The organism is Methylobacterium sp. A52T (assembly GCF_053346095.1).
Genome location: NZ_JBKFBI010000001.1, coordinates 1 through 55948 on the forward strand (window position 1 = coordinate 1; position 55948 = coordinate 55948).

Sequence of the window (55948 nt, forward strand, 5' to 3'; positions counted from 1 at the left end):
CGGCTCCGCGCTCGAGCGTCGCCACCGACAGCGGCGCGCCGCGGCCGCGGAGCGCGTGGGCGCCGAGGGACCGCGCCCGGACGCCGGCCGGCAGGCGCGGGAGGCGGTTGAGCAGATCCTGGGAGATCAGGATGCCGACGCCCAGCGGGCGGCACAGGGCCTCGATCCGCGACGTCACGTTCACGGCGTCGCCGAAATACGCGATCTTGTGGCGGTCGACCCCGACTTCGGCCGTGACCACCGAGCCGCCGTGCAGCGCCGCCCGCAGCCGCGGAACCGTCCCGAACCGGGCGGTCCAGGCCGCGGCGTCGGCCTCGATCCGGTCGAGCACCTCGAACACGCAGGTGACGCAGCGCGCGTCCTTCAGGCCGCGGGCCATCGGCCACGTCACCATGGCGAGATCGCCGATATAGTCGTCCACCGAGCCGCCGTTGCGCCGCACCGGCTCGGCGAGCGTCGCGAACACGGCGCTGAGATATTCCTGGGCGCGCAGGTCGCCGTGTGTCTCCGCGAAGGCCGTGGAACCGACCACGTCGAGGAACAGGAAGACCCGCTCCTCCGCCACCGGCTTGTGGTAGCGGCCGATCATGAAATTCACGAACACCTCGCCGCCGATCAGGTCGCGCATCCGGATGACGAAGACCAAGAGGCCCGACACGGCCAGGGCGTAGGCGAGGACCCGCGCGGTCATGCGGGTCGCGGTCGTGAGGTCGTCCGGTGTCAGGGCGAACGCCCAGACGAGCAGGCCGCCCAGGGCGTTGCCCGCCATGATCATCAGGACATAGGCGAGTTCGGCGGCCAGCACGTAGAGCCAGGCCGGCAGCCGCCGGATCTTCGCCTGCAGGCCGGCCAGGATCAGCCCGCGGTCGAAGGCCAGCACCGTGGCGCCCATGCAGAGGCCGTAGGTGAATCCGGCGAGGGGCGAGGCGCCGGCCGCGAAGATGATGTTGTAGAGCAACCCCGCGCCGGCCGCCGCCAGCAGGATCAGACCCCAGAATATCCGGTGGGCCGGCAGCATCGAGGCGTCTCCAGCATGGCCAGCCGACGGACCGTGCGCGGGTCCGGGCGTCGCGTGGCCCTGCGCGGCGGCGCTGCGCGGGGCGGCGCAGACTCGGCGAGCCCGCGCCGCCGGACTTCGGGCATGGGCCTAAAGTTTAGCGCCGCGGGAGGCCGCATGCCATTGCTCAACGCCCCAAGATGGCGCGAGTAAGGCGTGCCGGGTTGTTGCGCGGCCGATCCGTGATACGCCGGCGGCCCGGGACTCGACCGGACCGCCGCCAGCAACCCCCTGTGACAGCGAAGAGGGAGCGCTGCCATGTACGCCAGGAGCTTCGGCGCGACGCGCGTCTCTGTGCCGGTGATCGGCCAGGGCACGTGGCACATCGACAGTTCGGACCGGACGGACGCGGTCCGGGCGCTGCGGGCCGGGATCGACGCCGGCATGACCCATATCGACACCGCCGAGATGTACGGGGACGCGGAGGCGATCGTCGCCGCCGCCGTCGCGGATTGCCGCGAGGAGGTGTTCCTCGTCTCGAAGGTGGTGCCGGGCAACGCGACGCGCCGGGGCGTCGCCCGGGCCTGCGAGGCGTCGCTCCGGCGTCTGCGGACGGACCGGCTGGACTGCTACCTGCTGCACTGGCCGGGCCAGCACCCGCTCGAGGAAACGATCGCCGGCTTCGAGGATCTGCGCCGGGCCGGCAAGATCCTGTCCTGGGGCGTCAGCAACTTCGACGTCGAGGATCTCGATCGCGTCCGCGCCATCGCGGGGCCGGACCGGATCGCCTGCAATCAGGTGCTCTACCACCTGAACGAGCGGGCCATCGAGCACGCCGTGCTCCCCTGGTGCGAGAAGCACGGCGTGGCGATGGTGGGCTACTCGCCCTTCGGCAGCGGCGACTTCCCCGATCCGGCCAGCGCGGGCGGCCGCGTCCTGGCGGGGATCGCGCAGAACCACGGCACGACGCCCTACGCGGTGGCCCTCGCCTACCTGACCCGGCTGCCGGGCACGTTCACGATCCCCAAGACCGGTCGCCCGGACCGGGCCGTCGAGAATGCCGGCGCGGCGGACCTGCACCTCGGCGCGGCCGAGATCGCCCTGATCGACGCGCATTTCCCGCGCGGACCGCGGCCCCGGATGCTGCCGATGCTGTGAGCCGCGGGCCCGCTCAGGCCCGCAGCGCCAGGGCCACGGGATCCGCCGGCGCGGCGGCGCGGACGCGGTTGCGCCCGGCCTTCTTGGCCGCGTAGAGGGCCGCGTCGGCCGCCGTGAACAGCCCTTCGGGCGGATCGCCGCCGGCCGGGTCGGCACAGGCGACGCCGATGCTCACCGTGGCGATGCCCCCGACCTCCGGGGCGTGGGGGATGCGGAGGTTCACCACGGCCCGGCGGATGCGCTCCGCCGCGACGCTGGCGGCCGTCGCGTCGACGCCCGGCAATAGGGCGACGAACTCCTCGCCGCCGATCCGGAAGCTCAGGCCGGCGGTATCGAGGGTGCGTTGCAGGCACTCCGCCACCGCTTTCAGCACCTCGTCGCCGCGCTGGTGACCGAAGCGGTCGTTGAACTGCTTGAAGTGGTCGGCATCGACGATCATCAGCGCCAGGGGCGTCCGCAGCTGTGCGGCCCGCTTCCACTCCACGGCGAAGTGCTCGTCGTAGCTGCGCCGATTCGGCAGGCCCGTCAGGCCGTCGGTCCGCGCGAGTACGGCGAGCGCGGCGTTGGCCTCGCGGCTGGAGGCCTCCGCGGCCACGTGGCGCCCGACCTCCCGGTGCAGCAGGATCGTCAGGCCGAAGGCGAGGACGCAGAGGCACAGGATCAGGACGGCGACGATCGCCGCCTTGTAGATCCAGACGCTGCGGATGCTGTCGACGTCCGTCGCCACGGTCACGATCAGCGGCAGGTCGTCGAGGTCGGCGAAGCTGTAGACCCGCTCGACGCCGTCGAGGAACGAGCGTCCCTGGAACTCGCCGCGCGGCTTGGCCCGGTACATCTTGTAGCCGGGGCTCGCGCTGATGCTCTGGCCGAGGGCCGCCGGCCGTGCCGGCGCCCGGATCAGCAGCGTCCCGTCCCGGTGGAAGACGTTCAGAGCGATGCCGTCGTCGAAGTGCAGGCGCTCGAACAGCGCCTGGAAATGCGCGAGCCTGATCGATCCCGAGACGATCCCGGCGAATGAGCCGTCGGGCGTCCGGATCCGCCGGGTCATGCGGATGATGGGCTCACCGGTCATGAGGGATACGGTCGGCCCGGACAGGATCAGGCCCCCTTCGGGATTCGACCGATGGAACTCGAATTCCGGCAGCGCGCGCATGTTGGGCCGGGTCTGCACGCCGGGATCGCTCGTCAGCCGGACGTCGCCGGCCGCGTCCGTAACGGCGATCGGACCGAGGCCGGAGCCCGCCACAGCCGTGTCGAACAGGGCCAGGCGCCGAATATCCGGGTCCAGGGCCGCGATGTCGGCGCGGCTCGCGAGCCGTGCGCAGTTCCGCAGCGAGAGGTCGTAGACCCGCAGGCTGTGGCCCACGCCCTCCTCGATCACCGCCAGCAGATTCCCGGCGTTGCGGCGCGCGTTGTGCCAAGCGACGTCGCGCAGATCCAGGCAGAGATAGACGCCGAGCAGCGCGAGGCAGAGCAGCAGGCACGTGCCGGCCGCCGCGATCAGGCGCGAGGCGCGATCGTCCAGGTGAGCTCTGATCGCTGTAGCGGTCGCGCGCAGGAGCATGGGCTCGATCGGGCTGCCACGAACCGCGCCATTGCGGTTGACGGGCTTACTGTTCACCCGATCTTACGTCAGCGAAGATTGAAAAAGCGGTTATTGGCGGCACTAAGAAGCTCTGAATCACCGCTAATACAAATACAGGCCGCCGCGGCTGTCAGTTTCGGCACGAAGCGGTCACCGTGGGCCAGAGCCTGGGCGCGATCGCGCCGCCGCCTGGTCCCGACGAACGCGGCGACCGCGGAGCGTCAGTCACCAATGCCGAACAGCTTCTCGATGAAGTTGCGGTCGTCCTTCGGGGCGCGCCGCGACGGCGCGGCCTGGCGCGGCGCCGGCGCATCCGGCTCGCCGAGGATCTGGCCCAGGAACCCGCCCGGACCCGCCGGGGCGGCGCTCGCCACCGAGGCGGTCGTCTCCGGCTGGCGGCGCCAGCGGTTGAGGCCCGGGAGCGGGACCGGCGTCTGCCCCTTCAGGGCCTGAGTCATGTAGGTCTTCCAGATCTCCGCCGGCAGGTTGCCGCCGGTGACCTTCTTGGTGAGCTCGCCGTCGTCGTTGCCGAGCCAGACGCCGGTCACGAGGCTGCCCGAGAAGCCCATGAACCACGCGTCGCGATAATCCTGGGTGGTGCCGCTCTTGCCCGCGAGGTCCCAGCCGGGGATGTCGGCCTTCTTGCCGGTGCCGCTGACGAAGGTCTCGTGCATCATGGCGTTCATCATGCCGTCGGCGTTGGCGTCGATGACCCGGCCCAGACCGTTGTCGGAGCGCTTGTAGAGGACCTTCCCGTCCTGGCTCTTCACGGCGGTGACCACGTAGGGGATCACGCCGATGCCGCCGTTGGCGAAGGCCCCGTAGGCGCCGACCATCTCCAGGAGCGTGACCTCGGACGTGCCGAGGGCGATGGAGCCGTTGGCCTGGAGCGGCGAGGTGATGCCGAGCCGCTGGGCGGTCTGGACCACGGTCTTCGGCCCGACCTCCTGGCCGAGGCGCACCGCGACGGTGTTGAGCGACTGGGCGAGCGCCGTCCGCAGGGTGACGGGCCCCTCGTAGCGGTGGGAGTAGTTCTCCGGCGCCCAGTTGCCGATCCGGATCGGCGCGTCCTCCCGGACCGTGTCGGGCGTGGCGCCGTGCTCCACGGCCGCGAGGTAAACGAAGGGCTTGAACGAGGAGCCGGGCTGACGCTTGGCGGTCGTGGCCCGGTTGAACTGGCTCTGCGCGTAGTCGCGGCCGCCGATCAGGGCGCGGATGGCGCCGTCCGGCCGCATCGAGACCAGCGCCCCCTGGCTGACGTTGTAGCGCGTGCCCTTGGCGTTGAGCTCGTCGGTGAGCGCCTTCTCGGCGGCCGCCTGGAGGCTCGGATCGACCGTGGTCTGGACCGTGATGTCGGTGTCGAACTTGCCGACGTAATCGTCGAGCACGTCCATCACGAGGTCGGCGACGTAATTGGCCGACCCGCCGCCGCGGGCGTTGGCGGGCTTCGCCGGCTGGGCGAGCGCCACCTTGACGTCCTGCGCCGACGCGAAGCCCAGCTCCTGCATGGCGGCGAGCACCTGCGCGGCGCGGGCCTGGGCGGCCGGGAGGTTGCGGTTCGGCGCGAGGCGCGAGGGCGCCTGCACGAGGCCGCCGAGCATCGCGGCCTGCGCGAGGCTCACCTCCTTGGCGGGCTTGCCGAAATAGCGCTGCGCCGCCGCCTCGACGCCGTAGGCGCCGGCGCCGAAATAGACGCGGTTCAGGTAGAGTTCGAGGATCTCGTCCTTCGTGTACTTGTGCTCGAGCCAGAGTGCGAGGATCGCCTCCTGGATCTTGCGCGAGGCCGAGCGCTCCGGGGTCAGGAACAGGTTCTTGGCGAGCTGCTGGGTGAGGGTCGAGCCGCCCTGCGCCACGCCGCGCCGGGTCAGGTTCTGGCCGATAGCCCGCATGATGCCGACGGGGTCGACGCCGAAATGCTGGTAGAAGCGCCGATCCTCGATCGCCACGAAGGCGCGCGGCAGGTAGGGCGGCAGCTCCTTGATCGAGACGACGCGGCCGCCGGTCTCGCCGCGGTTGGCGAGCAGGGAGCCGTCGCTCGCCAGGATCGCGATGTTGGGCGGTCGCTTCGGCACCGCGAGCTGGTCGATCGGCGGCAGCTGCGAGGCGTGATAGGCGATGAGCCCCGCGAGCCCGATCACCCCCCAGAGGCCGAGGACGACGCAGCCGTAGACGATGCGGCCGAGCCAGGAACGCCGGCGTCGGCCGCGACCGGAGGCCTTCGCCCGCCCCGTTGTCCGCGCCGGCGCCTTGCTCGGCTGCCGCGCTCCGCCGCCCGATCGCTTCGCCACGCCGTCTCCTGCCCCGGGACGGTCCTCACGGGTCAGGCGCAGGTCGAGTTCGCCGCGATCCCGCGCGCGCCCTTCGGGCACGTCGAAGTTCGGCTCAATCCTGCCCCGACCCTTGGCCATGCATCCCGTTCTCGAATGTTCCGCCGCGAGGCGCGACCGTCAGGCACGCCGCAGGACGGTTTCCGCACGCCAAATGCGGCGGTTTCGCGCCCCGTCCGGCAACGACACCGGGGCCGGCACCGCCGGCGATCCTTGTCGAAACCGTTTGTGACCGCTTCGCGGTACGGTGCGGAAAAAGGCTGGCCAATCCGTTAAGGACCGTGCCGGACGGTCGGGATCGAACCCGGCCACCGCGTGCCGGGAGGACGCTGCGCTAGCGCGCGGCGCCCTGAAGCTCGCCCGTGCTCGCCAGGATCGTCTCCTGCAGCGCGGTCGCCGCCGCGTGGTGGCGACCCGGGCCGAGCACGACGAACTCGACCGCGCCGAGCGGCGGCAGGCCGGCCGCCTCGGAGATCGCGGCGAGGCCCGGCGGCAGGATCTTGGCCGAGTGCGGCGCGATGCCCAGGCCCGCCTCGACGGCGGCCCGCAGCCCCATCAGGCTTCCGCTAGTGCAGGCCACCCGCCAGGACCGGCCCACCGCCTCGAGGGCGTCGAGCGCCAGGGTGCGGGTCATCGACGGTGGCGGGTAGAGCACCAGGGGCAAGGGCTTGGCGGGATCCGGCACGAGGCCGGGCCGGCCCGTCCAGATCAGGTCCTCCGCCCAGGCCAAGGCCCCGCGCGGGTCGCCGCGCCGCCGCTTGCAGAAGATCACGTCGAGCTCGCCCGCATCGTAGCCCTGGTAGAGGGCGCGGCTCAGACCGACCGTGATCTGGAGATCGACCGCGTCGTGCCGATCGGCGAAGCGGGCCAGGACCTGCGCCAGGGTCGACAGGGTGTAATCCTCGGAGACGCCGAGCCGGATACGGCCGCGCAGGCCTTCCGGCGAGAAGAAGGCCCGCAGCCGGTCCTGCGCGTCCACCACGTCGCGGGCGAAGCCGATCATGGCCTGACCGTCCGGCGTGGGTGCGACCCGGTGCGTGTCCCGTGTCAGGACCGCGCGACCGAGCGCCTGCTCGAGCCGCGCGATGTGCCCGCTCACCGTGGATTGCCGCAGACCGAGAGCCTGCGCGGCGGCGGTGAAGCTGCGGCTCTCGACGACGGCCAGGAACGAGCGCAGCAGCTCGATGTTCAGGTTGCCTATCATGAGTCACGATAACCGATATCGGTAACCTGCGGGCGCCGCGCGGCGTTAGGGTTCGGGACAGCCCCGTCCCAGAGCCGCGCCGCGAAGCCCCGCCCGATGTCCGCACCCGTTATTGTGACCACGCTGTTCGTCGGCGGCCTCATGGCCATCCCGACGCTCGGGAAATGGGCCACGCAGGTCACGGAGGTGCTCGCCTCCCTGCTGGCGATCGCCACCGTGCTGGTCGCGATCCTGTACCTCTGCGATCGCTGGCCCGACTACTTCGCCAATCCGCGGATGCCGGTCGGCCTGACGGCGACGCCCTTCGCCGACTGAGACGATGACCAGTCCCGCGCGATCTCGGAGGCCGGGGAGCGGTCCCTTCGCCGGCGCCGCCCTGGCGTTCGTCGCCGGCTTCGTCGACGCGGCGGCCTTCATCGCGCTGACCGGCCTCTTCACCGCTCACGTCACCGGCAACTTCGTGCTGATCGGCGCCGAGCTGGTCGCGAGCTCCAGCGGTGTGGTGGCCAAGCTCCTGGCGCTGCCCGTCTTCGTCGGGGCGGTGGCGGGGGCTCGGATCCTGGCCCTGGCGCTGGAGCGGCGGGCTTTCGACCCCTTGCCCTGGCTCCTCGCCGTCGAGGTGGCCCTGCTCGCGGGATTCGGGCTGTGCGGCACCGTGTGGTCGCCCCTCGGCGGAGCGGACAGTGCCGCTTCCATCGCCGTCGGCATGCTCGCGGTCGCGGCCATGGGGTTACAGAACGCCATCGGCCGCCTGTCTCTCGGCCATCTCGCCCCCACGACGGTCATGACGGTGAGCGTCAGCCAGGCCGTCATCGACGCGACCGACCTCGTCCTGGGACGCGGCCCGCAGCGCGATCAGACCCGGGAGAGGTTCCTGCGCGTGCTCCCGGCGATCGCGGCCTTCGCCGCGGGCGCGCTGTTCGGCGCCTTCGGGATCGCGCATCTCGCCTTCGGCAGCATCGTCCTGCCCCTCGGCGTTCTGACGGCCCTGATCGTCCTGGCCGCGGCGCCCGGCGACGCCGGCGCCGCGCCGTGAGGAGCCGCGCCGCGCGGCGCTCGGGCGGCGACCGCCGTCACCGCTCGGCCGGCGGTTCGGGCGACGGCTTGCCGAGCACCCGTCGCGCCTCGGCGAGCAGAACGGGATGGCGCGCCGCCTGCGGACCGGAATCCGGCGTCTCGCGGCCGAGCCGCGCGATGCGCGTCCCGAACAGGCGCCGGCGCAGACCGAACCGGCGGACGCTCATCAGCAGCGCCTGAAGCACGAGGCGGACGGCCTCGGTCCGCTCGCGCTCCTCCACGATCGCCGCCGCGAGAGCGGCCTCGCGGCGGAGCGCGGCCTCGAGCTCCTCCCGGACGGCGGCGCGGGCCGCCTCGTCCTTGCGCGCCGCGTCGAGCTGGATCCGGCATTCCTGGAGCGCGCTGAGCAGCAGAAGCTCCTGCGCGGACGCATCCCTCATCAAGGCCTCCCGGGGCGCCGTCTCCCGTCCGCCGACGGGGCGTTCCGCCCGATCACCGACGCGCCGGCCGCGGACCGGCCCGCGCGCGTCCTCGTGCGACGCCATAGCGAGCGCGGCCGCTGGCCGGAAGCCGCCGACCGGATTATTCGGCACCCGCACCGCAAACCACGGGGGAATCGGGGACGTGCAGATTCGGATCGCTCTGGCCTTCGGGGCCATCACGCTGGGAGGCGGCGCGCTGGCGCCCGCCCCGGCCCAGGCCTACCAGCTCGACACGGTGAACCTGGTCGGCTGCGCGCAGGAGGGCGGCGTCTGCCGGATGCCCTACCCCACCAACGTCTATTACGGCGTGCCCGGCCGGACGAACGGCCGGCCGTTCCCGCAGGGCGGCGTCGTGCCCTGCAACACCCAGACCTTCGGCGATCCGGCGCCCGGCCAGGCGAAGAGCTGCTGGTACGCCCCGCGGATCAACGCGGGCGGCGGGGGCTACGGCGGTGGCGGCGGGGGTGCCTACGGCGGCGGGGGCGGCTACCGGAATGACGGCTACGACGACCGGCGCGACGCCTACCGCGACCGCCGCGACTACGACCGCCCGCCGCCCCGCCGCTCCTACGACGACGATTACGGGCCGGGGCCGCGCCGCTACCGGGGTGATCCCGACGAGTACTGATCTCGGCCTAGCAGGGCAGGCACGGGAACGTATTTGCCCTGTTAACCGCGATCCGGCATCGTCCGGCTCCGCGGAGCCGCGAGACCGGATGGAGGAGCTGATGACGGAGAATCGCCGCGGCACCTTCCGGAAGAACGCCTTCACGTTCGGCGCCGTGCTGCTCGACGGCGGCGAGGTGAGCTGCCTGGTCTGGGACGCCACCGACGTCGGCGCGCAGATCGAGGTCGAGGACGATCAGGCCGTGCCGGACCGCTTCCCGCTGCGCGTCAGCGCGGGCACCGAACCGCGCCCGGCCACCGTGGCGTGGCGGCGCAGCCGGCGGATCGGCATCGCCTTCGACGGTTGAGGGCCCTCAGCTGGCCTGCAGGGCCGCGCGCGGCCCGGACCCGGACCCGACCAGCCGGAACCGGCGCGGCCGCACGAACAGCAGGTCGAGCGCCGTCCCGCGGACGAGCCGCTCCAGCACCAGCGGCAGGATCACCGCCATGGCCATGACGGTCAGGCTCGCGAGGCCGATATCGGTGATTGCGCCGGTGCGCACGAGGATCTCCCGGGTCGCCGCCATCGGCAGCGAGAAGGCGAGGTAGATCACGATCGAGCGCTGGCCGCAGGTCCGGACCGCCTCGGCGACGGGACCGCCGGCGCGGCCGATCAGAGCCGCCGCCACCACGATGGCGAGGGCACCGGCCGCGCCGAGAGCGAGGCTCACCAGCGGCAGGCTGGCGAGGGTCGGATGATTAGGCAGGCCCGACGGGGTCAGCGCGAGCCAGCCTTCCAGGACCGCCCAGGCGGCGAGGCCGCAGAGGGCGAGCGGGACGTGGCGGCGCGCCGCGTCGGCGAGCGCGAAGATCCGCCCGGCGAACAGGTAGCCCGCGACGAAGTAGACGTAGCGGGCACAGAACTCCTCGATCAGGGTCGAGTCGCTGCGGATGTCGGCGATCTGCAGCAGGGCGGCGCCGGCGAGGAGCAGGCCGCCCGGCACGCGGCGCAGGGCCTTGGTGACCACCGAGAACACCGCCAGCAGGTAGATGAACCAGAGGCTGGAATAGGGCTCGACCAGCGCGTGCGCGAGGTGCGCCGCGAAGGCCGCGGGACCGGCATCGCCGACGATCTTGCCGTACTTGGCGACCGACTGGATCACCAGCCAGAGCAGGTAGAAATAGGCGAAGTGGACGACCCGGCGATCGGAGAACAGCCGCCAGTCGCGGTCGATGACCCGTCCCACGAACAGGCCGGAGAGCAGGAAGAAGTCCGGGATCCGGAACGGCTTCGCGAAGGCGACGACCGGGTGGAGGAAGCCCTCACCGCCCATGGCCTCGCCGGTGCCGATGACCGAATGCATCATGACGACCAGGAGGATGCAGATCCCCTTGGCGATATCGACCCAGGCGAGCCGATCCCCCGTATCCCCGACCCCGGCCATCGTCCCCACCCTCGCGATCGGGGCGATCCTGGACCGGTTCGGGTTGACGGCAAGGAACGGGGCGGCGGCCACCTGCGGATGTGACGAACGCCCGGTAAACGCCGGCCGGGCAGGTGTCAGATCTTGCGGCGCGCCGACTTCCGCTCGCGGGTCATGCGCGTGGCGGCGTGGAAATCGTCGGGCTTGCCGCGGACCCAGACGAGGAAGCGCGCGATCTCCGGATCGGCGCGCAGGGCCTCGACGTCGGCGAGGCGCTTGGCGATCTCCGCCTCGCTGTAGCGGGCGTGGATCGCCGAGTGGCAGATCTGGTGCAGCCGGACCGTGCCGCGATGGGTCCCGCCCTTCAGCTTCGGCGTGAGGTGATGGAGGCTGGAGCGGGCGCGGCGCGGAATCGGGCGCTCGCAGAGGGGGCAGACCGGGTCCGGCGGGCCCGGGACGCCCGGCGCGTCCGGATCCTCGGCGCTCCAGCGCTGCGAGCGCCGTCCGACCACGCGAGCCTCCTTCTCCTACCCCTGCTGATCCACCGGCTGCGGGCAGGCCGGACCGACGCCTTGTCCGAACAGCGCCTCGGCCTCGCGATCCCGGCTCCCCAGGATGGAGACGTGGTCCCCCGGAATCACGTCGATCCGCGCCCGCGGGCCGGCCGCCGCGGCGAGGTTCCGCGCCAGCTTGGCCGGCACCACCGTGTCGTCGCGGCCCTGCACGATCAGCACGGGCACCGTCCCGTCGCGGATGCGCAGGTCCGAGCGGTACGTGTCGCGCAGGAGCCAGATCGGGGCTAGCGGGACATGCAGCCGCACGGTGTGGGTCATCGAGTCGAACGGCGCCTCCAGGTACAGGCCGATCGTCGGCACCCGTTCGGCGACCGCAACGGCCACGGCGGCCCCGAGGGAGTGTCCGTGGAGGAGGATCGGCGCCCCGGGCGCCCGCGCCCGCGCGGCCTCGACGGCCGCCAGCCCGTCGCGGATCAGCCCGTCCTCGCTGGGGCTGCCGGTGGATCCGGGATAGCCGCGATAGGCCACGGTGAGCACGCCCCAGCCGCGCGCCCGCCAGGGCTCCGCGGCGAAGCGGGCCGCGTGCGGCTCGGGGCGGGACCCGTTGCCGTGAAAGCTCACGACGACGCCGCAGCCCGGCCGCGGCGGCCGCCACAGGCCGTGCAGGGTCTCGCCATCGGGGGTCGCGACCGTGATCGTCGCGAGGCCCGGCGGGATCGTCCACGGGTTCTGCGGCCCGAAGGCGCCCGGATAGAGGAACCGGCGCTGCCCGAGCGCGAGCGCGGCGCAGGCCAGCCCGCAGAGGAGGAGCGCGGCGAGCAGGAGGCCGGCGATGAGGCGCATTGCGGTGCGATCGCGGTGCGATTGGGTGCGGGAGAACGCGTGCGTTCGGACGAACGGTTTCGGGGATGTGTTTTCTAGGGCGCTCGGTCAGCATTGACAAAGCCGTCCGCGGGCCCGAGTCTGGAACCGTTCCGAGGGGGGCCCTGAAGAGGGCTGAGATTGGGCACGCTGCCCTGACCCTTGAACCTGATCCGGCTCATACCGGCGGAGGGACGGGAACCTGCGGTCGCATCTCGCGCGACCTCATCTCATCTCGGCCATCGCGTGGACCGGACCGCTCCAGCACGAGGAGAGGCCCACGATGAACGCACCCGTTCTCCCGAAGGACGTGAAAGGCAGCCCCGAGACCGTGACCACGGGTCCGGTCACCGGATCGCGCAAGGCGTACGCGAACCCGGCCGGGCGGCCGGACATCCGCGTCCCCTATCGCGAGATTGTCCTCTCCGATCCGAAGGAGGAACCGGTGCGGGTCTACGACCCGTCGGGCCCCTACACCGAGACCGATGCCCGCATCGACCTCAATGCCGGCCTCCCCGGCGTGCGCGAGCCCTGGGTCGCGGCCCGCGGCTACGCGGCCGTCGCGCCACGCGCGGTGAAGCCCGAGGATAACGGATTCGCGGGCGACAAGCTCGTGGCCCCCTGCCCCGCCGAGCGGACCGTCCGCAAGGCGGCCCCGGGCCAGATGGTGACACAGTACGAGTTCGCCCGCGCGGGGATCATCACCGAGGAGATGATCTACGTCGCCCACCGCGAGAACGTCTGCCGCGAGGCCATGCTCGCGGGCGCCGAGGCCGCGCTCGCCGACGGCCAGAGCTTCGGGGCCTCGGTCCCGCCCTTCATCACCCCGGAATTCGTCCGTGACGAGATCGCCCGCGGCCGGGCGATCATCCCGGCCAACATCAACCACACCGAGCTGGAGCCGATGGCGATCGGCCGGAACTTCCTGGTCAAGATCAACGCCAACATCGGCAACTCCGCCGTGACCTCCTCGGCCGCCGACGAGGTCGAGAAGCTCGTCTGGTCGATCCGCTGGGGCGCCGACACGGTCATGGACCTGTCCACCGGCCGCAACATCCACAACATACGCTCGTGGATCATCCGCAACAGCCCGGTCCCGATCGGCACGGTGCCGATCTACCAGGCGCTGGAGAAGGTCGGCGGCGACCCGCTGAAGCTCGACTGGGAGGTCTTCAAGGACACGCTGATCGAGCAGGCCGAGCAGGGCATCGACTACTTCACCATCCATGCCGGCGTGCGCCTCGCCCACGTGCCGCTGACCGCGCGGCGCGTCACCGGCATCGTCTCGCGCGGCGGCTCGATCATGGCCCGCTGGTGCCTCGCCGGGCACCGGGAATCGTTCCTCTACGAGCGGTTCGACGAGATCTGCGACATCATGCGGGCCTACGACGTGTCGTTCTCCCTGGGCGACGGCCTGCGCCCGGGCTCGATCGCCGACGCCAACGACGCCGCCCAGTTCGGCGAGCTGGAGACGCTGGGCGAATTGACCAAGATCGCCTGGGACAAGGGCTGCCAGGTGATGATCGAGGGCCCCGGCCACGTGCCGATGCACAAGATCAAGGTCAACATGGAGAAGCAGCTGAAGGAGTGCGGCGAGGCGCCGTTCTACACCCTCGGCCCGCTGACCACCGACATCGCCCCCGGCTACGACCACATCACCTCGGGAATCGGCGCCGCCATGATCGGCTGGTTCGGCACCGCGATGCTCTGCTACGTCACCCCGAAGGAGCATCTCGGCCTGCCGGACCGGGACGACGTGAAGACCGGCGTCATCACCTACAAGATCGCCGCCCACGCCGCCGACCTCGCCAAGGGGCATCCCGCCGCGCAGCTCCGGGACGACGCGCTCAGCCGCGCCCGGTTCGACTTCCGCTGGGAGGACCAGTTCAACCTGGGCCTCGATCCGGATACGGCCCGGCGCTTCCACGACGAGACCCTGCCGAAGGACGCCCACAAGGTCGCGCATTTCTGCTCGATGTGCGGGCCGAAATTCTGCTCGATGAAGATCACGCAGGACCTGCGCGCCGAGGTGCTGGCGATGGAGGAGGCCGGCGAGGTCGTGGGCGCGGCGCCCGCGATGTCGAAGGCCGAGGCCGAGGCCGGCATGCGGGCGAAGTCGCAGGAATTCCTGGCCGAGGGCGGCAAGCTCTACGTCGACGCCGCCGAGTGAGACGGCGGCGCGCCCGGTCCGCTCAGGATTCGGGCGCGCCGCAGCGAAGCCCCGGCGTTCCGCCGTGCGGGGCCTCAATATCGAGAATGTCGCCCGGGCGGGCGCCGTAGGCATCGTGCAGCGCCGCGAGCATCAGGTCCGCGGCGATGCCCATGTCGGGCGGCGTTCCCAGCTCCACGAGGCGCGCGAAATTCTCCGCCGGGTCCGCCTGGACGTATCCGAGCGCCGCCAGCGCCTGCCGGGCCGTTGCATCCAGCCGCAGGCGCCTTCGGCCGGGTGGTCCGTAGGCGCCCGACGCGGCCTCGCAGAACATCCGCGTATCCCGATCCTGGAAGATGCACTGGACGTAGCGCCGCGCCTGTCCGTGCGGCGCGACGACGATGAAGCGGTCGCGCGAGACGTCGACCGGCCCGCGCTTGTGGATGGCGTCGAGCCGCTCCGCGACGGCGCAGCGGTGCTCGCGGATGAACGGCGCGCGCGTACCCGGATCGCCAGCCGCGGCCGGCGCGGCGAGCGCCGGACTTGTCGCCAGGACGAGCATCGCCGAGATCCTGTACATCGCGTGCTCCACGCTGCGCGCGGCGGGCCGCGGCCCCGCCGCGGGAAGACGAACTGGCTGGGCGCCGAGTCGACCCAGGAGCAAATTCAGCACGGATTTGTGTCGCCCCGGTAACGCGATGTTCATCGCATCTCCGATCCCGCCGCATCATCCGGTGGACCGGCGGTCGCCATTAAGGAACGATTAGGCAGGACCGCGCCTCAATCCTTCGATCACAGGATCGCAGGAGACCGGCGATGGAGATCCGAACGCTGACATCCACGACGCCGGGGCCGCAGGGCCTCGACGCGCTCGGAGCGACGGCCGCCGCCGCCGTGACCCAGCAGGCGCCCGAGCCCGAGACCCCCGCCAAGCCGCTCGAGCCCGCGGTGAAGCTCGACATCGGCACGAACGGCGGCAAGGCGCGGTACATCCAGGATCCGGACACCAGCTCGATCGTGTTCCAGGTGGTCGATCCGTCGTCCGGCAACGTGATCGACCAGCTCCCGAGCGAGACCGCCCTGCGCAATCGCGCCTACGATTCCGCCCGCAGCACGCAGGGTTCGCAGAGCGGCAGCCTCTCCCGCGTCGCCTGAGCGGCGTCGCTCAGGCGCGCAACCGGCGGATCGAACCGTCGACCGGCGGCGCGGCAAGGCCGAACTGCGCCAGCGGCAGGATCTCCACCGGCGCGTCCCGCCGCGCGACGAGCACGCTGTTCTCGGCGACCGTCGTCCAGGTGCCGTGATCGCGGTCGAGCGGCTCCGAGGCGATGACCACGCCACCCTCCGAGGCGCGGTAGTAGAGCGAGTTCGCCTTGTCATTCGCGGCGTAGCGGAACGCGTAGAGATCGCGTCCGTCGGCCAGCGCCGCGGTGAACCGGAACGGATGCGGCCCGGCGAGATCCGTGAGGCGCGCGAGCGCGCGCGCCGTCGCCTCGACCGGATCGCGGCGCGGCCCCGGCCCCATCAGGCCGCAGCCCAGCAGCCCGAGGAAGATCGCCTCGGAATCGGTGGTCCCCGCGCGCGACGGGTACAGCTCGTCTGGGATCAGCGCCTCGACCGGCCGCCGCAGGCGGCTCCAGTCGCCGATATAGCCGTTGTGCATGAACAGCCACGGACCGCAGGCGAAGGGATGGCAGTTCGGCCGGGTGATCGGCGTCCCGGTCGCGGCGCGCACGTGCGCGAAGAACAGGTGCGAGTGCAGGTGCCGGCACAGGTAGCGCAGGTTGTCGTCCGACCAAGCGGGCTGAACCTCGCGGTACCGGCCGGGCTCCGGGTGATCGCCGTACCAGCCGAGCCCGAACCCGTCGCCGTTGGTCGCCGCGGTCGATTCGAGCGCCGCGATGCTCTGCGAGACGAGGCTGTGGGACGGCTCGGTGACGTAGTGCTCCAGCGGGATGGTGCGTCCCGCGTAGGCGATCCAGCGGCACATCGACGGGCTTCTCCGGGTGTCTGTCGACCGGCTGATCCGGGACGATCGTGGACAAAGCGCGGCACCTTGAGCGCGCGATCGATCACGATCCGTCGCGAAAGGCGTGCCGCGGCCCGTCTCAGACGCCGTGCGTCTGGAGCCAGCTCTCCAGAAGGGCCACCTGCCAGAGCTTCGAGTTGCCCTTGGGCGTCAGCGTGCCGTCGGGATCGGCGAGCAGGTGATCGACGTAGGCGCGGTTGAAGATGCCGCGCGCGCGCGCCTCGGGACGGTCCAGCACGTCGCGGACGTAGTCGAGGAACGGGCCGCGGATGTGCTTCAGCGCGGGAACGGGGAAGTACCCCTTCTCGCGGTCGATCACCTCGGCGGGGACGACAGCCCGCGCGGCCTCCTTGAGGATGTACTTGCCGCCGTCCCGGACCTTGAGCTCCGCCGGGATGCGGGCCGCCAGCTCGACGAGGTCATGGTCGAGGAACGGTACCCGCGCCTCGAGGCCGTAGGCCATCGTCATGTTGTCGACCCGCTTGACCGGATCGTCGACCATCATGACCTCCTGGTCGAGTTGCAGAGTCTTGTCGATGGCGCTGTCGCTCCGCGAGTTCGCGAAGAAGGTCGCGATGTAGTCGGTGCTGTGATCGCCGCCGACCATGTCGGGCGTCAGGGCCTCCCGCATCTCGGCATGGTCGCGGTCGAAATACGCCTTCGCGTAGTCGGCGACCGGGTCCGTCGAGCCCATCAGCTTCGGATACCAGTGATAGCCGCCGAACACTTCGTCGGCGCCCTGCCCGCTCTGGATCACCGTCACGTGCTTGGCGACCTCCTGCGAGAGCAGGAGGAAGGCCACCGCGTCGTGGCTCATCTGCGGCTCCGACATCGCCGCGATGGCCGCGGGCAGCGCCTCCAGCGTCCGGGTGCCGTCGACCGCGAGCTTCGTGTGGTCGGTGGCGAAGGTCTCGGCGATGATGTCCGAGTACTTGAACTCGTCGCCCTCGACCCCGTTCACCGCGTCGAAGCCCACCGAGAAGGTCTTGAGGCCCCGCTGCCCGCCGCGCGCCAGCAGGGCCACCAGCAGCGAGCTGTCCAGGCCGCCCGAGAGGAGAACCCCCGTCGGGACGTCGGCGACCTGCCGGCGCTCGACGGCGGTGCCGAGGGCGTCGAGGACGGCCTCGCGCCAATCCGCCTCGGTCCGGCCACGGTCGGCCGCGCGTGGGCCGATCGCCAGGGTCCAGTAGGTCGACGCGTGCCGCGTCCCGTCCCGCTCGATCGTCAGGACCGTCGCCGGTGGCAGCTTGCGCACGCCCTTGAGGATGGTGAGCGGGGCCGGGACGCCCGCGTGCCAGGTCATGTAGTGGTGGAGCGCGACGGGATCGATCGCGGTATCGACGTCTCCGGCGGCTAACAGGGCCGGGAGCGACGAGGCGAAGCGGAAGCGGCCCTTCGTCTCGCTGTAATAGAGCGGCTTCACGCCGAGCCGGTCGCGCGCCAGCACGACCCGCCCGGAATCCCGCTCCAGGATCGCGAAGGCGAACATGCCGGCGAAGCGCTCGACGCAGGCAGTTCCCCAGGCGTGGAAGGCCTTGAGCACCACTTCGGTGTCGCTCGTCGAGAAGAACGCGTAGCCCTTCGCCTCGAGTTCGGCGCGCAGCGCGCGGAAATTGTAGATGCAGCCGTTGAACACGATCGCGAGCCCGAGGGCGGGATCGATCATGGGCTGCTGACCGGCCTCGGACAGGTCGATGATCTTGAGCCTGCGATGGCCGAGAACGACCCGGCCGGAACCGAAGAGCCCCGCCGCGTCGGGCCCGCGCGGCCGCAGAGATCCCATCATCGCGTCGACGGCGGCGGGGTCGGCCGGCCGGTCGAAGCAGATCTCGCCGCAGATTCCGCACATGGTGTCAGCAGGGTCTCGGTCCGGCGCCACGCGCGCTTCGTCGAGCGAAACGGCCCGCGCGCCGCGGCGTTCCGCCGACCCCGCCGGGACGGCGCGCCGGGCTCCCGCGGGGCCGCCCGGGGATCACGACCGGGGATGCCGGACCCGTTTGACGCCGTCGCCCTCGAACTGCTAGACCATGGCCGTACATGAGCGCACGGCGCCGTTCGGAGTTCGCGCTCCGCGACGGGTCGTATCCGTGCCGACCATGTCGGCGGGCGTAGTTCAGTGGTAGAACGTCAGCTTCCCAAGCTGAATGTCGTCGGTTCGATCCCGATCGCCCGCTCCATGATTTTTAATGGCTTAGTCGCCCAGACTGGTATCACCGGCGAGCGTGATACCAGCGTGATACCAGTCGCAGGCACTGGCGGAGCCTGGCGCTGATTCGAATGCGCCGCACCGAATCCTCACCACGTAGCGATGAATGACGCGGTCCGACGAAACGCGGGCACGGCTTCAGCGCGACCACGGGTGCCAAGACGCCTGAAGTTGGGGGCCTCACAACCAACGGGTCGTCCGTTATCCCGGCGGATGCTAGGTGTTCGCGCATGGCCGACGTAACCGCCATCGAGTGGACCGATGCGACTTGGAACCCGGTGACGGGCTGCACCAAGATCAGCCCCGGCTGCGACAACTGCTATGCCGAGCGCTTTTCAGAACGGTTCCGTGGCGTGCCGGGTCACCCATTCGAGACTGGGTTCGACCTGACCCTTCGCCCGACGCGCTTGGAGCAACCGCTGGCGTGGCGCGAGCCGCGCATGATCTTCGTGAACTCCATGTCGGACCTGTTCCACAAGGAGGTGCCCGAGGAGTTCGTCGCTCGCGTCTTCGACACGATGGAGCGGGCGAATTGGCACACGTTCCAGCTCCTAACGAAGCGCTCCTCCCTCATGCGGGATTTCCTCCGTCGCCGGTACGGCGCGAGCCGAGGGCCGGCGCACATCTGGTGCGGGGTGTCGGTCGAGGACGGGGTGAGGGTCTCGCGCATCCGTCACCTTCGCCAAGCTCCGGCCGGCATCCGGTTTCTCTCTATCGAGCCCCTGGTCGCGCCCGTCGGTCGGCTCGACCTCGAAGGCATCGACTGGGTCATCGTCGGCGGCGAGAGTGGCCCCCGCGCCAGACCGATGGACCCGGAGTGGGTCCGGGAGGTCAGGGACCAATGCGTCGTGGCCGATGTGGCCTTCTTCTTCAAGCAATGGGGTGGATTCCGCCCGAAATCCGGCGGCCGCAGCCTGGACGGACGGGAGTGGAGCGAGTTTCCTGTCGCTCAACGTCGCTCTAAGGTTGCCGCCGGATGACGAAGAAGCCCAAGGAAGGCGTCGGCCCTTGGGCTAAGGAGAAGCTGGACGCACTGGGCGAGTACCTTGGGTTCTACACCAAGGTGCTCAAGAACCAGGGTTGGTGGTGCCGGGGCACCATCTTCGTCGACGCGTTCGCCGGCCCCGGCCGGGCCAAGGTTCGGACCAAGCCGAAGGCGGCGCCGGAAGTCAGCCTGTTCGACACCGAGCCGGCCGCGGACGCCGAGGCGGTCGAGTACCTCAAAGGCTCACCCCGCGTGGCGCTCGACGTAGAGAACCCGTTTTCGCGCTACGTCTTCATCGAGCGCAACCCCGAGCGCGTCGCCGAGCTGCATGCGCTGGCGGAGGAGTACGGCGATACCCGCCGCATCGTCGTGAAAGAAGGCGACGCGGCCACCGAGCTCCAGGCCATCCTCGACAGCGGCATCAACTGGAAGCATCACCGGGCGGTGGTCTTCGTCGACCCGTTCGGGATGCACATCCCATGGTCGACGTTGGAGGCGCTGGCGCGGACCGGCGCCATTGAGGTGTTCGTTAACTTCCCGCTGGGCATGGCCATCCAACGGTTCCTCGTGCGCAGCGGTAACATCCAAGAGAACTGGCAGGCGACGCTGGAAAGCTTTTTCGGGAGCCCGGATTGGCGCATCCATGCCTACGAGGAGCGCGACGGTCTGTTCGGAGCCGAGACACTCAAGCTCGCCGATTCCGGAATCCGTCTATTGGAATGGTACCGTGGCCGACTCAAGGAGTCGTTCGGCCATGTCTCCCCGGGGCGGCTAATCCGAAACTCTCGGGGTGGTCACCTGTATTACCTCGTCTGGGCAGGGCCCAATAAGAAGGGCCTCGACGGCGCGCAGCACATCCTGAGCAAGGGCGACCGGGTGCCTCCAGCACGAGGAAGCAAGCTGAAGATCTCCGATTAGGCTGTGGAACAGGCTGGCATGTTCGCCGCATCGAGGGCCCGGCGCCGGCGACGCGCTACATGGGCGAGCCTGGCGTGGCCGACGTCTGCTTGGCTTACCGCCGAGAGCTCCTCATCGCGCGGCCGACGACGTGGGCATGCGGGCGGTTCGATGCGTTGCCGGCCGGAGCGCGAGATGACACGTTGAGGGCATGAGGACCCTCACCGCCCTGGTCGCCGCGATGCAGGCCCGCGAGGCCGCTCGGCAACACGGGGCGAACCCCCGCCTACATCATCGAGGCCGACACGACCGGCACGCCCGTAACGTGGGTACTGCCTGGGCACGGCACCGTCCGGCGCTATCCCGGCGGCCGGTGCGTGCGCGTCCGCGATGGCGTCGAGCCTCCGACGACGGGGTGGGGCCACCCCGTCGCCACCAAGACCTAGGCCGTGTTGGAGCCTGCCTCCGCCTCGGCCCTGGCCATGGCCTGCCGCCCGTCGCCAAACTCCAGGCAGAATGCCTCCGCTTGGTACAGGTCGACGCAGCGCCAGTAGAAGATCGTCACGTCGGCATCGCGCTTGCCCTGGGACATGAGCATGAGGCGCCCCCACCCCTTCAGGCAGGCGATGCCAACTCCGCCGCGCTCGCCGGCGTGGGGAAACACGGCGACGACCATGTCGACCTCCGCGAACCGCTTCCGCAGCCATTCCGGGTCCTTTGAGACACCCCGCGAGATGGCCCGGTCGGTCGTGGCGTTGGCCTCGTCCAGGTAGTGCTGGATCTGCGCGACCGACATGCCACGCATCATGGTCAGGGTCGGACCCTTTGGGAGACAGATCACATCATCCCGACGGTCGCCGCCTGCAGCCATTCGTCGCTTCTTCTCGCCCATTTCGTGACCTCCGTCCTTTCGATGGTCACAGCCTGAATGGCGAAGGTTACTTGAAACCGAATCGCCGAAGATCGTTATCTGTTGTGGTGTGCATTCGCTTTCCTCATACCATGGAATTCAAGTAACTTGCTTCATAAAGACCACTTCCCCTTGTGCGAAGGCGTCTCACTTTATCGGATCGTTCGTAAATCGACTTCAATTTTATCAAGTTGGTTTGTTATGCCCCCCTCGGAGCATGCGTGCCGGCGAAGGCCCGTATCGGGTCGTCGTAGCTGCGGACGCCATGCTGCCAGACGACGGCCTCGTGCATCGGCGCCGTGAACCTCGGCGCTGCGACGCGGACCGAGCGGAGCTACTGCCGCTCCACCCCTCGCATGGCGCGCGCCCCACCTATGCGTGCCCAGTTTGCTACAAGCGTGACCGTGATAGCCGATGGCGGTTGAAACCGTTACAAGCTGGCTCGCCGCCAGGGCGAGCACGATGTAAGAACACCTAAGGGAGCCATCGACGTTAGATGTTGGGGCCGGCGCGAGGTGTCGATGGTCGATTTAGACCACATCAGGAAAGAGATTGCTGAGGAATACGCTCAGCCTCATAAGCATCCATGGATTATTGGGTTCTCCGGCGGCAAGGATAGCACTCTCGTCGCCCACCTTGTTTTTGAGTTTCTCCTGTCTATCCCGCGCAGCAAACGCACGCGCCCGGTCCACATGGTGGCGAACGACACCCTTGTGGAAAGCCCGCTTGTCGTGGCGCATCTTCGCCAAGTTACTGCCGAGATTCAGGATGCAGCCCATGCGTTCGATCTGCCGGTGACGGTCGCCATTACCTCTCCGGAGCCTGACAAGTCATTCTGGGTGAACCTCATCGGTCGCGGTTATCCGCCGCCAAATCGCACCTTCCGCTGGTGCACGGACCGCATGAAGATCCAGCCTACGAGCCGCTACATCAAGGAACGCGCCTCGGAGAGCGGTCAGGTAATTTTACTCCTAGGGGTTCGCCGGTCGGAGAGCGCCACCCGTGCTAGCACGGTCGCGCGCTATGACAACGGAGAGCGACTCAACCGGCACAACGACCTCGTCGAATGCATGGTGTTCCGGCCCATCGTCGAAATGACGACGAAGGAAGTCTGGTCCTTCTTGGCCATGAACGAGCCTCCCTGGGGTGGGTCGCATGCCTACCTGATGAAGCTCTACCAGGATGCTTCCGGTGGCGAGTGCCCGGTTATGACCCAGAAGAACGAGGTCGCGGCCTGCGGGACTTCCTCGTCGCGCTTCGGTTGCTGGACTTGCACGGTGGTCGACAAGGACCGCAGCCTCGAAGGATTCGTCGAGTCCGGCTACAAGGAGTTCGGCCCCCTGCTGGATTTCCGAGACTGGATTGCTTCCATCCGCAATGACCGGTCCCGCCGAATGGCACGGCGCCGTAACGGTGAGGTGACCATCACCAACGACGGCGTCTTTGTCCCCGGCCCGTTCACGCCGACCACTCGCCGGGAAATCCTTGACCGGCTACTGAAGCTGCAGAACACAATCGGGCAACCTCTGATAAGTGAGGAAGAGCTCGACCTCATCCACTCGATCTGGTCGCATGACGCCGTCATCATGGCGTCGGCGGTAGGGCGGGATCTGGTGCCGAGGCGGTTCTAGGGGAGAGAGATGTCGCGCAACGTCGTCGTAATCCTGGATCAAAAGGAAGGGCGACAGCTCGTCGTCCGGTTATGTCGCAAGTACGGCGTGAGGATAGCGGAATTCGAGGAACTTGTTCAGGCCGAACTTGCCCAAGTTGGCAAGCAAAAGAAGCGCGGCCTCTTCCTCGAATTCGACGATATCTTGGACCGTATGGACGACATCGATGCATCTTAAGTCCATAACATTACGCGACTGGAAGGCTTATACGGTCGCCAAGTTCGATTTCCCCTCTCCAACACCGAACAAGAACCTGGTCCTCATCGGCGCCCAGAACGGTTTCGGAAAGACCAGCTTCTTCGAGGCGGTCGTACTGGGCCTGTTCGGCAAGGATGGGATGCCGCTGATCGCGCGCGCGGCCTTCGCGGATGTCGGCGTCGAGCGCCTCACAACCAGCTACCGTGCCTTCATGGAGAAGGCCATCAACCGGAACGCCGTACGCAACGGCCGTACAAGCTGCTCAGTAACCTTGCTCTTCGGGCTGGACGAGGAGGACGAGGAAGAAATCGAGATCAAGCGCATCTGGAACTTTAGCGACAACGGGACCTTCAAGCCCGCTGACGAGGAGATCCAGATCTTCGAGGGCGCGCGCCGCAAGCCCGTGGGCCCGCACGCCTACTCTGGCGAGGACCGCGTCGAGTGGTTCCGCGACTACGTTGCCAAGACCTTCCTACCATACTACCTCGCCGCGTTCTTCCTGTTCGACGGCGAGCAGGTGAGCACCTTCGCCGAGCGCGAAATGAGCGCACAGGTTCAGAACGGCATTGAGGGACTGCTCGGCATCCCTGTGCTCCGAGAGCTCGCCCAGGACTTGCGAAACTATGCTCGCGACCGGCGCCGGGAGACGCCGTCCGGCTCCAACAGCACGCTGGCCCGGCTGGAGCAGGACCGAGAAGAATTGAACGCCAAGCTCGCCGAGGCGCAGGCGAAACTCGACGCGGTGTCGCCCAACCTCCTAAACATGGGCCAGGAGCGCGAGCGTATCACCCGGGAGCTGGACAGCTATGGAACCGGCTCGCAGGCTCAGCTGCAGGAACAGCTCTCCAGCCTGAACCGGTACAACTTGGAGGCCGAACGCGCTCAGGAGCAACTGCACACGTTGCTGGCCAGCGACGTGGCCTTGGCCTTGGCCGGGCGCGCGCTTCGCGACGAGACCGCGGACCAGCTCAGGCGCGAAGAAGTTCGGGAGGGTTGGGAAGCAGGGCGCGCCCAAGGCGACCGCAACCTCGAACGCTTCGTAGACATGTTCGCGAAGGCCGTGACGAAGATCGAGCCGACTCTGCAGGACAAGCAAGTGACCGGCGTGCGCGAGGCCATCGGCACTTGCTGGGAGTCACTCTGGCACCCCCCGCCGGACGATTGCGCCGACAGGATCATGCACGTTCACCTCACGTCCGCGGACCGCCAGCGCACGCGGCAGAAGCTCGCTGACGTCGCCGAGCTCGGCGCGCCTCAGGTCCTCACACTCGTCGACCGGGTCATCGACGCCGAGGTCGAGGCCTCGAAGATCAAAGAATCCATCTCTCGACTCGAAGGGGTGGCGCCGCAGCTTGAGGAAAAGCGCGACCGGCTCCGCACTCTGAACAGCGAGATAGACGGGGCCAACAAGGAAATCGGCGGGCTCCGCAACGAGGTCGCGGGCCTGACTGGCCAAATCGAGACGAAGAACAAGGACATCGCGCGGCTGGGAGCGCAGATGGACCAGGCACAGCCCGCCCTACGGCGCGCCACGCGCGGCGACAGGATGGCCGCCCTGATCGACGACATTGTGAAGGAAGCTGTCCCGAGCCAGATCTCCGAGATTGCCGCAGCCATGACCGCGGCCCACCGGACCATGGCGCACAAGAAGGATCTGGTGGAGCGGGTCGACATCGACGAGAGCTGCAATGTTCGGCTTCTGAACAGCCGCGGTGATGACGTGCGCGACCTCGACCTCTCGGCCGGCGAGAAGCAAGTTTTCACGCAGGCCCTGATCTCCGCGGTGGCGCAGGTGTCTGGGCGCGTCTTCCCAATGCTCATCGACACACCGTTGGGACGCCTCGACGTCGCGCACCGTCGCGGGGTCCTGCAGCACCTTATCGAGCGGAAGGGACAGGTCATCCTACTGTCGACCAACACTGAGGTCGTCGGCGAATACTACGAGCTCGTCCGGCCGCACGTTCTGCGCAGCTACATCGTGGAGCACGATCACGTCGACGGCGTGGGAAGCTCGGTTCCGCGCGATGGCTACTTTGAGACTGAGGGACGCTGATGGCGATTACGCTGGTTGACGTCGCCGGGGCGAACTTTAGGCCCGACGGGGAAGGCGACAAACTCAACGACACGTTCATGAAGCGGCTTGGCGTTAAGGCCCGGTACGTGCCGGCTCGCCTGGCAATCGCCCGCTCGCTTGCCGCCCAGGGAACGCCATCGCTCATCGGCGACAGCATCGAGCTGGGTAAGTCGGTCAAGGGCGACACCCTGTTCGGAACGGGCGCCAATCTGTCGACATGGTTCGCCCTCATCACGCAGAAGTCCGGTGGTAACATCGCCACCCTCAAGGACCTCACCGCGCTCGTCACGGCGCATTGGAGTCGAGGTCTATCCCTTCTGGATTCGGAGTGGAGACACGCCGATGGGCAGGAGAGCGCCTTCATCCGTCGTCTAGTCGATGTGGCCGGGCTCCCTGCCAAGGGCGGCAGCCGCGCGTCCGATGCCGGCATGCTCGACGTCTCGACGGAGTCCGGGCCCATCGGCGTCCCCATCGGCGAGATCTCCAACGATCTGTCGACCAAGAACAAGGTCGAGTGGGTCCTGAACGGTCCCGGCGGCAGCCCTCATGCCGCCCTCATGGGCGGTGTCGGGTCCGGCAAGACCAGGACAGCAGTCGCGATGCTGCGGGCCATCCGTGAGCGGTCCAGGGTCCCTTTCATAGCCTTCGACTTTAAGGGCGACCTGACGACCGACTCCGAGGGCAAGGGCTACGGCTTAGAGCGCGTTTTCGAGGCGACGGTCATTCAGCCGCCGCGTACGCCCATTCCGCTCGACGTGCTCGCCCTCGGCACCCGCGACAGCTTCAGCATCTCCGAGGCCGCGGTCCGATTCAGGGAGTCTTTTGGCAGGTTGAAGGGCTCGGCGCTCGGCGCGAAGCAACGGCCGGCCGTCGCCGAGGCCGTTGAGAACGCCCTTCAGGCGCACGAGCCCTGCGAGCTCTCGCACGTCCGGGACGCTTTGCGGCTAGTCTACGATAACCGGGGAATGCCGGAAGACGGCGCGACCGCGGCCTTGGAGGACATCTGTCGTTTCCCGCTATTCACCCCGACCATGACACCGGCGGAGTTCTTCCGCCGGAGCTGGGTGATCCGTTTGCCGCAGGAAGTGCCCGAGACCTGTCGCGGTATCGTGGTAAACCTGATGCTCGACGCGCTCGACACCTACCTTAACAGCCTGCCAGATTCACCAATGCCGGACGGTCGGCACAGAGCTCTCCGGGCGCTCTGCGTCATCGACGAAGCCCACCGCGTCCTTGGAACCAAGCTGCCCTCGCTTGGCAGCCTCATCCGCATGAGCCGCTCCAAAGGCGGTGCGGTCATGCTGATCTCTCAGTCGCCCGACGATTTCTCCGGCGAGGAAGACGACTTCCTCAGTGAGATGGGGATGATCGGCGCATTCGGAACGAACGCCAAGCCGGCTGCCGTAAGCCGAATCTTTGGGAAGGGGGCCAACCTGTCAAAGCTTTCGACAGGCCACTGTGTTGCAAAACTCCGCGGAGAGGAGAGCGCCCGCCGCGTGCTTGCCTGGGAGAAATAGGCCGATAGCCCGGGCACCTGCTCATCAAACCAAAACGCAATGAAAGATAGCTCTGCTTGTTGGGAGGCAGCGGTTGGACACTAAAGTTTGGTTTGAGCTGGTGAATGAGATAAAACTCCACGAGGAGAGTTTTGTTTTATATCCCAAGATGTGGGATCGATATGGCCCGCCCATTGGCTTAACGTGGAGCAAAGTCGAATTTGTGGAAGCGGCTCGCTCAAGTCTCCCGCAATCGGGTGGATTGTATGCGTTTGCTATAAGAGCGCCAAACCCAGATTTCCCTCCCAATAGCTATTTATTTTATATCGGCGAGGTCGGCGCGACCGGCTCGGCAAGCCGTACATTCCCGACACGTTTCAATGAATATTTGCGCGAACTTCGCATCATGACAAGGCCCAAGGTAGGTTATTACTTGCATAAATTTTACGGATACATAGATTTTTACTACTGTCCGATAGATCATTCTACTGTCGACATAAAGGCTTTGGAATCAAGGCTTATTACGTCACTATGGCCGAAGGCGAACGTCAAAGACTTTGACGCGAGCATACGGCCGGCCAGGGCTGCCTTCTCATGACGCACGAACCAATCTATCTGCCGTCCATTTTTGCTCAAATGGGTGACTGGACGTACTTCGCCACAGTCATGACGTTCGCCGATCTAAGTGAGAGAGTTCAGTACGCCGATGAAGTAAATCAGGTTCGTGTAAATCGTGAGCTGTCAGACCTTATCCAGCGCTCCCTTAACGGGCCTCGCTCCGACCTTATTTCACAATACCTGACGACTCATGATGACAGGTTCTTCAATTCACTTGTTGTTGCAGTTTATGGAGGAGAGCCAACATGGTTGGAACTCGGAATAGACGCATCGCTCAACGCCGAAGGATTGAACGCTGTTCCTGAGTGGACACGCTCCGCCTTCGGCTTTCTTCATCTGAGTGGCGAGGAGAAGCTGTTCGCGCTGGATGGACAGCACCGGTTGGCAGGTATTAAAAAGGCTATTACTCAAAACACGGAATTGGGCTCGGAAAAGATATCGGTCATATTTGTCTCTCACCGTGCTGACGAAGCTGGTAGAAAGCGGACGCGCAGGCTGTTCATCACTTTAAACAAGACGGCTGTAAAGGTAGGAAAATCAGATATTATTGCACTCGATGAATCTGATACCTATGCCATTATAACTCGGAGACTTGTCGAAACACATCCTTATTTTAGTCGAGGTCAAGTACGCATCAAGTATGGTCAAGCTAATTTGTCGTCTGAGGACAGCACGCATTTCACGACCATCATCAAGCTATATGATTACGTCTGCACCATCCTTGGAAATATCGTGACGGGCTCGGACCGCGATGCCCGTTTAGAAATGAAATATGTCCGGCCATCTGATGCAGATCTGAACAAGTATTATCAGAGGACGGCGCGTTTTTTCGAATTATTAGTCAGCGAAATTCCTGAGTTATCAGCATATTTCACAGCGAACGGTGACGCGGCTAGGGAAATCCTAGCCAGGGAGCGTCATACAAACAAGAATATTCTTTTTAGATCGGTGGGCCTTGAGGTGCTGCTTAGGGTCATTCGCAAGCTGAAGGGTATAACGGGAAACTGGGAAGATGCGGTCCGAGTTGCCGCAACCGTGCCAAGAAGGTTTACCGACGTGCCATACAGGAACGTTATATACAGCATGTCGGAGCAGAAGATCATCGCTGGTCGTGTCGTCTTAACCGCTAATTTGCTGCTGTACATGTTGAGAGCTGAGGAGCAGACTGCACAACTCAAACAGAAGTATGCCGAGGCATTGGGAACGCCCGTTGATGACACCAGGCTTCCGAGAAGGCTCCCTGTGTCGCCGCTCCTGAGCTAAGGGTGAAGTAGCCATCCCCACAATCGGGGCGATCCAGGTGGAGCATGGTCCGGATGCCCGCGGGGTTCTCAGGTGCGAGCTGAGATCATAGGCCGCATAATAGGTTTCGCGAGCAATCATGGAGATCATTCTGCAGTACATGAACCCCGATGCTTGGCCGGCTCCCGCCGGCTGGGTGGTCGTGGGCCACGTCGAGGGAAAGGCGTTCGCATACGATGAGGCTCGGCATCCGCATTTGATTGGTGAGGGCGGTGCCCAGCCCCTCGACCCAGTTCTCGTTAATCGAGCTTTGGCGCCTGCTGTCGAGGCTGCGGCGACGCGATTGTTCCCTGAAGGGTGGAGCTACGCCCTCGCGGAGGCCTTCGGGCTGAACCGGCGTTCGCTGCAGCGGGACCGCATCGCGAGGAACGGTCTGCATCCGAACGTCCTTCAGGAGCTCGGCGCCATGGCCTGCCACGACGATGCCGAGGGTATCGGGCGGCTGGCGTACGCCCTGGCCTGGTACGCCGACCGATGCTCCGACCGCGACCACCCGGCTGACCGGCTGGACGATGCGGAGCAGGGCGCGCTCAACGCCCTAAACGGCCTCCGCCGCGTCCGACGCGGCCGCGTCACGAAGCCGGACGGGGATACAGACAAGTGAGGGGTGCCCGTTAACCTTTTCCTGGGCTCGCCCTGCTAGAATGGACGCTTTCCAGCGCTGAGAGGCTCGTGCCGCTCGCGCCGACCCGGATGTACCGATGACGACCCCCCGCGCCCCCAGCGCGCCTCCGACGCTGCGCGAACTCCTCTGCGGCGCCGCTCTCTTCGGCGGGACGGCCCACGAGGACCTGTACTTATTCTTCAGCCACACTTGGCCCGACGTAATGTGCGGGAATCGCCACGGGCTCTACAACGCCGTCGGCTGCTCCTGGCCCATGACCGAGCTCCTGTTCGGTGTGTGGGACGCCACCGCCAGGATGATGGAGGAGCGGGGCAAGCAAACGCGCGTGGCGAGGAGAGTATTTCAGACGCAGTTGCTCGTCGCCTTCAGGTTGCTGCGCGACATGCTTGACGCGCGCCTCGCTGAGGACATCGAGCTAGACTGGGCGCATGGGCTGCCGTCGCCGCTGGATGACCTGCGCGGCCGCCTCGCCTTGATCCTCTACATGCTCGGCGAGGCGAGCGTCCTCGACGAGCTCATGAGGCTGCTGTGGTCGCATGCCAGGCGGTCTACGCCCGGCGACGGCTACGAGGAGCTCTTCGCGGCGGCCCTCGGCGCCTCGATCCTGGACGGCTCGTATCGGTCGCGGCACATCCCCGGGACCGACCTCATCGACGTCCTCGCCCAGTGGCGCGAAGAGGGGCGTGAGGCATTCGCCCTCGTGGCGAACCTCAAGCGGCAGGCCATCTGCGGTGCCGTCACCGAGGCGCTCACGGGCGAGAAGACCGCGCCGCGGCCGGAGCCGGTAGCCAAGGTAACGGAGGCCCGCGAGGAGCCTGCCGCCTCGGAGACCGAGGCGAGCCCCAGCGTCGTGGTCGTGCCTCGCATCGGCGGAGGCGGCAAGGGGCAGTCCAACAAGGACGCTGCGGCGGAGCTCCAAGTCATCCTCGGGGCGCGCCTCCCGCTCTACGCGTTTCCGTCGGACCGCCGCGTCCTCGTCGAGGGGGCCTCTGTCGATGCGCCGCACGCCCGCCTGTTCTTCGAGCGCCTCGTCGCGCTTCAGGACACACGGGAGCACTGGGCACTCCCGCCGATCCTCGCCCTGGGCGCCCCAGGCGGGGGCAAGACGACCGCCGTGGACGCGTTCTTCAGGCGGTGCGGCGTGCACGTGGAGCGGTACGCCTGCGACGGGTCGTCAGATTCGGCGGCGGCAGGTACCCCCCGGAGATGGCTCAGTGGCGAGGTCTCTCTCCCGCTCCGGGCCGCCATGACCGCCGGTCACGCGAACCCGGCCGTCCTCTGGGACGAGGTCAACCGCGCTGGCGGCAATCGCCAGGGCAGCGGCGGCACGCTGCGGGACGCGCTGACGAGCCTCCTGGAGCCGGAGAACGCGCGCCGATACCGAGACCCCTTCGTCGAGGCCGAGGTCGACATCAGCCACGTGCTGCACGTTGCGACTGCCAACAGCCTCGACGGCATCGCCTCGCAGGTCGTCGACCGGTTCGTCGTGCTGGAGTTTCCCCTGCCGACGCGGGAGCATCTGCCCGTCCTCGCCCGCCGCATGGCCCTTGAGGTCGCCCGCCGCCAGGGCCTGCCGGACGACCATGGGGAGCTCGACCGGGCGGAGATCCAGGCCCTGTCCCAGCATTGGCCGGGGGGCAGCCTGCGGTCGCTCAAGAAGCTCGTCGAAGTCGCCATGCAGGTGCGCATGTCGGCCCCGTGGGCAACCCGGCATTGATGGAGGCGGGCATGACGAAGCGACAGCACGCCCCCGTCCTCGACTACCTGCTCTCCACCCTGCGGGCGCACCGCGCGACCGGGCGTATCCATTTCGACGTTGCCGTCGGGCTCGACGCCTACAGCAGGCACGTCATGCGGCTGGCCGACGAGCGTGCCCTCTCCGGACCCGAGGCCCTCGTCGCAGCGAACCGGGCGGTCACCATGGCGCTCGCCCTGCCGCAGCTTCCGGATGCGCGCCGGGAGCCCCGGTGACGGACGTCTACCGGTGCCTCGCACGGCGGACGGCGCCCTGGTGATCCATGAGGGCGGCCGCGTCGTCGAGCACGCGTTCGCGTTGGCGCTCCGGAACGTCACGTTCCGCGTCTCGGCCGCAGGCGTCGCGCGCATCCGGGCTCGCCGTAAGCGCGAGTTCGTTGCTCGCCAAAACCGGGCCCGTCCCGGCCGCCGGGCAGCGGGTCCGGTTCGACCCCTACCGCGCCCCCGATTTCCTCCTCACCGATGGCGGCCCGATCAGCGCGGCCGCCCTCGTCTGGTTCCTCGCCGCCGGCTCGTATTGGGCCGTCCCCATCCCATCGGAGCGTCCCCATGCGTAGCGTCCTCGCCACCCTCGCGCTGATCAGCGCGGCCGCCCCTGCCGTTGCCGCCGAGCTCTGGCCCCAGCCGGATTCGGGATGGCAGTTCTCCCTGGTTGTCCCCGCCGGGCCCGGCCGGGAGCGCTACGGGCAAGTAGATGCCGACCCGGCGCCCCCGGGCGGGTGGACCATCACCGTCACATGCGGCCTTCAGGACAGCCGCACCGGTCGGGCGCTCTCGCGCGTCGTCGGCAGGGGCACATCAAACCGGGGATTGGCCCCCGGATTTGGGGGGCAGTGGTCGTGGCTTGGCGGTGGCGGCGGCTCGTTCGTCGTCACGCAAAGCCTGCGCGACCCCGAGAGCCTCCACCTGCCCGGCGAATTCACCGCCCCGGAGTGCCCCCGTCGAGGCACGGGTGACCTGTCAACTGGGGACTGATCGGTCACAAGGTACAAGCTCAGGGACGGAGGTCTGCTCCAACGCTTGTGCTACGGCTGCTACAATGCTACAGCCTTGAGTGCTTTTTGCTACAGTTGCTACAAATGCTACAAGATGGATGTCTGGGCCTGCGACGTAGCAACGTAGCAGGCGTAGCATGTGGAGTGTTCAAACTCAGAGCAGACCTTGCGATACAAAACGGCTGAGTCTCGCAGTTTCCTCATATACTCTGAACGTGAACCTATCCCTCAAAGATCGTAGAAGGCTGTCATGGAAGACTATGCAGACGATTTTGATGGGGATTTGACTGCTGCCGGGTTACCTTTGCCTCTCACGCCAAAGGCGTCCCCTAGTATTCCGTTCGAGACTGACGCGCTCGGGCCACTAAAAGAAATATCGGTCTCATTGTCTCAGCAACTTCAAGTGCCCGTTGAATTAGTAGTTCCTTCCGTATTGTCTCTTACGTCACTTGCTGCACAAAATCACGCAAAGGTTTTGACACCTCTTGGGATTCAATGTCCGATATGTTTGTATTTTATCCGAGTTCTAGAGCCAGGAGCCAGAAATTTACTTGTCGACAATTACGTCTTTCAAGATCTGCGAAATTATGAAAGACAAATTCGAGACAATCTCATCCAGCGCGAAGAAGAGAAGAATGCCCGAGCCGATAACCCGGGTCGAATCGACGTACATCAAATTGCATTACAATCCATGTATCATTTGTCCGGATTGTCATTTGACGCATTCATGAGATTGTCCCAATCATTACCCGATACGTCTCTTTATGAGTCAACAGACATCAGTCAATTTACCGCTAATGCGAGAGGCGTTCTTAATCGAGCTCAAGCTCAGCGCATCGATAACATCAATAAGCTTTGGAGAGGCGATGATATTATTATAATGCAGGGCCAGAGAGTGCAAATTCTGGGCGATAAAAAACTAAGCCTGAAATTTGAAATACCAGAGCCCGCCGCCATAGAGAAGCTTAGGACTGACCAGTTGGGAGCAATCGACTTACTTTCAAAATCTCTTGTGAGCTGGCCCGGTAATCGATTAGGCGATCGTAGACACTACGAAGTTCGTCGCGAGGATATTTTGGGCCTTGCACCATTTCATAATCGCATAAGAGAACTTCTGTCGGCCGAAGACACTCTCAGGCGTGGCCCAGACGCTAAAACTCTTAATATCGAAACGGACGCCTTAAATTTGTTATTTTGTATTATCAGTGACATGGAAGAAGGTTCGGGCCCGGGCAATAATAATGAGCCCATAAGATGTTTCACTGAGAATGCCGCCGAAATCATTTGTCGCATTTCGAGTGTCCTTACCATTTACCAAGATGAGACTGCAACAAGCATCAACTCAGATACAATGGCGTGTGGATGCGGGCTATTTCTTTATTATTCCAATGAGTTGAGAAGATTGCAAAGTGTTTGCGCGGTCGAAAAAAAGATTACTGACGCAGAGAAATTACTTATATGGCTAAGAAAACAATCTGAGAAACAAATCAGCGAAGATTTGCCAAGATATGTATTATTGAGACATCTTCTTCAGTATGGATCTCCGCGAATGGTAAAAAAAGAAGCTGAGGTAGCGCTTGCGATTTTAGAAGATCACCAATGGATATACCGACAAGAAGGGGGCAAAAAAATTTACGTTAAATACGGGCCGATACCGGCAAGAAGGTAGTTAGAGCGGCATCCAATCAGGTTGCATCGTATCATGCAGCGGCAAGGTAGGCTCGACATTCATTTGGCGCGAAGCGGGTTATGCTGCGTCGGCCGGGCTGCGCATCGTAGAGGGAGACGATTAGGTCGGCTTGCGCCTCGATCTGGCGCGAGCGCTGATCGCCGCCCGTCGGCTTGGGCTCGACGTGGCCCTCACGGGCGAAGCGCTCACACCACCGACAGGCGCTCGCCAGGCTGACCCCAAAGCGTTCGGCAGCTTTGTGCCGGAAGGCGCCCGCCGCGACGGCACCGACCACGTGCTGATGCAGATGGACGGACAGGGCTGAGGATAGTGAAGGAGTAGCGCGGGCTGCAGGGTCTCGCGATAGGCGTTGATGCCATTCTCAGGCAGGTTATGGAGGAGTTGGTCGAGCGTCGGAACGTCGGCAAAGCGCAAGCCAAGGCTGCGGTAATAAGGCGCCTCGGGCTGACCCGGCATGACTAGGCCTATTGCGTTTTCCCAGATCCCGGAAGGGCAAACGCTTTTCGACAACGACTACGTTCTGTCGGAGCGACAATCTTCATCGTTGGTAGTATTTGCTTCTATCCCCTCCTGGGGGATAGGATCGGGCGATGAAGCACGCCTCTCATCCGGACATCGTCAAGCGCCTGAAGCGCGCCCACGGCCACCTCGCCGGCGTCATCGCCATGATAGAGGGGGGCCGTCCGTGCCTGGACCTCGCCCAGCAACTCCACGCGGTGGAGAGCGCCGTCACCAACGCCAAGCGGGCACTGATCCACGATCACATGGAGCATTGCCTCGGCGAGGGCGTCGACGGCGGAGGCAAGGCCGCGCGCAGGGCGCTCGCCGAGTTCAAGGCCATCGCGAAGTACCTGTGAGGCCGGCATGCTGAGCGTCCTCGCGAACCGCACCTACCGGCACCTGTTCGCGGCGCAGGTCATCGCCCTCGTCGGCACCGGCCTGCTGACCGTCGCCCTCGGGCTATTGGCCTACCGGCTGGCCGGGGCGGACGCGGGCGCGGTGCTGGGCACCGCTCTCGCGATCAAGATGCTCGCCTACGTGCTGGTCGCGCCGGTGGCGCAGGCCTTCGTCGCCCGGCTGCCCCGGCGCGCCTTCCTCGTGGCCACCGACCTGGTCCGCGCCTGTGTCGCCCTGGCGCTGCCGTTCATCGACCAGGTCTGGCAGGTCTACGTGCTGATCGCGGTCCTGCAGTCGGCCTCGGCGGCCTTCACGCCGACCTTCCAGGCCACCATCCCCGACATCCTGCCGGACGAGCGCGACTACACCCGGGCGCTGTCGCTCTCGCGCCTCGCCTACGACCTGGAGAACCTGCTCAGCCCGGCGCTCGCCGCCGTGCTCCTGACGGTCATCGACTTCCACGGCCTGTTCGCCGGGACCGTCGTCGGCTTCCTCGGCTCGGCGGCGCTGGTCCTGACCACGACGCTCCCGACCCCGAAGCCGCCGGACCGCCAGGCAGGGGTCTACGACCGGACCACCAGGGGCTTGCGCATCTACCTCGCGACGCCGCGCCTGCGCGGGCTCCTCGCGCTGAACCTCGCGGTGGCGGCGGCCGGCGCGATGGTCATCGTCAACACGGTGGTGACCGTGCAGGCCATCCTCCACCGCCCGCAGGAAGACGTCGCCCTGGCGCTCGGCCTGTTCGGCGGCGGCTCGATGGTCGCCGCCCTGCTGCTGCCGCGCATCCTCGACCGCCTGTCCGACCGTGCCGTGATGATCCCCTCGGCCGCCCTTCTCGGCCTCGTCCTGCTCGGGTTCGCCGAGATGTCGTGGAGCCGCGGCCTTGGCTGGATCACCCTCCTGGAGACCTGGCTGGTCCTCGGTATCGGCTACTCGGCGGCGCAGACCCCGACGGGACGCCTGCTCCGGCGCTCCGCGTCGCCCGACGACCGGCCGGCCCTGTTCGCCGCCCAGTTCGCGCTCTCGCACGCCGCCTGGCTCGTGACCTACCCGCTGGCCGGCTGGCTCGGGGCGACGGCGGAGATGCCCGCCACCGCCGCGGCGCTCGGACTCGTCACGCTCGCCGCGACCGCAGCGGCCCTGCTGCTCTGGCCGTCCGACGACCCCGAGACCGTCGAGCACGCTCACCCCGAACTCGACCCGTCCCACCCGCACCTGGCGGCGGCGCACGGCCACGGCCATGCCCACGCCTACGTCATCGACGACCTCCATCACCATTGGCCGTCGGGACGCCCTGGTTAGAGAGTCCCCGCACGCCGTCGTCGCCGGCCTCCGGCACCTCCGGAAAGGCTTCACATCCGTTCCTTGATGCCGGCGCTCATGAGCCACCAGTTCAACGGATAGCTGGTGAGGAATCCCGCTACCATCGCGAGCTGCATGGCGAACCAGGACTCGACCGAGTTCACCGGCGCCGCACCTCCCGCCAGACCCGGGTAGAGCCGGAACTGCACGAGCGCCATCAGGCCGTACATGCCGACCTGCCACGAGATCAGCGACAGGGTGTCGGCCTTGATGGCCGCGATCAGCCCCTTGCCGGGCGAGAGCCCCCGCATCGGCACGATGGCGAAATACTGGAACACGATCCCGAGCGCGTAGGCGAAGACGAAGTCCAGCACCCAGACGGCGTACATCTTCTCCTCGAACAGTGCGTGCCAGCCGAACCAGACCGCCACCGCCGGCACCAGGAAGGCCAGCCACTCGGCGGCGACGTCCCCCAGCATGCAGCCGCTGCCGCAGTGGAGCGAGCCCTTGCCCACCATCGCCGGGAACGGCGTCTCGGTCATGTTCGGGGGCTTCTCGTCCCGCTCCATGGCGTTGTGGTGCGCCTCCATCGTGGCGAGCCGCCCGTAGCGGAAGTAGGCCCAGACCACGGCCAGCGTGCCGAACAGAGCGCAGACCGGCCAGACGACGTTCATCACCGCCATGTGCTGCGGGTGCCGGATCACCTGCACCGACAGCAGGAGCGAGCAGGCGGCCCCGAGCAGGAGAGACGCGACGGAGAGGGCATGGAGCCAGCCCGGGGCGGCGAAGGCGGCACTCAATGGTGCACCGCCAGCATCCAGAGGGCCATGGCGACCATCATCACGTTCTCGGTCAGCGAGACGAAGCCGAGCGGCACCTTGCTCGACCCGCCCACGCAGGCGCACTTGATGTCCCGCTTGTCGACGTAGACCGCCTTGAACACCGAGACCGCCCCGACCGTGCCGATAAACAGCGCCACGGGGATCGAGATCCAATTCAGGGCGCCGGCCACCATCAGGACGCCGGCGATGCCCTCCAGGAACGGGTAGGCGTAGGCGTAGCGCACCCAGCGCCGGCCGAGCAGGTCGTAGCCCAGGAACATCGACGAGAAGCTCTCGACGTCCTGCAGCTTCAGGACGGCGAGCACGCACATGCTGAAGGCGATGAACCACTCCGCCGCGCGCATCGTGAACGGCGTGCCGTAGACGGCGTGGCTCGCCGCGAGCGCCATGAGCGCCGTCATCGAGAACACCGCGATGACCGGCACGTAGGTCGGCTTGTTCGGGTCGTTGGCGGCCTTGCCGAAATGGCGTTGCAGGTCGTCGAAGCCGCCGACGCGCTCGCCGTTGATGAAGGTCTGCGGCGTCGACTTGACCTGGTGCTCGTCCTTGAAGCGGTCGATCTCGTAGCGGGTCGTGAGGAAATGGTCCTCGACCGCGAAGCCCTTGCGTTCGAGGAGGTCCTTGGCCTTCAGGCCGTTGGGACAAGTGTGTTCCGGGGTCACCATCCGATACAGGACGGCCTTGCGGGCGGGCGACGACATGGACGGTTCCTTCGATGCAGGTTGGGGGTGTCGCTACTCGGCGGCGGCCCGGTGACGCGTCGGCTCCTCGACGGCCTCCGCCCGGGCTTGGTTGCCCGGCGGCAGCGTCCAGCCCTTCACGAGTGCGTAGACGGCGGGGATCACGACGAGGGTCAGCGCGGTCGAGGAGACCATGCCGCCGATCATCGGCACGGCGATGCGCTGCATGACCTCCGAGCCCGAGCCCGTGCTCCAGAGGATCGGGACGAGGCCCGCCATGATGGCGACCACCGTCATCATCTTGGGCCGCACCCGCTCGACCGCGCCGACCATGATGGCGCGGCGCAGGTCCGCCCGCGTCGGGGGTCGGTCCTCACGCGCGCACCCGGCCCGGACCTCGTCCCAGGCATGGTCGAGGTAGACCAGCATGATCACGCCGGTCTCGGCGGCCACGCCGGCGAGCGCGATGAAGCCGACCGCCACCGCCACCGACATGTTGAAGCCCATCCACCAGAGCAGCCACACCCCGCCGACCAAGGCGAAGGGCAGCGACAGCATCACGATGAGCGTCTCGGTCAGGCGCCGGAAGTTCAGGTAAAGGAGCAGGAACACGACGAGCAGCGTCAGCGGCACCACGATCCGCAGCCGCGCCTCGGCCCGTTCGAGGTACTCGTACTGCCCGCTCCACTGCAGCGTCGTGTCCTGGGGCAGCTTGACCCCGTCGGCCACGGCTTGGCGCGCCTCGGCCACGTAGCCGCCGAGGTCGCGGCCGGCGATGTCGACGAAGATGTAGACCGCGAGCTGCCCGTTCTCGGTGCGGATCGAGGTCGGTCCCCGCGTGAGCTCGACCTTGGCCACCTCGCGCAGGGGCACGGTGCCCCCGGCCGGCAGCGGCACCTGCACCTCGTCGGCGATGGCGCGCGGGTCCGAGCGGAAGGCGCGCGGGTAGCGCACGTTGACGGTGTAGCGCTCGCGGCCCTCGACCGTGTTCGTCACGGCCTGCCCGCCGAGCGCCGTGGCGATGACGTCCTGCACGTCGCCGACCATCAGGCCGTAGCGGCCCAGCGCCTCGCGGTCGGGCGCGATGTCGAGGAAGTAGCCGCCGATCACCCGCTCGGCATAGGCGCTCGACGTGCCCGGCACCGCCCGGACCACGGCCTCGACCTGCCGGGCGACCCCCTCCATCGCCTTCAGGTCGGTCCCGAGCACCTTGATGCCGACCGGCGTGCGGATGCCGGTGGACAGCATGTCGATGCGGGCGCGGATCGGCTGCGTCCAGGCGTTGGACACGCCCGGGAACTGCAGCGCGGCGTCCATTTCCGCCTTGAGGCTGGCGAGGGTCACCCCGGGCCGCCACTCCGCCTTCGGCTTCAGGGCGATGACCGTCTCGAACATCTCCATGGGCGCCGGGTCGGTGGCGGTGTTGGCACGCCCGGCCTTGCCGTAGACCGAGGCGACCTCGGGGAAGGACTTGATGATCCGGTCCTGGGTCGCGAGCAGCTCACCGGCCTTGGTCACGGAGATCCCCGGCAGCGTCGTCGGCATGTAGAGCAGGCTGCCCTCGTCGAGGTCGGGCATGAATTCGGAGCCGAGTTGCCGGGCCGGCCACACGGTCGCCGCCAGCACGCCCACGGCGAGCAGGATGGTCAGCAGCCGCGCCCGCAGCACCCCGGCGATGAGCGGCCGGTACAGCCAGATGAGCAGGCGGTTGAGCGGGTTGCGGTGCTCCGGGACGATCCGCCCGCGCACGAACAGCACCATCAGCGCCGGGACGAGCGTCACCGAGAGGAGCGCCGCCGCCGCCATGGCGAAGGTCTTGGTGTAGGCCAGCGGTCCGAACAGCCGGCCTTCCTGGCTCTCCAGGGTGAAGATCGGCAGGAAGCTCACGGTGATGACCAAGAGCGAGAAGAACAGCGAGGGTCCAACCTCGCTCGCGGCCTCGACCAGGATCTCGACGCGCGGCTTGCCGGGCGGCGCCCGCTCCAGGTGCTTGTGGGCGTTCTCGATCATCACGATGGCGGCGTCGATCATGGCGCCGACCGCGATGGCGATGCCGCCCAGGCTCATGATGTTGGCGCCGATTCCGAACGCCTTCATGCCGGCGAGCGCCATCAGGATGCCGACCGGCAGCATCAGGATGGCCACCAGCGCGCTGCGCACGTGGAGCAGGAACGCGACGCAGACCAGGGAGACGACCACGCTCTCCTCGACCAGCGTGTGCCGCAGGGTGTCGATGGCCGCGTCGATGAGCTGGGAGCGGTCGTAGACCGGCAGGATCTCGGTGCCGGGGGGCAGGCTCTCCGCCACCTCCGCGAGCTTCGCCTTGACGCCGTCGATGACGCTCAGGGCGTTGGCGCCGAAGCGCTGCAGGACGATGCCGCCGGCGACCTCGCCCTCGCCGTTCAGCTCGGCCAGGCCGCGCCGCTCGTCCGGCCCGAGCTCGACCCGGGCGACGTCCCGAACCCGCAGAGGCGTGCCGCCGGAGGTCTTCAGCACGATGTTCTCGATGTCGGAGACGCCCTTCAGGTAGCCGCGGCCACGCACCATGAACTCGAATTCCGAGAGCTCGACGGTGCGCCCGCCCACGTCGGCGTTGCTCGCGCGGATCGCGTCCCGGAGCTTGTTGAGCGAGATGCCCTGGGCACGCAGCCGGTTCGGGTCGACGACGACGTTGTACTGCTTCACGAAGCCGCCGACGCCCGCGACCTCGGCCACGCCCTCGGCGCGCGAGGCGCCGAAGCGGATGACCCAGTCCTGGATCGAGCGCAGTTCCGCGAGCGTCCGTTCCCTGGCAACGACGACGTACTGGTAGACCCAGCCTACGCCGGTCGCGTCGGGCCCCAGCGTCGGCGTCACGCCGGCCGGCAGGCGGCTCGCCGCCGCGTTGAGGTACTCCAGCACCCGCGAGCGCCCCCAGTAGGGGTCGGTGCCATCCTCGAAGATCACGTAGACGAAGGACACGCCGAAGAACGAGAAGCCCCGTACCACCTTGGCCCTCGACACCGTCAGCATGGCGGTGGTCAGCGGGTAGGTGACCTGGTCCTCCACCACCTGGGGGGCCTGCCCCGGGTACTCGGTGTAGACGATGGCCTGCACGTCCGAGAGGTCGGGGATGGCGTCCAGCGGCAGCGTCCGCAGCGCCAGGACGCCGGCCGCGACGGCGAACACCGTCCCGATGAGAACGAGAACGAGGTTGCGGGCCGACCAGCCGATGAGGCGCGCGATCACGGCGTGCCTCCCGCGCTCAAGGCCTGCCGGTCGTCCTTCGGGGCCGCCAGGGACTGCAGCGCCGCCTTCAGGTTGCTCTCGGCGTCGATCAGGAAGTTCGCCGCCGTCACCACCCGGTCGCCGGCCGCGACGCCGTCGCGGATCTCCGTGTATCCCCCGCCGCGGATGCCGACCTTCACCGGCCGTGGCTCGAAGCGTCCCTCGCCCCGGTCGAGGAGCACGACCTGGCGCTCGCCGGTGTCGATGACGGCGCCGTCCGGCACGGCCACCACCGGCTTGGCGTCGCCGGTGGCGATCTCGACGTCGGCGTACATGTCGGGCAGCAGCGCGCCGTCCGGGTTCGGCAGCTCGATGCGCACCCGCGTCGCCCGGGTGTCGGGGTTCACCTGCGGGTAGATCACCGAGACCTTGCCGGCGAACGCCCGGCCCGGGGCCGAGCGCAGCCGCACGGTGACGGCCTGGCCCACGCGAACCGAGGCGAGGTCGCGCTCGGGCACGTCGGCCAGCACCCACAACGTCGAGATGTCGCCGATCCGGAACAGGGTGTCGCCGGCCGCCGCCTTCATGCCCTCGACCGCGGTCCGCTGCAGGACGAGGCCGTCCCGGGGCGAGGACCACGTGACCGCCATCGGCACCTTCCGGGTGCGCTCCATCTCGTCGATGACGGCCTCGGAGACGTTCAGGTTCTGGAGCCGGCGGCGCGCCCCGTCGAAGCCCGGGTTGGCGATCAACTGGGCCGCTGCCGCGTTGATCTCGGGCGAGTAGACGTGGACCAACGCCTGGCCCTTCCGGACGCGGTCGCCGGTGGTGACGTTCTCGACGTGGTCGACGTAGGCGTCGGACCGGGTCGCGATGACGGTCACCCGCCGCTCGTCGAGGGCGACCGTGCCGGGAACGCGCACCGGTTGCGCCACGATCCGCCGGTCGACGGTCTCGGTGCGCACGCCGGTGCGCTGGACCTTGCCGGGCGAGACGGTCACGACGTTCCCGCCCTCGTCCTCGCCCGAGTACACGGGGATGTAGTCCATCCCCATCGAGTCCTTCTTCGGCACCGGCGAGGTGTCCGGGAGCCCCATAGGGTTGCGGTAGTAGAGGATCTTGCGCTCGCCCCCGGCGGGTCTGGCCATCCCGCCCTGCGCCATGCCGGGCCCGGCCATCCGATGGTCGGACATGTCGTGGCCGGCCATGCCGGCGGGCATGGCCTCACCGTGGTCGGGGTCGTCGAAGCCGACGTCCTCGCCGGCGCGCACCGCCCGGAACCCGCGCCCGTCATCGGTGGCCATCATCGACGCCGAGTAGACCGGCTTCCCGTCCGGGTCCCGGTAGTACAGGACCGGACGGGCCGCCTTCGCCGGGGCCGGTGCGCGTGCCGCCGCCGGTCCCGTGCCGGCGGGAAGCCAGCCGACGACGCGCTCGCGCACGCCATCGACAAGCCCGGGGACGAGCTCGGACCGGGCCCGTTCCACGAATGCCGGCACGGCGGGGGTCCCGTGCCCGGCGACGTAGCCGACGCCCCCCGCCACGAATGCGGCGAGGGTTCCGGCGAGCCATGCCGACCGGCTCACTTGACGGCCTGGAAGACGAGCCGATCCTCGACCGTGCCGTCCTCGCCCTGGACCTTGGCCCCGAGCGACAGGCGCCAGCCGCCGGCCATCGAGAGCTTGGCCTTGAAGCGGTAGATGCCCGGCTCGGTCGAGGGCACCTGCTCCAGCTTGGTGACCATCTCCTCCATGCTGTCGGGGGCCATGTCGAGGCGCTTGGCGAAGATCACGGCGTCGGGTACCGGCTTGCCCGTGCGCTTGTCCACGAGGCGTACGGAGACGACGGCCTCGCCGACCTTCGCCACCTGCTGCACGAGCTGGAACTGGTAGTCCTTGATGTCCGCCCGGGCGGTCACGGTCAGCGCCGACGTCGACAGGACGGCGCCGAGCAGCGCGGCCGGCACGGCGCGCGCGAAGAGGTTCTTGGTCACGGGTGATGTCTCCTGAACGCGATGGATGGCGGCGCGCGGGCGCGCGGCACCGTGCCGGCGCGGGCGCCGGCGGCATCGGGTTCAGGCTCGGGGCGGCTCGGGTAACGGCGTCCCGTGCACGCTGGCGAAGGCCGCAGGCGCCGGCCAGGAAACGCTCGCGCGGGTGGCGACGGGCACCGGGACCGGGAGCGCGGCGGGGAGCAGCGACGCCACGCTCGCCAGGCACAGGGCCATCAGCGGGCAGCCCTTGGCGCAGTCCGGCTTGGCGGCCGGGGCCTTCGGGCAGCACGGCATGCCGTCCATGCCCATGCCCGCCATATCGACCGATCCGGCGTCGTGGTGACCCATGGCGGCATGGTCCATGTCGCCGTGGCCGGCCATGGCCGAAGCGTGGGGACCGTGGGCCATCGACGCGTGCATGGCCGCGGTGGCCGCGGGGGCGGCCACCGGCGACAGGGCGAGGCTGAGGACCGCCAGGAGCGGCAACAGTCGCCGGAGGGCGAGCCAGAAGATCACGAATCCAGGATGCCAAATTCCGGGCCGGCGCGGAAGTCCGTCCGGTAAGCTCGGGAACGGCGGATGCGCCGTTTGGTTGCGGCGAGCCTCAGGCCGGCTCGGCCGGGTAGCCGGCCTCGGCGATGGCCCGGGCGATCCGGTCGGCCGGGCCAGTGACGCCCGACACGGTCACGAGTTTCGCGCCGAGGTCGACCTCGACGCCGGCGTTCGGCTCGACGCCCTGGACGGCGCGGGTGACGGACTTGGCGCAGCCACCGCACCCCATCTTCTCGACCTTGAAACGATGCATGACGCACTCCTTCGGTTGACGTCACACGCAGATGGGGTTTCCCACCGTGGGAAGGTCAAGGGCCCGATCAGACCGTCCTTCCTTCCTGAAGCAGGCGGAGCGCATTCGCCGTCACCAAGACCGTCGCCCCGGTGTCCGCCAGGATGGCCGGCCACAGGCCCGTGACGCCGGCCACCGTCGTGACCAGGAACACGGCCTTGAGGCCGAGCGCGACGGCGACGTTCGTCCGGATGTTGGCCAGTGTCCGACGCGAGAGCTCGACCATGCGGGCCACGTCCCCGACGCGTCCGTGCAGGACCGCCGCGTCGGCCGTCTCCAGCGCCACGTCGGTACCGCCGCCCATCGCGATGCCGACGTCGGCCGCCGCGAGCGCGGGCGCATCGTTGATGCCGTCGCCGACCTTCGCCACGACCGCGCCGGCCGCCTGGAGTTCGCGCACGATCCCTTGCTTGTCCTCCGGCAGGAGTTCCGCCCGCGCCTCGATGCCGAGGGCGCCGGCCACCGCCCGCGCCGTCGCCGCGTTGTCGCCCGTCAGCATGATGGCGCCGACGCCGAGCCCGGCCAACCGGTCGATCCCGGACTTGGCGTCGGGCCGCGGTTCGTCCCGCATGGCGAGAAGGCCGGCCAGGGCGCCGTTCACCACCAGGGCGGCGACCGTCTTTCCCTCGACCTGGTAGGCGGAGATCCGTGCCTCCTGCTCCGGGACGAATGCCGCGCGTGCGGCGGCCTCGCGGGGCGAGCCCAGGAACACGTCGAGCCCGCCGACCTTTCCGGCGACGCCCTTGCCGCCGAGCGCGCCGACGCCGGACGCCGGGGGCATCGGCGCCCCGACCTCCGCGGCCTTGGCAAGGACGGCCCGGGCCAGCGGGTGCGAAGAGCCGCCCTCAAGCGCGCCGGCCAGCGAGAGCACGTCCCGCTCGGACCGGCCGAACGCCTCCACATCCGTCACGACCGGCTTGCCCTCGGTCAGGGTACCGGTCTTGTCGAAGGCCACCTGCGTGACCGCGGCCAGCCGCTCCAGCACGGCACCCCCCTTGATGAGGAGGCCCCGGCGGGCGCCCGCGGAAAGGCCGGCCGCGATGGCCGCCGGCGTCGAGATGACCAGCGCGCAGGGACAGCCGATCAGCAGGATGGCCAACCCCTTGTAGACCCACTCGCTCCAGGAGGCTCCGACGACGAGCGGCGGCAGCGTCGCGACCAGCGCCGCCACGGCGACCACGGCCGGCGTGTAGACCTTCGAGAACCTGTCGATCAGGCGTTCGGTCGGGGCCTTCGCCTCCTGCGCCTCCTCCACCAGGCGCACCACGCGGGCGATGGTGTTGTCCCGTGCGGCTGCGGTCACCTTCACGCGCAGGACGCCGTCGCCGTTGATGGTGCCGGCGAAGACCGCGTCACCCGCCTCCTTGCGCCTCGGTACGCTCTCGCCGGTGACCGGCGCCTCGTCGATGTCGCTCCCGCCGTCGATGACGGTGCCGTCCGCCGGAACGCGGTCCCCCGGCCGCACCATCACGACGCTGCCGACCCTGAGGCTCGCGGCGGGCACGGCTTCGGTCGTGCCGCCGCGTTCCAGGAGCGCCGTCTCCGGGACGAGGCCGGTCAGCCCGCGGATGCTCGCGCGGGCGCGGCCGGCGGCGACGCCCTCCAGCACCTCGCCGACGAGGAACAGGAAGACGACGGTCGCCGCCTCCTCGGTCGCCCCGATGACGGTCGCGCCGACGGCGGCGACCGTCATCAGCGTCTCGATGGAGAAAGGCGTCCCGTACCGGGCGGCCGAGACGGCGCGCCGGGCGACCGGCACGAGGCCGACCGCCATGGCCGCGAGGAAGGCCCAGCGGTCGGTCGCCGGGGCGACGTGGCCGAGCGCGTAGGCCACCACGAGCGCCGAGCCGCAGGCGAACGCCAACAGGGCCTTCGGCGCCCGCCACCACGGGATCTCCGCGACCTCCGCCGCCTCCCCTGCCTCCGGGTCCTCGGCGCCGTAGCCGAGCCCGCGCACCGCCGCCGCGATGGCCCGGACGTCGGTCCCCGGACCATGCCGGACGGTGAGCGTCTCCGTCGCGACCGAGACCTCGACCCGCTCGATGTCGGGGAGCCGCCGCACGGCGGTCTCCACCTTCGCCGCGCAGGAGGCGCAATCCATGCCGGACACGCGCAAGCGGGTCGGCGGGGCTTCGGTCCGGTCCAGGGTCGCTGCGTCGCTCACGGCGGTTGCCTTCCATCCCATCGGACAGGACCCTACTTCCTCCAGCGACTGTAGGAGCAAGCGCCGTGAAGCCCATCGCCATCGGGGAATTGTCGCGGCGCACCGCGGTGAAGGTCACGACGATCCGGTTCTACGAGGAGCGGGGCCTGCTCCCGAAACCGGTCCGCACCGATGCCAACCGTCGCACTTACGGGGAGGCCGACGTGCGCCGCCTGCGGTTCATCCGGCACGCGCGCGAGTTGGGCTTCGAGGTCGAGGACATCCGGACCTTGCTCGACCTGTCCGCCCATCCCGAGCGTCCCTGCGACGAGGCCGACGCAGTCGCCCGCAAGCACCTGTCGGACATCGACGACCGGCTCGCGCGGCTGAACGGTCTCCGGCAGGAAGTCCAGGCCATGCTCGACCAGTGTTCGGGCGGACCCGTCCGGGAATGCCGCATCATCGAGGTATTGGCCGACCATGGCGAGTGCCTGCACGACCGGCACTGACAGGCTTCTGAAGCGGGCACTTGCTTCTCCAGCGGCTGGAGGAGGTAGGAGGCGCTCCAATCGACTTCTGCAGCTCCCTCGGCCGCAGCGAGCCGCACCTGGAGCGGAGATGATGGGACACCACGACCATTCGGATCACGAACATTCCCATGACCACGGCGGACACGCCCACGGGCCGGGTCACTCCCATGCGCCCGCGAGCTTCGGCAAGGCCTTCGCCGTTGGCATCGCCCTGAACGTCGGGTTCGTGGCCGTGGAGGCCGCCTACGGCGTGCTCGCCAACTCGGTGGCGTTGCTAGCGGATGCCGGCCACAACCTGTCCGACGTGCTCGGGCTCGTCGTCGCCTGGGCCGCAACGGTCTTGGCGAAGCGCGCGCCCACGTCGCGCTACACCTACGGGATGAAGGGCTCGTCGATCCTAGCGGCGCTGTTCAACGCCGTGTTCCTGCTCGTGGCGGTCGGGGCCATCGCGTGGGAAGCGGTCCAACGCTTCGGCGAGCCAGCCCCGGTCGCTGGCAAGACCGTGATGGTGGTGGCGGCGGTCGGCATCGCCGTCAACGGCGCGACCGCTTGGCTGTTCGCGTCCGGCGCCAAGGGCGACATCAACATCAAGGGCGCCTTCCTGCACATGGCGGCGGACACGGCGGTCTCCGCGGGGGTGGTCCTCGCCGGCCTCGTCATCCTCTACACCGGTTGGGCCTGGCTCGACCCGGTGGTCAGCCTCGGCATCGTGGCCGTGATCGTCTGGAGCACCTGGGGGTTGCTGCGTGACAGCCTGAAGCTCTCGCTCGCGGCGGTGCCGCCCGGCATCGACCCCGATGCCGTCCGCCGTCACCTACGGGGCCTCCCCGGAGTTGCGGCGCTGCACGACCTCCACATCTGGCCGATGAGCACCACCGAGACCGCGCTGACGTCCCACCTCGTCATTCCGGGCGGGCATCCCGGGGACGCGTTCCTGATGCAGGCGGCGCACGACCTGCGGGAGAAGTTCGGGATCGGCCACACCACCCTGCAGGTCGAGACGAGCGCCGACAACGCGTGCGCCCTCGCCTCGGACCATGTGGTCTGAGGCCGGGATGCAGGCGTGGGCCTACACCCTGATCCCCGCCGCGGCCGCCATCGCCGGTGCCGCGGTCGCGGTCAACCTGCGGCCGGGACCCGTCCTGGTCAGCGCCATTCAGCACTTCGCGGCCGGCGTCGTCTTCGCGGCGGCGGCGGGCGAGATCCTGCCCGACCTGAAGCACGCGGGCTCGGCCGGGGCGACGCTCGTCGGCGGGGGGCTAGGGGTCGCGGCCATGCTGGCCGTGCGCAACCTTGAGAAGCGGGTCAACGGCCCGGTCGGGCTGATGGCGGTGACGGGCGTCGACATCCTCGTGGACGGCTTGGTCCTGGGCATCGCCTTCGCCGCGGGCGCCAAGGCCGGAATCCTGCTCACCGTCGCCCTTACCATCGAGGTGCTGTTCCTGGGCCTGACCGTCGCAAACGAGCTCGGCGAGGGCGGTGCGTCCAAGTGGAAGGTGGTCGGCTCGACCGCAGGGCTCGTGTTGCTCCTGCCGCTCGGGGCCTTGCTCGGCGGCCCGGTCGGCTCGATGCCCGCTCCCGTCCAGGGCGGCTTCCTCGCCTTCGGCCTGATCGCGCTCCTCTACCTCGTCACGGAGGAGCTCCTCGTCGAGGCGCACGAGACCGAGGACCGACCCTGGGTCACGGCGATGTTCTTCGCGGGCTTCCTGCTGCTGCTCCTCCTCGACGAGATGATCGGCTAGGGGAAGGTACGGACGGTGAGCAACACCCTCGATGCGACACCCGAGGCGGCCCATGTCCTCCTCGTCGAGGACGACGACGGCATGCGCGTGCTCGTCACCCGCATCCTGCGCGAGAGCGGATTCCGGGTCACGGGCTGTCGCAGCGGCGCTGAGATGTGGTCGTTCTTGCCAGGCCTCGCCGTCGACCTCGTGCTGCTCGACGTCATGCTGCCCGGGGCCTCGGGGTTCGACCTGCTGAGGGCCCTTCGCGCGAGGGGCACCGTACCCGTCATCATGCTGAGCGCCCGGAACGAGGAGGCGGACCGGGTGCTCGGGCTGGAGCTCGGGGCCGACGACTACGTCGCCAAGCCGTTCGGCCGGCCGGAACTCCTCGCCCGCATCCGGGCGGTGCTGCGCCGGACCTCCATCGCGCCGATGCCGGCGACGGCGCGGGCCGAGGTCATGACCTTCGCCGGGTGGCGGCTCGACCTGCGCAGCCGGGTCCTGACCGATCCCGAGGGAGCCGCCGTCGACCTGTCCGGCGCGGAGCATGACCTGCTGCTGGTCTTCCTCGAACACCCCGGGCGGGTGCTCGGCCGCGAGCAGATCCTGGAAATGAGCCGCGGGCGCCTGTCCTCCCCCTCCGACCGCAGCGTCGATACCCTGGTCAGCCGGCTCCGTCGCAAGCTCGAACCACCCGCGGGCGCGGCCCCGGTCATCAAGACCGTGCGCGGCTCCGGCTACATGCTGGCCGCCAAGGTGGAGCGGGCATGAAGGCCCTCGTCGACCTCGCCCGCAGCCTGGAAGGACGGACGGTCGCCGTGCTGCTGCTCGCGGTCCTCCTCGTCCACGGCGGGGCGCTCACGATCTATCGGCGCTCGGCCGCGGCCGCGGCCGACGAAGCCTTCGCGACGGAGGTCGCCCGGCAGCTCGTCCTGGCGCGCGAGGCGGTCCTGCGGCGCCCGCCGGATGCGCGCGCGACGGAGGCCAAGGCCCTTTCCTCGAACCATTTCGAGATCGGCTGGGACCCTCGTGGCCAAGCCCGGACCGCCACGGCGACCGATCCGGTCCTCCGGGACCTGCGCGACCGCCTCGTGGCACTCGAACCGGTCCTGGACCCCGGGTTGACCCTCACCTTGGAGGCACCGAACGAGCCGCTCCACCGACAGGACCTGCGCGGGTCGTTCCCGCTCCCGGACGGTGGCGCACTCACGTTCCGCTCGGCCCATGGGCCGAGCCTCAACCCGGTCACTCCATGGGCGTCGCTGGCGACGGCCATGGCCATCCTCGTCGGGGTGGCCGCCGTCGTCCTGATGCATCGCATCGCCGGCCCGCTTCGCGAACTGACGCAGGCGACCGGCCGGATCGGGCATGGCGCGGTCGTGCGGCTGCCCGAGATCGGTCCCGACGAGATGCGCGGCATCGCCCGGGCGCTCAACGCGATGCAGGACCGCATCCATCGCCTCGTCGGCGAGCGGACGCAGGCTCTCGCCGCCGTCTCACACGACCTGCGCACGCCGATGGCGCGGTTGCGCCTGCGTCTCGACCGCGTCGAGGACGAGGGCGAGCGTCGCGCCATGGCGTCCGACCTCGACGAGATGCAGGCGATGGTCGAGGCCACGCTCGCCTACCTTCGCGGCGACGCCGACCCGGAGACGCGCCAGGTCACCAACGTGGCGAGCGTCCTGATGGGCGTCGCCGACGCCTCGGCGGATGCGGGCCGGGACGTCGTCTTCGAGGGGCCCGCCCGGGCGCTCGCGACGGTGCGGCCGGTCGCCTTTCGCCGGGCGTTGGAGAACCTCGTCGACAACGGCGTGCGCTACGGGACGCGCGTCCGCATCGGCTTGCGAGTCGAGGGTGCGGCACTGATGCTGCAGGTCGACGACGATGGTCCCGGCATCCCGCCGGCGGAGATCGCCCGCGCCTTCGAGCCTTTCGTCAGGCTGGAGGGCTCGCGAAACCGCAACACCGGCGGGACGGGGCTCGGGCTGACCATCGCCAAGCGGGCCGTGGAGGCGGACGGCGGCTCCCTCGACCTGACCAACCGGGCCGGGGGCGGCCTACGGGCCGAGATCCGCCTGCCGCGGGCCGGCTCCGGGGGCTGACACACTTCGTCACGGACGCGGCGAACGGGAGACAACCGGCCCGGCTATCTCTGCCTTCGACGCGGCGGACGCCGCTAGGGTACGGGAGATGGACCGATGAAGCTCACGATGGCTGCCATTCTTGCCGCGGGCATGCTGGCCGGGGCCGCGGCGCCCGCCCTGGCCATCGACGGCCACGGCAACGCGTCGAACCCCGAAAGGGCGGTCCCGAACACCGGCAACGTCTCGGGCGGTCCGGCCCATCGCGACGACCCGCGTGTCCGCGAGGCGCAGGAGACGCGCCCCGACGGCAAGCCCGCGCATTTCGACGGCGACGGCCATGCCCACGGGCACAGCCACGGCAAGAAGTGACGTTCTGAGGAGGGCCGACCGGGACGGCGCGATGCGGATGCTGCCCCTTCTGTTCGTTTTCGCCCTCCTCGCGGCAGGCATCGGCTACGCGCTTGCGTGAACCGCGCCCGCACGGGACAAGGTTCACGGCGCGCATCCGCCCCTCAAGCGCGCCGTGGAAGGCCCGCTCCGGCGCAAGCCGGAGCGGTCACCTTCAACCCGACGGCTTCAGTCGTCGAAGTCGTGGTGGTGATGGTGATGCGGCCGCCCCTCGTGGAACCCACGGTCGTCGTACCGCCGCGGGTGGTGATGGCGGACGACGACGTCGTCGTGGTCGCCGTGGCGGTAGACGTCGACGTGCTCGTGCGGTCGGCGGTAGCCATAACCACCTTCGTAGTATTGCGCGGAAGCCGTCATTGGCGTGAACGCAAGGGCCAACGCCAAACCCGCGAGGAACGTCCTCATATGCCGCTCCGAAGCTGCATCCGAAAGCCGGGACGGTGGTCCGTACCGATTGAACGCGCCCTGAAATCGCCGTTCAGCGAACGGCAACCTTCGAAAGCCCCGTAACCGACAAGGGGCGCGAACCGGGGCCCACCCCGGTTCGCGCCCCTCCGGCACCGACCTCAATGGCGATGCTCTTCGACCACGGTACGCTCGTGGACATCCTCATGATGGTCATGCACCGCCGGACGGTCGCGATGGTGCTCCTCGACGACACCGTGGGTGTGCTCGACGTCGCGATGGCGGTCGCCGTGGACCGAAGCGCCACCGGGGCCGACGTCCACGTGCTGGGCGAACGAACTCGCCGGAACCATTGCAAGGGCTGCGGCGAAGGCAGCAATCGTGATCTTCATCGGAGGATCTCCCTGTATTGAGGTTGGGCCGGAAATGCGCACCGCCGTGAAACCGTTCCGGATTATTTCTGCTTGGTATCCGTGAAGGGCGGGACAGCACCGGTCGGTCCGCGCCTCCGGAAGATCTTCGTGAGGCAAGCATGGCGCGCCTCGCCAGGGGAGCCGAACGAGGAAATTCTTGGTCGTAGGGGAGAAGGCATCGTCTTCACCTTCCCGCGTCGGTGGAAAGTTCGTTCACGCCGAGTTCAACGGGACGGGTCGATGCCTTGTGCAATCCGGGGTGAATCGCACATAAGGCCGGAGATGGTTTCAGGGCGCGGACATAGCCGCCGGGGAGCGGTGCGAGGATGGTGGGCGTTCGCTGCCCGCATGCTCGCGCTCGTGCTCGCCCTGTCTTTGGTGTCGCCCCTGGCCGGTCTCGCGGACGACCTGGCCTACCACTCCGGCGGCCAAACCCACGTCACCGAGCTCGCGAGCGTCGACATCGCGCCCCACGCGGACGCGTCCGATCCCGGCTTGGCCAGCCATCTCCATTGCGGCTGCCATCAGGCTGCGCCCCTCACGACCGCCTTGGTGGAGCCGCTCTTCGACGGCGTGCGCCCGCGGTACGCCCGGCTGACCGTTGCCGTGTCCTCGGTTTCCCCGGATCGCATGCCGAGGCCGCCCCGCACCTGAGGTGACGCCGCGAAGGCACGCGTCGTCGACCCGGGGCTGACCGCCTCCGGACCGTTCCCCCACACCATCCAGCAGGACTGTTCGGCGCCCCTCGGCGCGCCGGGTCCTGGCCGAGCCGACATCATGCGCATCTTCCTGATCGCGGCCCTGGTGGCCGCCGGCGTCCTCGTGGGCGCCGTAGTCCCCTCCGTGTCCGGCTTCGTTCGCGGGCTCCTCGCCTCGGCCGGGCTGCCGCAGACAGCCATCACCTTCGCCGCCGGGCCTGGACCCGCATCCCCGGGCGAGCCTCGCCACGAGGCGGGTGACGGGCACGACCACGGCAAGGCGGCCGCCTCCGAGACCGGTGACGGCGGCGCCCGTGGCGAGCACGAACACTCAGAGGCCGAAGGCGAGGAAGGTCACGTCAAGATGACCGCCGAGCAGATCGAGGGCCAGGACATCAAGGTGGCCAAGGCAGAGGGCGGCCTGCTGTCGCGGCACATCCTCGTGCCCGGCACGATCACGACAGACGCCGACCGGATCGCCCGCGTGCCGGTCCGCGTCGTCGGCACCGTGTCCGAGATGCGCAAGCGCCTGGGCGACGACGTCAAGAAGGGTGAGGTCGTCGCCGTCCTCGACAGCCGCGAGGTCGCCGACGCCAAGAGCGAGTACCTTACCGCCATCGTCCAGTCCGACCTCCAGAAGGTGAACTTCGAGCGCCAGCAGAAGCTGCTGGCGTCCGCGGCTGCGTCCCAGGCGGCCTTCGACAACGCCAAGGCCACGTTCCAGGAAAACCAACTCCGCGTCGATCTCGCCCGCCAGAAGCTTTCGGCCCTGGGGCTGAACGCCGGCGAGGTCGCCGCCGCGCAGAAGCGCGACGAGACGACGCCCAACGCATCGACCCTGCGCCAGTACGAGCTACGGGCGCCGATCTCGGGCCGCATCGTCGAGCGCAAGGTCGACGTGGGCACCGCCGTCGGCAAGGAGGGCGACCCGGCCGACGTCTACACCGTCGCCGACCTCTCGACCGTCTGGATCGAGCTCGCGGTGCCGACCTCGGACCTCGACGAGGTCCGGGAAGGGGCCCGGGTCACCGTGAACCGCGGCGGCCGCAGCGAGCAGGGCAAGGTCGTCTTCGTCAGTCCCCTCCTGAATGCCGATACCCGGTCCGCCCGGGTGGTGGTCTCGCTGCCCAACAAGGACCTGTCCTGGCGCCCGGGGACCTACGTCACGGCCGAGGTGGAGACCGCGAAGGACCAAGTGCCGGTGCGGATTGCCAAGGCGTCGCTCCAGACCGTCGAGGGCAAGCGCGTCGTGTTCGTCCGGACCGACGAGGGCTTCGAGAAGCGCGCGGTCGAGCTCGGGCGCTCGGACGACGACGCCTACGAGGTCGTCTCGGGCCTCAAGGCTGGCGAGGACATCGCGGTCGCCAACACCTTCCTCCTCAAGGCCGAGCTCGGGAAGAGCGAAGCCGACCACGACCATTGAGGAGCCCGGACATGATAAGCCGCATCCTCGATTTCTCGGTCCACCAGCGCTGGCTCGTGCTGCTGCTGTCCCTGCTCGCCGCCGGCTTCGGCGGTTACGCGGTGACCAAGCTGCCCATCGACGCTGTGCCCGACATCACCAACAACCAAGTCCAGATCAACACGACCGCGCCCTCGCTCTCGCCCGTCGACATCGAGAAGCAGGTCACCTACCCGGTCGAGACCGCGCTCGCGGGCATCAAGGGGCTCGAATACACGCGCTCGCTCTCGCGCAACGGCTTCTCGCAGGTCACCGCGGTGTTCGCGGAGAAGCTTGACATCTACTTCGCCCGACAGCAGGTCGCCGAGCGCCTCGCCCAGGTGAAGCGGGACCTGCCCCCGGGGGCGGAGCCCGCGATGGGGCCTATCTCGACAGGCCTGGGCGAGATCTACATGTGGTCGATCCACTACGCGAAGCCCGACGAGCGCAAGGTCTCGGAGCCTGGCAAGCCGGGCTGGCAGCCAGACGGCAGCTACCTCACCCCCGAGGGCCAGCGCCTGAGGACCGAGCTGGAGCAGACCGCCTACCTGCGGACCGTGCAGGATTGGATCATCCGGCCGCAGATAAAGACCGTGCCGGGTGTGGCCGGGGTCGACGGCATCGGCGGCTTCGAGAAGCAGTACCACGTCCAGCCGGACCCCAATAAGCTCGCCTCGCTCGACCTGTCCTTCTCCGACGTCGCCCGTGCGCTGGAGACCAACAACGCCAACCAGGGTGCCCGCTACCTGGAGGACAACGGCGAGGGCTACGTCGTCCGCGCCGCCGGCCGCCTGGAGGACATGGACGACATCGGCAACGTCGTCGTCGCGACCCGCGGCGGCGTGCCGGTGCGCATCAAGGACATCGCCGAGGTCCGCATCGGGCGCGACCTGCGCACCGGCTCGGGCAGCGAGGACGGACAGGAGGTCGTCGTCGGCACCGCGCTGATGCTGATCGGCGAGAACAGCCGCACGGTGGCCGCTGCCGTCGACGCCAAGATGGACCAGATCCGCAAGTCGCTCCCCCCCGGCGTCGAGGTGCAGACCGTCCTCGACCGGACCCGCCTCGTCGAGGCGACGGTGAAGACGGTGGCGAAGAACCTGTCCGAGGGCGCGGCACTCGTCATCGTCATCCTGTTCCTGCTCCTGGGCAACATCCGTGCGGCCGTCATCACGGCCTTGGTCATCCCGGTCGCCATGCTGATGACCATGACCGGAATGGTCGAGGCGAAGATCTCGGCCAACCTGATGTCACTCGGGGCGCTCGATTTCGGGCTCATCGTCGACGGGGCGGTCATCATCACCGAGAACGCGCTTCGGCATCTCGCCGAGAGGCAGCACGCGGTGGGGCGGGCCCTCGGCACCGAGGAGCGTCTCCAGACCGTGCGGGCCTCGGCCGAGGAGATGATCAAGCCGTCGCTCTACGGGCAGGCCATCATCATCCTGGTCTACGTGCCGCTGCTGACCTTCACCGGGGTCGAGGGCAAGATGTTCGAGCCCATGGCGCTTACGGTGATCATCGCGCTCGTGGCGGCTTTCGTGCTGTCGCTGACCTTCGTGCCGGCGCTGATCGCCATCGTCATCACCGGCAAGGTCACCGAGAAGGACAACCTCATCATCCGGGCGTTCAAGGCCGCATACCGGCCGGTGCTCGCGGCCGCGGTGCGGGCGCCCCTCGCCTTCGTGGGCCTTGCGCTTCTCCTGCTGGTGGCGGCCGGCGTCCTGTTCACGCGGCTCGGCACGGAGTTCATCCCGCAACTCGACGAGAAGAGCATCGCGCTCAACGCCACCCGCATCCCGTCCACCTCCCTGACCCAGTCGCAGGCGATGCAGCTCAGGGTCGAGAAGGTGGTCTCGAAGTTCCCGCAGGTCGCCTACGTCTTCTCGAAGACCGGCACCGCCGAGGTCGCCTCCGACCCGATGCCGCCGAACTCGTCGGACACCTTCGTCATCCTCAAAGCCCAGGAGGAGTGGCCGGACCCGGAGTTGCCCAAGGCCGAGCTGCAGGAGCAGATCGAGAAGGCGGTGGGAGCTTTGGCGGGCAACGTCTACGAGTTCTCCCAGCCGATCCAGCTGCGCTTCAACGAGCTCCTCGCCGGCACCCGAGGCGACCTCGCCGTGAAGGTGTTCGGCGAGGAGTTCGAGCCGATGCTGAAGGCGGCCAACCAGGTCGCGGCCGTGCTGCGCGGCATCGACGGCGCCGAGGACGTGAAGGTCGAGCAGACGGCGGGCCTGCCGTTCCTGGAGATCAAGATCAACAAGCCCGAGGCGGCGCGCTATGGCCTGAGCACCGGCGCCATCCAGGAGGTCATCGGCGCGGCCATCGGCGGCCGCGACGCGGGCGTCGTGTTCGAGGGGGACCGTCGCTTCCCCATCGTCGTTCGCCTGACCGACAAGGTCCGCGAGGACCGGGAGGCCCTGGAGAACATCCCGGTGCCGCTGCCGCCGGGACCGAACGGCCGGGCGAGCTCGGTCCTGCTCAAGCAGGTGGCGAGTTTCCAGGTCACGGAAGGCCCGAACCAGATCTCGCGCGAGAACGGGAAGCGCCGGGTCGTGGTCACCG

At 68.3% G+C, this 55948-nt stretch carries 55 protein-coding genes, 1 tRNA gene and 1 riboswitch (1 of these 57 cut by a window edge); of the genes, 34 read left to right on the plus strand and 22 right to left on the minus strand.

The genetic code is table 11. The annotated features are described in order from the left end of the window. On the minus strand, positions 1–1018 hold a 1018-nt coding region (locus tag ACLBYE_RS00005; RefSeq protein WP_447692507.1), incomplete at its 3' end, for an adenylate/guanylate cyclase domain-containing protein. Between the two features lie 297 nt (positions 1019–1315). Between ACLBYE_RS00005 and ACLBYE_RS00010 the strand changes: the two genes are divergently transcribed. Continuing rightward, entirely contained in the window at positions 1316–2155 is an 840-nt protein-coding gene (locus ACLBYE_RS00010) for an aldo/keto reductase (RefSeq protein ID WP_020092815.1), read from the plus strand. Positions 2156–2168: 13 nt separating this feature from the next. Here ACLBYE_RS00010 and ACLBYE_RS00015 read toward each other — a convergent pair whose 3' ends face one another. From ACLBYE_RS00015 to ACLBYE_RS00025, 3 genes are all read right to left on the minus strand, one after another. Continuing rightward, the gene (locus ACLBYE_RS00015; RefSeq protein ID WP_447692508.1) at positions 2169–3719 is read right to left on the minus strand and encodes a diguanylate cyclase domain-containing protein; all 1551 of its coding nucleotides are present in this window, start codon (positions 3717–3719) and stop codon (positions 2169–2171) included. Positions 3720–3961: 242 nt separating this feature from the next. After that, complete coding sequence (locus ACLBYE_RS00020; RefSeq protein ID WP_447692509.1) at positions 3962–6148, minus strand: transglycosylase domain-containing protein; 2187 nt, start codon at positions 6146–6148, stop codon at positions 3962–3964. A 253-nt stretch (positions 6149–6401) separates the two neighbouring features. Beyond that, the gene (locus ACLBYE_RS00025; RefSeq protein WP_447692510.1) at positions 6402–7271 is read right to left on the minus strand and encodes a LysR family transcriptional regulator; all 870 of its coding nucleotides are present in this window, start codon (positions 7269–7271) and stop codon (positions 6402–6404) included. 96 nt (positions 7272–7367) lie between these two features. On the opposite strand from ACLBYE_RS00025, the gene ACLBYE_RS00030 reads away from it, so the two are divergent. Further along, positions 7368–7586: a hypothetical protein gene (locus ACLBYE_RS00030; protein ID WP_020092819.1), complete on the plus strand. Its 219-nt coding sequence runs from the start codon at positions 7368–7370 to the stop codon at positions 7584–7586. A gap of 4 nt (positions 7587–7590) precedes the next feature. Beyond that, entirely contained in the window at positions 7591–8307 is a 717-nt protein-coding gene (locus tag ACLBYE_RS00035) for a YoaK family protein (protein WP_447692511.1), read from the plus strand. A 37-nt stretch (positions 8308–8344) separates the two neighbouring features. Here the strand turns inward: ACLBYE_RS00035 and ACLBYE_RS00040 are convergent, their stop codons facing one another. Next, entirely contained in the window at positions 8345–8728 is a 384-nt protein-coding gene (locus tag ACLBYE_RS00040) for an ATP-dependent helicase (RefSeq protein WP_447692512.1), read from the minus strand. Between the two features lie 184 nt (positions 8729–8912). Here ACLBYE_RS00040 and ACLBYE_RS00045 point away from each other — a divergent pair, with 184 nt between their 5' ends. Together ACLBYE_RS00045 and ACLBYE_RS00050 are read left to right on the plus strand one after the other, a co-directional pair. Continuing rightward, the gene (locus ACLBYE_RS00045) at positions 8913–9398 is read left to right on the plus strand and encodes a hypothetical protein (protein WP_447692513.1); all 486 of its coding nucleotides are present in this window, start codon (positions 8913–8915) and stop codon (positions 9396–9398) included. Between the two features lie 100 nt (positions 9399–9498). Beyond that, complete coding sequence (locus ACLBYE_RS00050) at positions 9499–9744, plus strand: pilus assembly protein PilZ (RefSeq protein WP_447692514.1); 246 nt, start codon at positions 9499–9501, stop codon at positions 9742–9744. Between the two features lie 6 nt (positions 9745–9750). On the opposite strand, the gene ACLBYE_RS00055 is transcribed toward ACLBYE_RS00050, so the two are convergent. The 3 genes from ACLBYE_RS00055 to ACLBYE_RS00065 form a co-directional block, all read right to left on the minus strand. Further along, positions 9751–10821, minus strand: a complete 1071-nt coding sequence (locus ACLBYE_RS00055; RefSeq protein ID WP_447692515.1) for an acyltransferase family protein — start codon at positions 10819–10821, stop codon at positions 9751–9753. Between the two features lie 116 nt (positions 10822–10937). Then, entirely contained in the window at positions 10938–11312 is a 375-nt protein-coding gene (locus ACLBYE_RS00060) for a restriction endonuclease (protein ID WP_020092825.1), read from the minus strand. 15 nt (positions 11313–11327) lie between these two features. Beyond that, entirely contained in the window at positions 11328–12158 is an 831-nt protein-coding gene (locus ACLBYE_RS00065) for an alpha/beta hydrolase (RefSeq protein WP_447692516.1), read from the minus strand. A gap of 124 nt (positions 12159–12282) precedes the next feature. Then, positions 12283–12388, plus strand: a riboswitch (TPP riboswitch). 71 nt (positions 12389–12459) lie between these two features. Between ACLBYE_RS00065 and thiC the strand changes: the two genes are divergently transcribed. Further along, entirely contained in the window at positions 12460–14346 is a 1887-nt protein-coding gene (thiC, locus tag ACLBYE_RS00070) for a phosphomethylpyrimidine synthase ThiC (RefSeq protein ID WP_447692517.1), read from the plus strand. A 22-nt stretch (positions 14347–14368) separates the two neighbouring features. On the opposite strand, the gene ACLBYE_RS00075 is transcribed toward thiC, so the two are convergent. Next, a complete protein-coding gene (locus ACLBYE_RS00075; RefSeq protein ID WP_447692518.1) occupies positions 14369–14905 on the minus strand; it encodes a TY-Chap domain-containing protein in 537 nt (178 codons plus the stop codon). A gap of 236 nt (positions 14906–15141) precedes the next feature. Here ACLBYE_RS00075 and ACLBYE_RS00080 point away from each other — a divergent pair, with 236 nt between their 5' ends. Next, positions 15142–15480, plus strand: coding sequence for a hypothetical protein (locus ACLBYE_RS00080; RefSeq protein WP_447692519.1), 339 nt, complete (start codon positions 15142–15144; stop codon positions 15478–15480). 10 nt (positions 15481–15490) lie between these two features. Here ACLBYE_RS00080 and ACLBYE_RS00085 read toward each other — a convergent pair whose 3' ends face one another. Then, positions 15491–16315 (minus strand): class II glutamine amidotransferase, encoded by an 825-nt coding sequence (locus tag ACLBYE_RS00085; protein WP_447692520.1) that lies wholly within the window; start codon positions 16313–16315, stop codon positions 15491–15493. Positions 16316–16433: 118 nt separating this feature from the next. Further along, positions 16434–18203: an N-acetylglutaminylglutamine amidotransferase gene (locus tag ACLBYE_RS00090; protein WP_447692521.1), complete on the minus strand. Its 1770-nt coding sequence runs from the start codon at positions 18201–18203 to the stop codon at positions 16434–16436. Between the two features lie 253 nt (positions 18204–18456). Between ACLBYE_RS00090 and ACLBYE_RS00095 the strand changes: the two genes are divergently transcribed. From ACLBYE_RS00095 to ACLBYE_RS00105, 3 genes are all read left to right on the plus strand, one after another. Next, positions 18457–18531: transfer RNA gene (locus ACLBYE_RS00095), tRNA-Gly, on the plus strand. Between the two features lie 259 nt (positions 18532–18790). Beyond that, positions 18791–19540: a DUF5131 family protein gene (locus ACLBYE_RS00100; RefSeq protein WP_447692522.1), complete on the plus strand. Its 750-nt coding sequence runs from the start codon at positions 18791–18793 to the stop codon at positions 19538–19540. After that, on the plus strand, positions 19537–20463 hold the full coding sequence (locus ACLBYE_RS00105) for a three-Cys-motif partner protein TcmP (protein ID WP_447692523.1): 927 nt from the start codon (positions 19537–19539) through the stop codon (positions 20461–20463). The genes ACLBYE_RS00100 and ACLBYE_RS00105 overlap by 4 nt, the downstream gene beginning before the upstream one ends. A 421-nt stretch (positions 20464–20884) precedes the next feature. Here the strand turns inward: ACLBYE_RS00105 and ACLBYE_RS00110 are convergent, their stop codons facing one another. Continuing rightward, a complete protein-coding gene (locus ACLBYE_RS00110) occupies positions 20885–21238 on the minus strand; it encodes a hypothetical protein (RefSeq protein WP_447692524.1) in 354 nt (117 codons plus the stop codon). A gap of 635 nt (positions 21239–21873) precedes the next feature. On the opposite strand from ACLBYE_RS00110, the gene dndC reads away from it, so the two are divergent. The 15 genes from dndC to ACLBYE_RS00185 all read left to right on the plus strand — a co-directional run bounded on the left by dndC (position 21874) and on the right by ACLBYE_RS00185 (position 35974). Next, positions 21874–22983 (plus strand): DNA phosphorothioation system sulfurtransferase DndC, encoded by a 1110-nt coding sequence (gene dndC, locus ACLBYE_RS00115; RefSeq protein ID WP_447692525.1) that lies wholly within the window; start codon positions 21874–21876, stop codon positions 22981–22983. Positions 22984–22992: 9 nt separating this feature from the next. Continuing rightward, positions 22993–23199: a hypothetical protein gene (locus ACLBYE_RS00120; protein WP_447692526.1), complete on the plus strand. Its 207-nt coding sequence runs from the start codon at positions 22993–22995 to the stop codon at positions 23197–23199. Continuing rightward, positions 23189–25273, plus strand: a complete 2085-nt coding sequence (gene dndD, locus ACLBYE_RS00125; RefSeq protein ID WP_447692527.1) for a DNA sulfur modification protein DndD — start codon at positions 23189–23191, stop codon at positions 25271–25273. Before ACLBYE_RS00120 ends, dndD begins: the two co-directional genes overlap by 11 nt. Continuing rightward, the gene (locus ACLBYE_RS00130; protein WP_447692528.1) at positions 25273–26811 is read left to right on the plus strand and encodes a type IV secretion system DNA-binding domain-containing protein; all 1539 of its coding nucleotides are present in this window, start codon (positions 25273–25275) and stop codon (positions 26809–26811) included. The genes dndD and ACLBYE_RS00130 overlap by 1 nt, the downstream gene beginning before the upstream one ends. A 73-nt stretch (positions 26812–26884) precedes the next feature. After that, complete coding sequence (locus ACLBYE_RS00135; protein WP_447692529.1) at positions 26885–27388, plus strand: hypothetical protein; 504 nt, start codon at positions 26885–26887, stop codon at positions 27386–27388. Continuing rightward, positions 27385–28671, plus strand: a complete 1287-nt coding sequence (locus tag ACLBYE_RS00140) for a DGQHR domain-containing protein (protein WP_447692530.1) — start codon at positions 27385–27387, stop codon at positions 28669–28671. The genes ACLBYE_RS00135 and ACLBYE_RS00140 overlap by 4 nt, the downstream gene beginning before the upstream one ends. A gap of 118 nt (positions 28672–28789) precedes the next feature. Beyond that, entirely contained in the window at positions 28790–29314 is a 525-nt protein-coding gene (locus ACLBYE_RS00145) for a hypothetical protein (protein ID WP_447692531.1), read from the plus strand. A 97-nt stretch (positions 29315–29411) separates the two neighbouring features. Then, entirely contained in the window at positions 29412–31052 is a 1641-nt protein-coding gene (locus ACLBYE_RS00150; RefSeq protein ID WP_447692532.1) for an AAA family ATPase, read from the plus strand. Positions 31053–31063: 11 nt separating this feature from the next. Continuing rightward, on the plus strand, positions 31064–31306 hold the full coding sequence (locus ACLBYE_RS00155) for a hypothetical protein (protein WP_447692533.1): 243 nt from the start codon (positions 31064–31066) through the stop codon (positions 31304–31306). Between the two features lie 161 nt (positions 31307–31467). Further along, on the plus strand, positions 31468–31647 hold the full coding sequence (locus ACLBYE_RS00160) for a hypothetical protein (protein WP_447692534.1): 180 nt from the start codon (positions 31468–31470) through the stop codon (positions 31645–31647). Beyond that, positions 31640–32065 (plus strand): hypothetical protein, encoded by a 426-nt coding sequence (locus tag ACLBYE_RS00165; RefSeq protein WP_447692535.1) that lies wholly within the window; start codon positions 31640–31642, stop codon positions 32063–32065. The genes ACLBYE_RS00160 and ACLBYE_RS00165 overlap by 8 nt, the downstream gene beginning before the upstream one ends. Before the next feature lie 270 nt (positions 32066–32335). Continuing rightward, positions 32336–33754 (plus strand): DUF3987 domain-containing protein, encoded by a 1419-nt coding sequence (locus tag ACLBYE_RS00170; protein WP_447692536.1) that lies wholly within the window; start codon positions 32336–32338, stop codon positions 33752–33754. A gap of 130 nt (positions 33755–33884) precedes the next feature. Continuing rightward, complete coding sequence (locus tag ACLBYE_RS00175) at positions 33885–34079, plus strand: hypothetical protein (RefSeq protein ID WP_447692537.1); 195 nt, start codon at positions 33885–33887, stop codon at positions 34077–34079. A 286-nt stretch (positions 34080–34365) separates the two neighbouring features. Beyond that, the gene (locus ACLBYE_RS00180) at positions 34366–34632 is read left to right on the plus strand and encodes a metal-sensing transcriptional repressor (protein ID WP_447692538.1); all 267 of its coding nucleotides are present in this window, start codon (positions 34366–34368) and stop codon (positions 34630–34632) included. A gap of 7 nt (positions 34633–34639) precedes the next feature. After that, positions 34640–35974, plus strand: a complete 1335-nt coding sequence (locus ACLBYE_RS00185) for an MFS transporter (protein WP_447692539.1) — start codon at positions 34640–34642, stop codon at positions 35972–35974. Positions 35975–36024: 50 nt separating this feature from the next. Here the strand turns inward: ACLBYE_RS00185 and ACLBYE_RS00190 are convergent, their stop codons facing one another. The 8 genes from ACLBYE_RS00190 to ACLBYE_RS00225 all read right to left on the minus strand — a co-directional run bounded on the left by ACLBYE_RS00190 (position 36025) and on the right by ACLBYE_RS00225 (position 45704). Beyond that, complete coding sequence (locus tag ACLBYE_RS00190) at positions 36025–36774, minus strand: DUF4396 domain-containing protein (protein WP_447692540.1); 750 nt, start codon at positions 36772–36774, stop codon at positions 36025–36027. Then, on the minus strand, positions 36771–37517 hold the full coding sequence (locus tag ACLBYE_RS00195) for a MauE/DoxX family redox-associated membrane protein (RefSeq protein ID WP_447692541.1): 747 nt from the start codon (positions 37515–37517) through the stop codon (positions 36771–36773). Before ACLBYE_RS00195 ends, ACLBYE_RS00190 begins: the two co-directional genes overlap by 4 nt. Before the next feature lie 33 nt (positions 37518–37550). Further along, complete coding sequence (locus tag ACLBYE_RS00200; RefSeq protein WP_447692542.1) at positions 37551–40724, minus strand: efflux RND transporter permease subunit; 3174 nt, start codon at positions 40722–40724, stop codon at positions 37551–37553. Further along, positions 40721–42289 carry an efflux RND transporter periplasmic adaptor subunit gene (locus tag ACLBYE_RS00205; protein WP_447692543.1) on the minus strand — a complete coding sequence of 523 codons (1569 nt, stop codon included), beginning with the start codon at positions 42287–42289 and terminating at the stop codon, positions 40721–40723. The genes ACLBYE_RS00200 and ACLBYE_RS00205 overlap by 4 nt, the downstream gene beginning before the upstream one ends. After that, the gene (locus ACLBYE_RS00210) at positions 42286–42696 is read right to left on the minus strand and encodes a FixH family protein (protein WP_447692544.1); all 411 of its coding nucleotides are present in this window, start codon (positions 42694–42696) and stop codon (positions 42286–42288) included. The genes ACLBYE_RS00205 and ACLBYE_RS00210 overlap by 4 nt, the downstream gene beginning before the upstream one ends. Before the next feature lie 81 nt (positions 42697–42777). Beyond that, the gene (locus ACLBYE_RS00215; protein ID WP_447692545.1) at positions 42778–43212 is read right to left on the minus strand and encodes a hypothetical protein; all 435 of its coding nucleotides are present in this window, start codon (positions 43210–43212) and stop codon (positions 42778–42780) included. A gap of 88 nt (positions 43213–43300) precedes the next feature. Continuing rightward, entirely contained in the window at positions 43301–43501 is a 201-nt protein-coding gene (locus tag ACLBYE_RS00220; RefSeq protein WP_331304694.1) for a heavy-metal-associated domain-containing protein, read from the minus strand. 67 nt (positions 43502–43568) lie between these two features. Next, positions 43569–45704: a heavy metal translocating P-type ATPase gene (locus tag ACLBYE_RS00225; RefSeq protein WP_447692546.1), complete on the minus strand. Its 2136-nt coding sequence runs from the start codon at positions 45702–45704 to the stop codon at positions 43569–43571. Positions 45705–45769: 65 nt separating this feature from the next. Here ACLBYE_RS00225 and ACLBYE_RS00230 point away from each other — a divergent pair, with 65 nt between their 5' ends. The 6 genes from ACLBYE_RS00230 to ACLBYE_RS00255 all read left to right on the plus strand — a co-directional run bounded on the left by ACLBYE_RS00230 (position 45770) and on the right by ACLBYE_RS00255 (position 50390). Then, positions 45770–46192, plus strand: coding sequence for a MerR family transcriptional regulator (locus ACLBYE_RS00230; protein WP_447692547.1), 423 nt, complete (start codon positions 45770–45772; stop codon positions 46190–46192). A 109-nt stretch (positions 46193–46301) separates the two neighbouring features. Continuing rightward, positions 46302–47261 (plus strand): cation diffusion facilitator family transporter, encoded by a 960-nt coding sequence (locus ACLBYE_RS00235; protein WP_447692548.1) that lies wholly within the window; start codon positions 46302–46304, stop codon positions 47259–47261. Between the two features lie 7 nt (positions 47262–47268). After that, positions 47269–47955, plus strand: coding sequence for a transporter (locus ACLBYE_RS00240; RefSeq protein WP_447692549.1), 687 nt, complete (start codon positions 47269–47271; stop codon positions 47953–47955). A gap of 15 nt (positions 47956–47970) precedes the next feature. Next, positions 47971–48708, plus strand: coding sequence for a response regulator transcription factor (locus ACLBYE_RS00245; RefSeq protein WP_447692550.1), 738 nt, complete (start codon positions 47971–47973; stop codon positions 48706–48708). Continuing rightward, positions 48705–50039: an ATP-binding protein gene (locus ACLBYE_RS00250; RefSeq protein WP_447692551.1), complete on the plus strand. Its 1335-nt coding sequence runs from the start codon at positions 48705–48707 to the stop codon at positions 50037–50039. Before ACLBYE_RS00245 ends, ACLBYE_RS00250 begins: the two co-directional genes overlap by 4 nt. Positions 50040–50135: 96 nt before the next feature. Next, on the plus strand, positions 50136–50390 hold the full coding sequence (locus ACLBYE_RS00255; RefSeq protein ID WP_447692552.1) for a hypothetical protein: 255 nt from the start codon (positions 50136–50138) through the stop codon (positions 50388–50390). A gap of 207 nt (positions 50391–50597) precedes the next feature. Here ACLBYE_RS00255 and ACLBYE_RS00260 read toward each other — a convergent pair whose 3' ends face one another. Beyond that, the gene (locus tag ACLBYE_RS00260) at positions 50598–50834 is read right to left on the minus strand and encodes a hypothetical protein (protein WP_447692553.1); all 237 of its coding nucleotides are present in this window, start codon (positions 50832–50834) and stop codon (positions 50598–50600) included. 161 nt (positions 50835–50995) lie between these two features. Then, positions 50996–51226 (minus strand): hypothetical protein, encoded by a 231-nt coding sequence (locus ACLBYE_RS00265; RefSeq protein WP_447692554.1) that lies wholly within the window; start codon positions 51224–51226, stop codon positions 50996–50998. Between the two features lie 369 nt (positions 51227–51595). Here ACLBYE_RS00265 and ACLBYE_RS00270 point away from each other — a divergent pair, with 369 nt between their 5' ends. From ACLBYE_RS00270 to ACLBYE_RS00280, 3 genes are all read left to right on the plus strand, one after another. Continuing rightward, positions 51596–51901, plus strand: a complete 306-nt coding sequence (locus tag ACLBYE_RS00270) for a hypothetical protein (protein ID WP_447692555.1) — start codon at positions 51596–51598, stop codon at positions 51899–51901. 123 nt (positions 51902–52024) lie between these two features. Then, entirely contained in the window at positions 52025–53368 is a 1344-nt protein-coding gene (locus ACLBYE_RS00275) for an efflux RND transporter periplasmic adaptor subunit (RefSeq protein ID WP_447692556.1), read from the plus strand. An 11-nt stretch (positions 53369–53379) separates the two neighbouring features. Then, positions 53380–55948 carry the 5' portion of an efflux RND transporter permease subunit gene (locus ACLBYE_RS00280; RefSeq protein ID WP_447692557.1) on the plus strand. 680 nt of this gene lie beyond the right edge of the window, so the window shows 2569 of its 3249 coding nt (coding positions 1–2569); its start codon is at positions 53380–53382; its stop codon lies beyond the right edge, outside the window.

Excerpts from the sequence above, each read along its gene's own strand:
- thiC (WP_447692517.1), top strand. The coding sequence starts at position 12,460 with ATGAACGCACCCGTTCTCCCGAAGGACGTGAAAGGCAGCCCCGAGACC.
- ACLBYE_RS00155 (WP_447692533.1), top strand. The coding sequence starts at position 31,064 with ATGACGAAGCGACAGCACGCCCCCGTCCTCGACTACCTGCTCTCCACC.
- ACLBYE_RS00050 (WP_447692514.1), top strand. The coding sequence starts at position 9,499 with ATGACGGAGAATCGCCGCGGCACCTTCCGGAAGAACGCCTTCACGTTC.
- ACLBYE_RS00085 (WP_447692520.1), bottom strand. The coding sequence starts at position 16,315 with ATGTGCCGCTGGATCGCCTACGCGGGACGCACCATCCCGCTGGAGCAC.
- ACLBYE_RS00120 (WP_447692526.1), top strand. The coding sequence starts at position 22,993 with ATGTCGCGCAACGTCGTCGTAATCCTGGATCAAAAGGAAGGGCGACAG.
- ACLBYE_RS00030 (WP_020092819.1), top strand. The coding sequence starts at position 7,368 with ATGTCCGCACCCGTTATTGTGACCACGCTGTTCGTCGGCGGCCTCATG.
- ACLBYE_RS00255 (WP_447692552.1), top strand. The coding sequence starts at position 50,136 with ATGAAGCTCACGATGGCTGCCATTCTTGCCGCGGGCATGCTGGCCGGG.
- ACLBYE_RS00130 (WP_447692528.1), top strand. The coding sequence starts at position 25,273 with ATGGCGATTACGCTGGTTGACGTCGCCGGGGCGAACTTTAGGCCCGAC.
- ACLBYE_RS00180 (WP_447692538.1), top strand. The coding sequence starts at position 34,366 with ATGAAGCACGCCTCTCATCCGGACATCGTCAAGCGCCTGAAGCGCGCC.
- ACLBYE_RS00265 (WP_447692554.1), bottom strand. The coding sequence starts at position 51,226 with ATGAAGATCACGATTGCTGCCTTCGCCGCAGCCCTTGCAATGGTTCCG.
- ACLBYE_RS00035 (WP_447692511.1), top strand. The coding sequence starts at position 7,591 with ATGACCAGTCCCGCGCGATCTCGGAGGCCGGGGAGCGGTCCCTTCGCC.
- ACLBYE_RS00080 (WP_447692519.1), top strand. The coding sequence starts at position 15,142 with ATGGAGATCCGAACGCTGACATCCACGACGCCGGGGCCGCAGGGCCTC.
- ACLBYE_RS00195 (WP_447692541.1), bottom strand. The coding sequence starts at position 37,517 with ATGTCGTCGCCCGCCCGCAAGGCCGTCCTGTATCGGATGGTGACCCCG.
- ACLBYE_RS00140 (WP_447692530.1), top strand. The coding sequence starts at position 27,385 with ATGACGCACGAACCAATCTATCTGCCGTCCATTTTTGCTCAAATGGGT.
- ACLBYE_RS00025 (WP_447692510.1), bottom strand. The coding sequence starts at position 7,271 with ATGATAGGCAACCTGAACATCGAGCTGCTGCGCTCGTTCCTGGCCGTC.
- ACLBYE_RS00250 (WP_447692551.1), top strand. The coding sequence starts at position 48,705 with ATGAAGGCCCTCGTCGACCTCGCCCGCAGCCTGGAAGGACGGACGGTC.
- ACLBYE_RS00010 (WP_020092815.1), top strand. The coding sequence starts at position 1,316 with ATGTACGCCAGGAGCTTCGGCGCGACGCGCGTCTCTGTGCCGGTGATC.
- ACLBYE_RS00015 (WP_447692508.1), bottom strand. The coding sequence starts at position 3,719 with ATGCTCCTGCGCGCGACCGCTACAGCGATCAGAGCTCACCTGGACGAT.
- ACLBYE_RS00090 (WP_447692521.1), bottom strand. The coding sequence starts at position 18,203 with ATGTGCGGAATCTGCGGCGAGATCTGCTTCGACCGGCCGGCCGACCCC.
- ACLBYE_RS00235 (WP_447692548.1), top strand. The coding sequence starts at position 46,302 with ATGATGGGACACCACGACCATTCGGATCACGAACATTCCCATGACCAC.
- ACLBYE_RS00165 (WP_447692535.1), top strand. The coding sequence starts at position 31,640 with ATGCGTAGCGTCCTCGCCACCCTCGCGCTGATCAGCGCGGCCGCCCCT.
- ACLBYE_RS00170 (WP_447692536.1), top strand. The coding sequence starts at position 32,336 with ATGGAAGACTATGCAGACGATTTTGATGGGGATTTGACTGCTGCCGGG.
- ACLBYE_RS00260 (WP_447692553.1), bottom strand. The coding sequence starts at position 50,834 with ATGAGGACGTTCCTCGCGGGTTTGGCGTTGGCCCTTGCGTTCACGCCA.
- ACLBYE_RS00150 (WP_447692532.1), top strand. The coding sequence starts at position 29,412 with ATGACGACCCCCCGCGCCCCCAGCGCGCCTCCGACGCTGCGCGAACTC.
- ACLBYE_RS00220 (WP_331304694.1), bottom strand. The coding sequence starts at position 43,501 with ATGCATCGTTTCAAGGTCGAGAAGATGGGGTGCGGTGGCTGCGCCAAG.
- ACLBYE_RS00100 (WP_447692522.1), top strand. The coding sequence starts at position 18,791 with ATGGCCGACGTAACCGCCATCGAGTGGACCGATGCGACTTGGAACCCG.
- ACLBYE_RS00040 (WP_447692512.1), bottom strand. The coding sequence starts at position 8,728 with ATGAGGGATGCGTCCGCGCAGGAGCTTCTGCTGCTCAGCGCGCTCCAG.
- ACLBYE_RS00185 (WP_447692539.1), top strand. The coding sequence starts at position 34,640 with ATGCTGAGCGTCCTCGCGAACCGCACCTACCGGCACCTGTTCGCGGCG.
- ACLBYE_RS00105 (WP_447692523.1), top strand. The coding sequence starts at position 19,537 with ATGACGAAGAAGCCCAAGGAAGGCGTCGGCCCTTGGGCTAAGGAGAAG.
- ACLBYE_RS00075 (WP_447692518.1), bottom strand. The coding sequence starts at position 14,905 with ATGTACAGGATCTCGGCGATGCTCGTCCTGGCGACAAGTCCGGCGCTC.
- dndD (WP_447692527.1), top strand. The coding sequence starts at position 23,189 with ATGCATCTTAAGTCCATAACATTACGCGACTGGAAGGCTTATACGGTC.
- ACLBYE_RS00275 (WP_447692556.1), top strand. The coding sequence starts at position 52,025 with ATGCGCATCTTCCTGATCGCGGCCCTGGTGGCCGCCGGCGTCCTCGTG.
- ACLBYE_RS00240 (WP_447692549.1), top strand. The coding sequence starts at position 47,269 with ATGCAGGCGTGGGCCTACACCCTGATCCCCGCCGCGGCCGCCATCGCC.
- ACLBYE_RS00020 (WP_447692509.1), bottom strand. The coding sequence starts at position 6,148 with ATGGCCAAGGGTCGGGGCAGGATTGAGCCGAACTTCGACGTGCCCGAA.
- ACLBYE_RS00145 (WP_447692531.1), top strand. The coding sequence starts at position 28,790 with ATGGAGATCATTCTGCAGTACATGAACCCCGATGCTTGGCCGGCTCCC.
- dndC (WP_447692525.1), top strand. The coding sequence starts at position 21,874 with ATGGTCGATTTAGACCACATCAGGAAAGAGATTGCTGAGGAATACGCT.
- ACLBYE_RS00055 (WP_447692515.1), bottom strand. The coding sequence starts at position 10,821 with ATGGCCGGGGTCGGGGATACGGGGGATCGGCTCGCCTGGGTCGATATC.
- ACLBYE_RS00270 (WP_447692555.1), top strand. The coding sequence starts at position 51,596 with ATGCTCGCGCTCGTGCTCGCCCTGTCTTTGGTGTCGCCCCTGGCCGGT.
- ACLBYE_RS00110 (WP_447692524.1), bottom strand. The coding sequence starts at position 21,238 with ATGTCGGTCGCGCAGATCCAGCACTACCTGGACGAGGCCAACGCCACG.
- ACLBYE_RS00065 (WP_447692516.1), bottom strand. The coding sequence starts at position 12,158 with ATGCGCCTCATCGCCGGCCTCCTGCTCGCCGCGCTCCTCCTCTGCGGG.